At 65.0% G+C, this 57,671-nt stretch carries 46 protein-coding genes, 1 tRNA gene and 1 riboswitch (1 of these 48 running past the window's edge); of the genes, 24 read left to right on the forward strand and 23 right to left on the reverse strand.

Annotated features, from left to right (window positions below):
- A partial coding sequence (locus U9J41_RS06720; RefSeq protein WP_322401109.1) for a transposase occupies positions 1 to 237 on the forward strand: 237 nt, incomplete at its 5' end.
- 136 nt (positions 238 to 373) lie between these two features.
- On the opposite strand, the gene U9J41_RS06725 is transcribed toward U9J41_RS06720, so the two are convergent.
- From U9J41_RS06725 to glyA, 19 genes are all read right to left on the reverse strand, one after another.
- Complete coding sequence (locus U9J41_RS06725) at positions 374 to 784, reverse strand: helix-turn-helix transcriptional regulator (protein ID WP_322401111.1); 411 nt, start codon at positions 782 to 784, stop codon at positions 374 to 376.
- Entirely contained in the window at positions 781 to 2,040 is a 1,260-nt protein-coding gene (locus tag U9J41_RS06730; RefSeq protein ID WP_322401113.1) for a tyrosine-type recombinase/integrase, read from the reverse strand. The genes U9J41_RS06725 and U9J41_RS06730 overlap by 4 nt, the downstream gene beginning before the upstream one ends.
- A gap of 83 nt (positions 2,041 to 2,123) precedes the next feature.
- Entirely contained in the window at positions 2,124 to 2,759 is a 636-nt protein-coding gene (locus U9J41_RS06735; RefSeq protein WP_322401115.1) for a riboflavin synthase, read from the reverse strand.
- 73 nt (positions 2,760 to 2,832) lie between these two features.
- Positions 2,833 to 3,951: a bifunctional diaminohydroxyphosphoribosylaminopyrimidine deaminase/5-amino-6-(5-phosphoribosylamino)uracil reductase RibD gene (ribD, locus tag U9J41_RS06740; protein WP_322401117.1), complete on the reverse strand. Its 1,119-nt coding sequence runs from the start codon at positions 3,949 to 3,951 to the stop codon at positions 2,833 to 2,835.
- Positions 3,952 to 4,005: 54 nt separating this feature from the next.
- Entirely contained in the window at positions 4,006 to 4,584 is a 579-nt protein-coding gene (locus U9J41_RS06745; RefSeq protein ID WP_322401119.1) for a GspH/FimT family pseudopilin, read from the reverse strand.
- Entirely contained in the window at positions 4,572 to 5,021 is a 450-nt protein-coding gene (locus U9J41_RS06750) for a type IV pilin protein (protein ID WP_322401121.1), read from the reverse strand. Before U9J41_RS06750 ends, U9J41_RS06745 begins: the two co-directional genes overlap by 13 nt.
- Positions 5,008 to 5,844 carry a pilus assembly PilX family protein gene (locus U9J41_RS06755; protein ID WP_322401123.1) on the reverse strand — a complete coding sequence of 279 codons (837 nt, stop codon included), beginning with the start codon at positions 5,842 to 5,844 and terminating at the stop codon, positions 5,008 to 5,010. The genes U9J41_RS06750 and U9J41_RS06755 overlap by 14 nt, the downstream gene beginning before the upstream one ends.
- A 113-nt stretch (positions 5,845 to 5,957) precedes the next feature.
- Positions 5,958 to 6,512: a PilW family protein gene (locus tag U9J41_RS06760; RefSeq protein ID WP_322401125.1), complete on the reverse strand. Its 555-nt coding sequence runs from the start codon at positions 6,510 to 6,512 to the stop codon at positions 5,958 to 5,960.
- A gap of 331 nt (positions 6,513 to 6,843) precedes the next feature.
- Positions 6,844 to 7,254, reverse strand: coding sequence for a helix-turn-helix transcriptional regulator (locus tag U9J41_RS06765; RefSeq protein WP_322401111.1), 411 nt, complete (start codon positions 7,252 to 7,254; stop codon positions 6,844 to 6,846).
- Complete coding sequence (locus U9J41_RS06770; protein ID WP_322401113.1) at positions 7,251 to 8,510, reverse strand: tyrosine-type recombinase/integrase; 1,260 nt, start codon at positions 8,508 to 8,510, stop codon at positions 7,251 to 7,253. The genes U9J41_RS06765 and U9J41_RS06770 overlap by 4 nt, the downstream gene beginning before the upstream one ends.
- Positions 8,511 to 8,593: 83 nt before the next feature.
- Positions 8,594 to 9,229 carry a riboflavin synthase gene (locus tag U9J41_RS06775; RefSeq protein WP_322401115.1) on the reverse strand — a complete coding sequence of 212 codons (636 nt, stop codon included), beginning with the start codon at positions 9,227 to 9,229 and terminating at the stop codon, positions 8,594 to 8,596.
- Positions 9,230 to 9,302: 73 nt separating this feature from the next.
- Positions 9,303 to 10,421 carry a bifunctional diaminohydroxyphosphoribosylaminopyrimidine deaminase/5-amino-6-(5-phosphoribosylamino)uracil reductase RibD gene (gene ribD, locus U9J41_RS06780; protein WP_322401117.1) on the reverse strand — a complete coding sequence of 373 codons (1,119 nt, stop codon included), beginning with the start codon at positions 10,419 to 10,421 and terminating at the stop codon, positions 9,303 to 9,305.
- A 54-nt stretch (positions 10,422 to 10,475) separates the two neighbouring features.
- Entirely contained in the window at positions 10,476 to 11,054 is a 579-nt protein-coding gene (locus U9J41_RS06785) for a GspH/FimT family pseudopilin (protein ID WP_322401119.1), read from the reverse strand.
- Positions 11,042 to 11,491, reverse strand: coding sequence for a type IV pilin protein (locus U9J41_RS06790; RefSeq protein WP_322401121.1), 450 nt, complete (start codon positions 11,489 to 11,491; stop codon positions 11,042 to 11,044). The genes U9J41_RS06785 and U9J41_RS06790 overlap by 13 nt, the downstream gene beginning before the upstream one ends.
- Positions 11,478 to 12,314, reverse strand: coding sequence for a pilus assembly PilX family protein (locus tag U9J41_RS06795; protein ID WP_322401123.1), 837 nt, complete (start codon positions 12,312 to 12,314; stop codon positions 11,478 to 11,480). The genes U9J41_RS06790 and U9J41_RS06795 overlap by 14 nt, the downstream gene beginning before the upstream one ends.
- 113 nt (positions 12,315 to 12,427) lie before the next feature.
- Entirely contained in the window at positions 12,428 to 13,324 is an 897-nt protein-coding gene (locus U9J41_RS06800; RefSeq protein WP_322401127.1) for a PilW family protein, read from the reverse strand.
- An 8-nt stretch (positions 13,325 to 13,332) separates the two neighbouring features.
- The gene (gene pilV, locus U9J41_RS06805) at positions 13,333 to 13,887 is read right to left on the reverse strand and encodes a type IV pilus modification protein PilV (RefSeq protein ID WP_322401129.1); all 555 of its coding nucleotides are present in this window, start codon (positions 13,885 to 13,887) and stop codon (positions 13,333 to 13,335) included.
- A gap of 127 nt (positions 13,888 to 14,014) precedes the next feature.
- Positions 14,015 to 14,473, reverse strand: coding sequence for a transcriptional regulator NrdR (nrdR, locus tag U9J41_RS06810; RefSeq protein WP_322401131.1), 459 nt, complete (start codon positions 14,471 to 14,473; stop codon positions 14,015 to 14,017).
- 70 nt (positions 14,474 to 14,543) lie between these two features.
- Positions 14,544 to 15,791, reverse strand: a complete 1,248-nt coding sequence (gene glyA, locus U9J41_RS06815) for a serine hydroxymethyltransferase (RefSeq protein WP_056447533.1) — start codon at positions 15,789 to 15,791, stop codon at positions 14,544 to 14,546.
- A gap of 100 nt (positions 15,792 to 15,891) precedes the next feature.
- Positions 15,892 to 16,027, reverse strand: a riboswitch (ZMP/ZTP riboswitch).
- A 144-nt stretch (positions 16,028 to 16,171) separates the two neighbouring features.
- Here glyA and U9J41_RS06820 point away from each other — a divergent pair.
- The 18 genes from U9J41_RS06820 to U9J41_RS06905 all read left to right on the forward strand — a co-directional run bounded on the left by U9J41_RS06820 (position 16,172) and on the right by U9J41_RS06905 (position 36,883).
- Positions 16,172 to 16,921, forward strand: coding sequence for an SDR family NAD(P)-dependent oxidoreductase (locus U9J41_RS06820; protein ID WP_322401133.1), 750 nt, complete (start codon positions 16,172 to 16,174; stop codon positions 16,919 to 16,921).
- Between the two features lie 346 nt (positions 16,922 to 17,267).
- Positions 17,268 to 17,672 (forward strand): tol-pal system-associated acyl-CoA thioesterase, encoded by a 405-nt coding sequence (ybgC, locus tag U9J41_RS06825; RefSeq protein ID WP_322401618.1) that lies wholly within the window; start codon positions 17,268 to 17,270, stop codon positions 17,670 to 17,672.
- Positions 17,673 to 17,699: 27 nt separating this feature from the next.
- The gene (gene tolQ, locus U9J41_RS06830) at positions 17,700 to 18,383 is read left to right on the forward strand and encodes a protein TolQ (RefSeq protein WP_056447527.1); all 684 of its coding nucleotides are present in this window, start codon (positions 17,700 to 17,702) and stop codon (positions 18,381 to 18,383) included.
- 20 nt (positions 18,384 to 18,403) lie between these two features.
- A complete protein-coding gene (locus U9J41_RS06835) occupies positions 18,404 to 18,832 on the forward strand; it encodes a biopolymer transporter ExbD (protein WP_056447525.1) in 429 nt (142 codons plus the stop codon).
- Between the two features lie 10 nt (positions 18,833 to 18,842).
- Positions 18,843 to 19,826, forward strand: a complete 984-nt coding sequence (gene tolA / locus U9J41_RS06840) for a cell envelope integrity protein TolA (protein ID WP_322401135.1) — start codon at positions 18,843 to 18,845, stop codon at positions 19,824 to 19,826.
- 30 nt (positions 19,827 to 19,856) lie between these two features.
- Complete coding sequence (tolB, locus tag U9J41_RS06845; RefSeq protein WP_322401137.1) at positions 19,857 to 21,122, forward strand: Tol-Pal system beta propeller repeat protein TolB; 1,266 nt, start codon at positions 19,857 to 19,859, stop codon at positions 21,120 to 21,122.
- A 24-nt stretch (positions 21,123 to 21,146) separates the two neighbouring features.
- Positions 21,147 to 21,674 (forward strand): peptidoglycan-associated lipoprotein Pal, encoded by a 528-nt coding sequence (gene pal / locus U9J41_RS06850; RefSeq protein WP_322401140.1) that lies wholly within the window; start codon positions 21,147 to 21,149, stop codon positions 21,672 to 21,674.
- 124 nt (positions 21,675 to 21,798) lie between these two features.
- Positions 21,799 to 22,560 carry a tol-pal system protein YbgF gene (ybgF, locus tag U9J41_RS06855; protein WP_322401142.1) on the forward strand — a complete coding sequence of 254 codons (762 nt, stop codon included), beginning with the start codon at positions 21,799 to 21,801 and terminating at the stop codon, positions 22,558 to 22,560.
- Positions 22,561 to 22,606: 46 nt separating this feature from the next.
- Positions 22,607 to 22,682: transfer RNA gene (locus tag U9J41_RS06860), tRNA-Lys, on the forward strand.
- 416 nt (positions 22,683 to 23,098) lie between these two features.
- The gene (gene tssE / locus U9J41_RS06865; RefSeq protein WP_322401145.1) at positions 23,099 to 23,779 is read left to right on the forward strand and encodes a type VI secretion system baseplate subunit TssE; all 681 of its coding nucleotides are present in this window, start codon (positions 23,099 to 23,101) and stop codon (positions 23,777 to 23,779) included.
- Between the two features lie 11 nt (positions 23,780 to 23,790).
- Positions 23,791 to 25,620 (forward strand): type VI secretion system baseplate subunit TssF, encoded by a 1,830-nt coding sequence (gene tssF / locus U9J41_RS06870; protein ID WP_322401148.1) that lies wholly within the window; start codon positions 23,791 to 23,793, stop codon positions 25,618 to 25,620.
- 355 nt (positions 25,621 to 25,975) lie between these two features.
- A complete protein-coding gene (locus U9J41_RS06875; protein WP_322401150.1) occupies positions 25,976 to 29,089 on the forward strand; it encodes a type VI secretion system Vgr family protein in 3,114 nt (1,037 codons plus the stop codon).
- 17 nt (positions 29,090 to 29,106) lie between these two features.
- The gene (locus U9J41_RS06880) at positions 29,107 to 34,050 is read left to right on the forward strand and encodes an RHS repeat-associated core domain-containing protein (protein WP_322401152.1); all 4,944 of its coding nucleotides are present in this window, start codon (positions 29,107 to 29,109) and stop codon (positions 34,048 to 34,050) included.
- On the forward strand, positions 34,047 to 34,364 hold the full coding sequence (locus U9J41_RS06885) for a hypothetical protein (RefSeq protein WP_322401155.1): 318 nt from the start codon (positions 34,047 to 34,049) through the stop codon (positions 34,362 to 34,364). Before U9J41_RS06880 ends, U9J41_RS06885 begins: the two co-directional genes overlap by 4 nt.
- Positions 34,365 to 34,565: 201 nt before the next feature.
- On the forward strand, positions 34,566 to 34,769 hold the full coding sequence (locus tag U9J41_RS06890) for a hypothetical protein (protein WP_322401158.1): 204 nt from the start codon (positions 34,566 to 34,568) through the stop codon (positions 34,767 to 34,769).
- On the forward strand, positions 34,766 to 35,098 hold the full coding sequence (locus tag U9J41_RS06895; RefSeq protein ID WP_322401160.1) for a hypothetical protein: 333 nt from the start codon (positions 34,766 to 34,768) through the stop codon (positions 35,096 to 35,098). Before U9J41_RS06890 ends, U9J41_RS06895 begins: the two co-directional genes overlap by 4 nt.
- Positions 35,099 to 36,192: 1,094 nt before the next feature.
- Positions 36,193 to 36,468: a hypothetical protein gene (locus U9J41_RS06900; protein ID WP_322401163.1), complete on the forward strand. Its 276-nt coding sequence runs from the start codon at positions 36,193 to 36,195 to the stop codon at positions 36,466 to 36,468.
- Positions 36,469 to 36,637: 169 nt separating this feature from the next.
- Positions 36,638 to 36,883: an Imm74 family immunity protein gene (locus U9J41_RS06905; RefSeq protein WP_322401166.1), complete on the forward strand. Its 246-nt coding sequence runs from the start codon at positions 36,638 to 36,640 to the stop codon at positions 36,881 to 36,883.
- 90 nt (positions 36,884 to 36,973) lie between these two features.
- Here U9J41_RS06905 and U9J41_RS06910 read toward each other — a convergent pair whose 3' ends face one another.
- Positions 36,974 to 42,169 (reverse strand): RecQ family ATP-dependent DNA helicase, encoded by a 5,196-nt coding sequence (locus tag U9J41_RS06910; RefSeq protein WP_322401168.1) that lies wholly within the window; start codon positions 42,167 to 42,169, stop codon positions 36,974 to 36,976.
- A 593-nt stretch (positions 42,170 to 42,762) separates the two neighbouring features.
- On the opposite strand from U9J41_RS06910, the gene U9J41_RS06915 reads away from it, so the two are divergent.
- Complete coding sequence (locus U9J41_RS06915; protein ID WP_322401170.1) at positions 42,763 to 43,764, forward strand: 5'-nucleotidase; 1,002 nt, start codon at positions 42,763 to 42,765, stop codon at positions 43,762 to 43,764.
- Here U9J41_RS06915 and pbpC read toward each other — a convergent pair.
- Both pbpC and U9J41_RS06925 read right to left on the reverse strand, forming a co-directional pair.
- Positions 43,674 to 45,881 (reverse strand): penicillin-binding protein 1C, encoded by a 2,208-nt coding sequence (gene pbpC, locus U9J41_RS06920; RefSeq protein WP_322401174.1) that lies wholly within the window; start codon positions 45,879 to 45,881, stop codon positions 43,674 to 43,676. The genes U9J41_RS06915 and pbpC overlap by 91 nt on opposite strands.
- 7 nt (positions 45,882 to 45,888) lie before the next feature.
- Positions 45,889 to 51,621 (reverse strand): alpha-2-macroglobulin family protein, encoded by a 5,733-nt coding sequence (locus U9J41_RS06925; protein ID WP_322401176.1) that lies wholly within the window; start codon positions 51,619 to 51,621, stop codon positions 45,889 to 45,891.
- 327 nt (positions 51,622 to 51,948) lie between these two features.
- Between U9J41_RS06925 and U9J41_RS06930 the strand changes: the two genes are divergently transcribed.
- The 4 genes from U9J41_RS06930 to U9J41_RS06945 all read left to right on the forward strand — a co-directional run bounded on the left by U9J41_RS06930 (position 51,949) and on the right by U9J41_RS06945 (position 55,900).
- The gene (locus U9J41_RS06930) at positions 51,949 to 53,349 is read left to right on the forward strand and encodes an L-cystine transporter (protein ID WP_322401180.1); all 1,401 of its coding nucleotides are present in this window, start codon (positions 51,949 to 51,951) and stop codon (positions 53,347 to 53,349) included.
- A gap of 190 nt (positions 53,350 to 53,539) precedes the next feature.
- Positions 53,540 to 54,304 carry a histidine phosphatase family protein gene (locus U9J41_RS06935; RefSeq protein ID WP_322401620.1) on the forward strand — a complete coding sequence of 255 codons (765 nt, stop codon included), beginning with the start codon at positions 53,540 to 53,542 and terminating at the stop codon, positions 54,302 to 54,304.
- Between the two features lie 11 nt (positions 54,305 to 54,315).
- Complete coding sequence (locus tag U9J41_RS06940; RefSeq protein ID WP_322401183.1) at positions 54,316 to 55,293, forward strand: NAD(P)H-hydrate dehydratase; 978 nt, start codon at positions 54,316 to 54,318, stop codon at positions 55,291 to 55,293.
- Positions 55,294 to 55,522: 229 nt separating this feature from the next.
- A complete protein-coding gene (locus tag U9J41_RS06945) occupies positions 55,523 to 55,900 on the forward strand; it encodes a hypothetical protein (RefSeq protein ID WP_322401322.1) in 378 nt (125 codons plus the stop codon).
- A 187-nt stretch (positions 55,901 to 56,087) separates the two neighbouring features.
- Here U9J41_RS06945 and U9J41_RS06950 read toward each other — a convergent pair whose 3' ends face one another.
- Positions 56,088 to 57,671, reverse strand: partial view of an efflux RND transporter permease subunit gene (locus tag U9J41_RS06950; protein ID WP_322401323.1) — the end only. The gene runs 1,617 nt beyond the window's last position; only the last 1,584 of its 3,201 coding nucleotides appear in the window; the start codon falls outside the window, past its right edge; it ends in the stop codon at positions 56,088 to 56,090.

Below are 57,671 nucleotides of genomic sequence, written 5' to 3' on the forward strand. Positions count from 1 at the left end.
TACCCGCCGGAAATCCGCAAGGTGATATACACCACGAACGCTATTGAATCGATTAACATGAGCCTGCGAAAAGTGACCAAGGCCCGCAGTTCCTTTCCAACCGACGAAGCTGTCAGCAAGCTGTTTTATCTCGCCCTGAACAACATCAGCAAGAAGTGGACGATGCCGATACGGGACTGGAAAGCTGCGCTAAACCGCTTCGCCATCCAGTTTGAAGACCGCGTGCCGCAGACTTAAACAAAGACTCGTTTACACAGAATCTGGTACACCCCCTTGTCCAACGGAATGCTCGCCGACCTATGGCTCAGTGGTGGCAGCCAAAATTTGCCTTTTCGGTAACGTAGACGTGTTGTTAATCGGAACTTGTCTAGTACTACCCTGCAGATTTTTTCTTAGCGTTGAGAAGCCGCAGTCGGTTGCGAATCGCCTCTTTCTCCGCAGGTGTAGGTACCGTATCGTCGGAGTCTTCCCATCCATGAAGGATCTTCGAGCCGACATTTTCGGCCTTAGAAGGCGGCGTACTGCGCACAGGACTGACCTCTGGCAAACGTCGTGGCGTAGCAGCTCTTCGCTTGGCTGGGGTGGCCTCCCTACCCTGCTTCTCAACCAGTTTGCGTTCAGCCATCCAAACTTGTATTTCGGACGACAGCCACCCGACTGCGCGAACACCGAGCGCCGTCTTCATTGGGAACGAGCCAGCTGCCATCATGTTGTAAATCGTGGCTCTTGAGAGGCCAGTGAGCGCGGTTACCTGCTTGATACGGAGGTACATGTCGCTTGTCATGTTTTCTCCACCCCTATTGCACTGTTTGCTCGAACCTCGTCAATGTAATCCGCCCAGCTCTGCATCATGGCGCGTCGATCCTCAATGAACTCTGCATGATTGTATGCTCTGCGCACCTCGTTCCGCTCCACATGAGAAAGCTGCCGTTCGATAAGTTCACCGCGGAAGCCCAGTTCATTTAGGATCGTGCTCGCGGTCGCGCGCATGCCGTGTGGGGTTAGCATGCCGTCATAGTTCATACGCTTGAGCATCATGTTCAGTGTACTCGGACTCATGGGCTTCTCTAAACTCGAATTGCTTGGAAAAAGGTACACCGATCCCGAACAAAGCGGCTGTAACTCTTGAAGTATCTTAATTACCTGTTTACTCAGAGGGACGTGATGTCCTGCATGACGACGCCCTTTTTCTTCGGTCGGCATCTTCATTCGCTCAGGCGGAACTGTCCAGATTTCAGCGTCAATGTCGAACTCGACCCATTTTGCATGGATGAGCTCCTTCTTTCGGACGAACGTCAGTAGAAGCAAGAGGGCAGCGAACTTTGTTGTAAGGTAACCAGGATATGCGTCAAGCGCTGCAAGAAAAGGCCCGAGTTCAGACGCCTTCAGCCAAGCACGATGCTGCTTAGCAGGCATCTCTCCATCGGTCCACCCCGCTAGTCCTCGCGCGATGTTGACACTGACCTTTAGCTTACGTTTTCCGTAGTCAAAGACCTGCGCTGCAGTTTGACGGACCCGATCTGCGGTCTTCGGGCCAGAGCGTTCTCGTGTTTTCTCCAGCACTGCCAGCATTGTCTCTCCAGTGATATCAGCGAGAGGCAATCGGCCGATGAACGGAGAAAGGTCGCGACGTAGATAAAGGCCGTGTGTATCCCTCCACACTGCCGAGCGCCGCTTTTCCTTCCCGCCAAACCATGCTTTAGCAACGTCATCGAAGGTGTTGCTCAAAGCGATACTACGTTCCAGTTTTTGAATCTTTTTTTGTTGGGCTGGGTCCGTACCGCTCGCCAGAGCAGTGCGAGCCTCCAAATGCTTCCTGCGCGCTATCGCCAGCGTAACGTCTGGGTATCGGCCGAACGTTAGGGTAACCCTCTTGCCGTTCACTCGGTAGTCATAACGCCAAGACTTCAGCCCAGTTGGCGTAACGTAGAGGTACAGCCCGCGTTCGTCAGAAAATTTTTGAGGTTTTTCGGTTACGCGGATCGCTTTTATAGCCTGCTCTGTCAGCTTGACGGTATTTTTTGGGCTTGGCATGTTCATACCGCCAATGATACCGTCATACTTTCAATGGATCAACATGTCCAACAACGTCCAACATTAATACAACCCATTGATTAATCTAATTATTTTACATCTTTAGACGCTGACAGCATCCGCTCGACGTAGCGCGCGATGAGGTCGATTTCCAAGTTGACCCGGGCCCCGGCGCGCAGATGCTTCAGCGTCGTGACGGCGATCGTGTGCGGGATCAGGTTGATCGAGAAACGGCAGCACGGCGTGCCCGCCCCATCGAGGTCCTCGACGCTGTTGACGGTCAGCGACACGCCGTTCACGACGACGGAACCTTTATAGGCCAGGTATTTGCCCAGGTCGCGGGGCGCGTCGACGACGAGTTTCCACGACTCGCCCACCTGCTCGAAGCTGTGCACCTCGCCGAGGCCGTCGACGTGGCCCGAGACGAGGTGGCCGCCCAGGCGCTCGGCCAGGGTCAGCGCCTTTTCCAGGTTCACTTCGCCCGGCTGGTCGAGGCCGACGGTGCGGTTCAGGCTCTCGCGCGAGACGTCGACGGCGAACGCGGCCTCGGTCTTGGCGACGACCGTCATGCAGGCGCCGTTGATGGCGATCGAGTCGCCCAGCGCGACGTCCGCCAGCGGCAGGCCGCCCGCATCGATGTCCAGGCGCACGCCTGCATCCGCGCCGTCGGCGAGCGGTGTGACCGATTTGATGCTGCCGACGGCAGCGACGATTCCGGTGAACATAAGTCTCTTCCTTTGCGTTTACTTTGTGCTTTGACTGTATCGGGTCGGGCCGCCGCGACCGGCGGCTGCGGTCTCATCCGTGGCGATTCGGATCTTCATCCGGGCGGAAGCGCGCGAGGATGCGCAGGTCCGGCCCGACCTGGGCCACGCCGCGGAAATGCAGCGGCAGCTTGTCGGCCAGGTGCGCCAGCGGCGCCAGCGCGAACATCCCCTGTCCCGGACCGACGAGGCTGGGCGCCAGGTAGACGAGCAACTCGTCCACGCATCCTTCGCGCACGAGCGAGGCGTTCAGCTTGGAACCGGCTTCGACATGCAGCTCGTTGATCTCGCGCCGCCCCAGTTCGCGCATCAGCGCCGGCAGGTCGACCTTGCCGGAAGCGTTCGGCAGCATGATGATCTCGTGTCCCAGCGCCTGCAGCGCCGCCTCCTTTTCGGGGTGCGGCTCGGCGGCCACGATCCAGCACGACGCGCCCTGCAGGATGCACGCGTCCATGCCGATGTCGAGGCGGCTGTCGACGATCACGCGGCGCGGCTGCAGTGGCGTGTCGATGCCGCGCACGGTCAGTTGCGGGTTGTCGACCTTGATCGTGCCGATGCCGGTCAGGATCGCGCTCGCGCGCGCGCGCCACGCATGACCGTCCGCGCGCGCCTCGTTGCTCGTGATCCACTGGCTTTCGCCATTTTCCAGTGCCGTGACGCCGTCCAGGCTGGCCGCCGTCTTGAGGCGCACCCACGGACGGCCATGGCGCATGCGCGTGAAGAAGCCGATGTTCAATTCGTACGCCTGCCCGGCCAGCAGGCCCGCGCCGACTTCGATCCCGGCCGCCTCCAGCTGCGCCATGCCGCGCCCGGCCACGAGCGGGTTCGGATCGACCATGGCCGCGACGACCCGGCCAAGCCCCGCCTGGATCAGCGCGTTCGAGCACGGCGGCGTGCGGCCGTAGTGGCTGCACGGCTCCAGCGTCACGTAGGCGGTGGCGCCACGCACGTCGTTGCCGCGCGCCTGGGCATCGCGCAAGGCCTGGATCTCGGCGTGGTCCTGGCCCGCGAGCTGCGTGTGGCCGGCGCCGATGACGACGCCGTCGCGCACGATCACGCAGCCGATGCGCGGGTTGGGCGCGGTGATGTACATGCCCTTCGCGGCCCATTCCAGGGCCAGCGCCATGCCGTCGGTATCGCTCTGTATCTGCACTCTTGTTTCCGGTCTCGCTACGTTGTCTTGCCACCCGTCCAGGCCTGCGCGGCGTCAGGACGGTGCCGGGGCGCCGTCGCAACCCGCGTCGCGCGCCGGGTCGCAGACGCGCGCCCGGCCCAGCATATTGATTTTAATACGGCGGATGTGCCCGCCGTGAAACAGCGACACCGTTCCCCAGCGCGCCGCAGCGCTGTTGCCGTCGGCGCAACTGCGCCCCGCGCCATTGTAGGCGATATAGTACGGCGGTGCTAAATTCGTGAAGGCGAAGTCGATGGCGATGCCTGCGGCCAACGGCCCGTGCTCCGCGATCAGCTCGTCCGCGCCCGGCTGGCCGTCGCCGGCGCGGTCGTCGATGACGCGCCAGCCCTGGCGCCAGTCGGCACCGCGCGGATCGACGGGCACCAGCCTGACCTGCCGGCCGCGCGCGAGCGCCTGGGCCCGCGCGAGGTCGATCGCCGCGAACAAATCGCCGGCAGCCGCCTTCAGTTGCTGGGACCGAACCAGGTCGCGCAGGTCGGGCGCGGCGATCGCCATCGAGATGGCGGCAACCGTCAGCACGATGCACAGCTCGGGCAGCGACACGCCGGACGCCCGCCGCGCCGGCCGGCGCACAGCCGTCACGGCCAGCATCGCGCGCCCGTGCCTTGCGCGCCCTGGCGCCCGCTGCTGTCCAGCGTCAGCACACCGCAGTCGGGATCGCGAAAGCGGGCATCCACCCGGGCCGTGCCGGGACGGGCGCGGACCTCGACGCACGCGGCGATGTCCCGGTCCGGGCAGGCGCGCGCATCCAGTTCGTACGCGCTGGCGGACGCGTTGGCGCCCGACCACCACGTGAAGCCGTCCGTGCCGGGCTCGTCGGCAGAGAACTCGACGTAGGCATTGTGCTGGACGTGGTAACGCTCCTGTCGCTGCATGGTCTCGATCAGCGCCACCTGCCCCTCGGTGCGCCGGGTGCGCACGATGTAGCCGGCGTACGTCGGATACGCGAGCGTGCCGAGGATGCCGACGATGGCCACGACGATCATCAGTTCGACCAGGGTGAAGCCGCCGCCGTCACGGTCGGGCATGGGCATGCAGCTCGGCCCAGTTCGCGATGTCGCGCCAGCCGATCCGGCCGGCGGGGAGTTGCCGCCCTGGCGGCCGGGTTGGGGAATGGTTGCCATTGCCGTGATCGTCTCCGTTGCCGTCTCCGTTGCCATCTCCGTTGCCATCTCCGTTAGCGCCGTCGTCACCGCCTGTGTGGCCGTGGCCGTGCCCATCGCCATCATCCGGTGGGGCCGACGCCGGCGGCGGCAACCGGTACAGCGACTGCAGCACGACCCGCGTCGATGCCCGCGTGCCGAAGCCGATCGCCGTGATGCGGTAAAAGCTGCCCTGCTGCGCCGTGGCACCGGGCGGCGCGATCCGCTCGATGACGTAGGCCGGCAGCCGTGCCGGCAGCATGCCGCGGCCGACCGCGAGCACAGCCCCCGTGAAGTGGCCGTACGGCACGAGCGCCGGATTGTCCCCGGCCGCCAGGTCGAGCGTTTGCCAGGCGGGCGGCGCCCTGGCCAGGCACAGGCCGAGATCGTCCGCGCCGCGCCCGCAGCCGTCGACGAAGGCGGCGGCGCCTGCCGGCCCGAAATGGGCGGCGCGGTCCGGCGGCGCATCGGCCGTGCCGGCGATATCGTGCTCGGCATCGCGCAGGGCCGCCTCGGCCGCGGCCTGCGCCAGGTCGCGGTCGCGTTCGTTGTGCGCCGCGGCCAGGAGGACGAAGGCGCCGCGCGCGACGGCCACGCCGATCACCATCGTCGCGAGCATCAGCATCAGCGCGCAGACAAGGGCCAGCCCGCGTGGCGTGGGCGACGGCGTCATGACCGCGGCGCGGGCAATGCGACCGTGACATTGCATGGGCGACGGCGTCGCGACCGCGGCGCGGACAACGCGACCGTGACGTTGCATGGGTGACGGCGTCGCGACCGCGGCGCGGACAACGCGACCGTGACGTTGCGTGTGCGCCGGCTTCATGACGGCGGCGCCGGCAATGCGACCGTGAACATGAACAGCCGCCGCTCGCGCCGCCGCAGGTCGGGTGTCATGCCGGCCTCGTCCAGCGAACTGCCCAGGTCGTCGCCGCCGGCGGCATCCGCATAGCCCGCGCCGAGCAGGTCATGGCGCGCGCTGCCGGGCTCCACGCGCGTGGGCCGGCTCCCGTGCAGCAGCAGGCCGACGCGTACGGCGACGATCCGTTTCCAGTGGGTCCGGCGGTTGAACTCCGCCGCGCCCAGCCCGGCATCGAGCGCACCGACCGCGGCCGCGTTCACGTAGCGGTTGGCGACGCCATCGGGCGGGTCGTCCGTGTCGATGCCGTACAGGACCTGGAAGCCGTCCACGCCGGTCACCAGCGCGTCCGCGCTCCAGTCGGCGGCGCCGCGATATTTGCAGCGCAGTTCGGCCTCGCCTTCGCTGTTGCGGGCCACATAGAAAATGCTCCAGCCCTCCTCGCCCGCGGCGGCGGGGAAGCCGGCGCAGTCGACGGCGCTGCCGTCGTCCGCGCCGGGAAAACGGACGGCCAGCACGTCGCTGCCGTTGACGGCGGCCGCGAGCGGATCGGCGATGCCCGGCGTCGTGCGGGACAGCGTGCGCGCGTCCAGCCCGGCCAGGCGCGCCGACGCCGCGTCCGCAGCAAGAAGTGGACGATGCCGATACGGGACTGGAAAGCTGCGCTAAACCGCTTCGCCATCCAGTTTGAAGACCGCGTGCCGCAGACTTAAACAAAGACTCGTTTACACAGAATCTGGTACACCCCCTTGTCCAACGGAATGCTCGCCGACCTATGGCTCAGTGGTGGCAGCCAAAATTTGCCTTTTCGGTAACGTAGACGTGTTGTTAATCGGAACTTGTCTAGTACTACCCTGCAGATTTTTTCTTAGCGTTGAGAAGCCGCAGTCGGTTGCGAATCGCCTCTTTCTCCGCAGGTGTAGGTACCGTATCGTCGGAGTCTTCCCATCCATGAAGGATCTTCGAGCCGACATTTTCGGCCTTAGAAGGCGGCGTACTGCGCACAGGACTGACCTCTGGCAAACGTCGTGGCGTAGCAGCTCTTCGCTTGGCTGGGGTGGCCTCCCTACCCTGCTTCTCAACCAGTTTGCGTTCAGCCATCCAAACTTGTATTTCGGACGACAGCCACCCGACTGCGCGAACACCGAGCGCCGTCTTCATTGGGAACGAGCCAGCTGCCATCATGTTGTAAATCGTGGCTCTTGAGAGGCCAGTGAGCGCGGTTACCTGCTTGATACGGAGGTACATGTCGCTTGTCATGTTTTCTCCACCCCTATTGCACTGTTTGCTCGAACCTCGTCAATGTAATCCGCCCAGCTCTGCATCATGGCGCGTCGATCCTCAATGAACTCTGCATGATTGTATGCTCTGCGCACCTCGTTCCGCTCCACATGAGAAAGCTGCCGTTCGATAAGTTCACCGCGGAAGCCCAGTTCATTTAGGATCGTGCTCGCGGTCGCGCGCATGCCGTGTGGGGTTAGCATGCCGTCATAGTTCATACGCTTGAGCATCATGTTCAGTGTACTCGGACTCATGGGCTTCTCTAAACTCGAATTGCTTGGAAAAAGGTACACCGATCCCGAACAAAGCGGCTGTAACTCTTGAAGTATCTTAATTACCTGTTTACTCAGAGGGACGTGATGTCCTGCATGACGACGCCCTTTTTCTTCGGTCGGCATCTTCATTCGCTCAGGCGGAACTGTCCAGATTTCAGCGTCAATGTCGAACTCGACCCATTTTGCATGGATGAGCTCCTTCTTTCGGACGAACGTCAGTAGAAGCAAGAGGGCAGCGAACTTTGTTGTAAGGTAACCAGGATATGCGTCAAGCGCTGCAAGAAAAGGCCCGAGTTCAGACGCCTTCAGCCAAGCACGATGCTGCTTAGCAGGCATCTCTCCATCGGTCCACCCCGCTAGTCCTCGCGCGATGTTGACACTGACCTTTAGCTTACGTTTTCCGTAGTCAAAGACCTGCGCTGCAGTTTGACGGACCCGATCTGCGGTCTTCGGGCCAGAGCGTTCTCGTGTTTTCTCCAGCACTGCCAGCATTGTCTCTCCAGTGATATCAGCGAGAGGCAATCGGCCGATGAACGGAGAAAGGTCGCGACGTAGATAAAGGCCGTGTGTATCCCTCCACACTGCCGAGCGCCGCTTTTCCTTCCCGCCAAACCATGCTTTAGCAACGTCATCGAAGGTGTTGCTCAAAGCGATACTACGTTCCAGTTTTTGAATCTTTTTTTGTTGGGCTGGGTCCGTACCGCTCGCCAGAGCAGTGCGAGCCTCCAAATGCTTCCTGCGCGCTATCGCCAGCGTAACGTCTGGGTATCGGCCGAACGTTAGGGTAACCCTCTTGCCGTTCACTCGGTAGTCATAACGCCAAGACTTCAGCCCAGTTGGCGTAACGTAGAGGTACAGCCCGCGTTCGTCAGAAAATTTTTGAGGTTTTTCGGTTACGCGGATCGCTTTTATAGCCTGCTCTGTCAGCTTGACGGTATTTTTTGGGCTTGGCATGTTCATACCGCCAATGATACCGTCATACTTTCAATGGATCAACATGTCCAACAACGTCCAACATTAATACAACCCATTGATTAATCTAATTATTTTACATCTTTAGACGCTGACAGCATCCGCTCGACGTAGCGCGCGATGAGGTCGATTTCCAAGTTGACCCGGGCCCCGGCGCGCAGATGCTTCAGCGTCGTGACGGCGATCGTGTGCGGGATCAGGTTGATCGAGAAACGGCAGCACGGCGTGCCCGCCCCATCGAGGTCCTCGACGCTGTTGACGGTCAGCGACACGCCGTTCACGACGACGGAACCTTTATAGGCCAGGTATTTGCCCAGGTCGCGGGGCGCGTCGACGACGAGTTTCCACGACTCGCCCACCTGCTCGAAGCTGTGCACCTCGCCGAGGCCGTCGACGTGGCCCGAGACGAGGTGGCCGCCCAGGCGCTCGGCCAGGGTCAGCGCCTTTTCCAGGTTCACTTCGCCCGGCTGGTCGAGGCCGACGGTGCGGTTCAGGCTCTCGCGCGAGACGTCGACGGCGAACGCGGCCTCGGTCTTGGCGACGACCGTCATGCAGGCGCCGTTGATGGCGATCGAGTCGCCCAGCGCGACGTCCGCCAGCGGCAGGCCGCCCGCATCGATGTCCAGGCGCACGCCTGCATCCGCGCCGTCGGCGAGCGGTGTGACCGATTTGATGCTGCCGACGGCAGCGACGATTCCGGTGAACATAAGTCTCTTCCTTTGCGTTTACTTTGTGCTTTGACTGTATCGGGTCGGGCCGCCGCGACCGGCGGCTGCGGTCTCATCCGTGGCGATTCGGATCTTCATCCGGGCGGAAGCGCGCGAGGATGCGCAGGTCCGGCCCGACCTGGGCCACGCCGCGGAAATGCAGCGGCAGCTTGTCGGCCAGGTGCGCCAGCGGCGCCAGCGCGAACATCCCCTGTCCCGGACCGACGAGGCTGGGCGCCAGGTAGACGAGCAACTCGTCCACGCATCCTTCGCGCACGAGCGAGGCGTTCAGCTTGGAACCGGCTTCGACATGCAGCTCGTTGATCTCGCGCCGCCCCAGTTCGCGCATCAGCGCCGGCAGGTCGACCTTGCCGGAAGCGTTCGGCAGCATGATGATCTCGTGTCCCAGCGCCTGCAGCGCCGCCTCCTTTTCGGGGTGCGGCTCGGCGGCCACGATCCAGCACGACGCGCCCTGCAGGATGCACGCGTCCATGCCGATGTCGAGGCGGCTGTCGACGATCACGCGGCGCGGCTGCAGTGGCGTGTCGATGCCGCGCACGGTCAGTTGCGGGTTGTCGACCTTGATCGTGCCGATGCCGGTCAGGATCGCGCTCGCGCGCGCGCGCCACGCATGACCGTCCGCGCGCGCCTCGTTGCTCGTGATCCACTGGCTTTCGCCATTTTCCAGTGCCGTGACGCCGTCCAGGCTGGCCGCCGTCTTGAGGCGCACCCACGGACGGCCATGGCGCATGCGCGTGAAGAAGCCGATGTTCAATTCGTACGCCTGCCCGGCCAGCAGGCCCGCGCCGACTTCGATCCCGGCCGCCTCCAGCTGCGCCATGCCGCGCCCGGCCACGAGCGGGTTCGGATCGACCATGGCCGCGACGACCCGGCCAAGCCCCGCCTGGATCAGCGCGTTCGAGCACGGCGGCGTGCGGCCGTAGTGGCTGCACGGCTCCAGCGTCACGTAGGCGGTGGCGCCACGCACGTCGTTGCCGCGCGCCTGGGCATCGCGCAAGGCCTGGATCTCGGCGTGGTCCTGGCCCGCGAGCTGCGTGTGGCCGGCGCCGATGACGACGCCGTCGCGCACGATCACGCAGCCGATGCGCGGGTTGGGCGCGGTGATGTACATGCCCTTCGCGGCCCATTCCAGGGCCAGCGCCATGCCGTCGGTATCGCTCTGTATCTGCACTCTTGTTTCCGGTCTCGCTACGTTGTCTTGCCACCCGTCCAGGCCTGCGCGGCGTCAGGACGGTGCCGGGGCGCCGTCGCAACCCGCGTCGCGCGCCGGGTCGCAGACGCGCGCCCGGCCCAGCATATTGATTTTAATACGGCGGATGTGCCCGCCGTGAAACAGCGACACCGTTCCCCAGCGCGCCGCAGCGCTGTTGCCGTCGGCGCAACTGCGCCCCGCGCCATTGTAGGCGATATAGTACGGCGGTGCTAAATTCGTGAAGGCGAAGTCGATGGCGATGCCTGCGGCCAACGGCCCGTGCTCCGCGATCAGCTCGTCCGCGCCCGGCTGGCCGTCGCCGGCGCGGTCGTCGATGACGCGCCAGCCCTGGCGCCAGTCGGCACCGCGCGGATCGACGGGCACCAGCCTGACCTGCCGGCCGCGCGCGAGCGCCTGGGCCCGCGCGAGGTCGATCGCCGCGAACAAATCGCCGGCAGCCGCCTTCAGTTGCTGGGACCGAACCAGGTCGCGCAGGTCGGGCGCGGCGATCGCCATCGAGATGGCGGCAACCGTCAGCACGATGCACAGCTCGGGCAGCGACACGCCGGACGCCCGCCGCGCCGGCCGGCGCACAGCCGTCACGGCCAGCATCGCGCGCCCGTGCCTTGCGCGCCCTGGCGCCCGCTGCTGTCCAGCGTCAGCACACCGCAGTCGGGATCGCGAAAGCGGGCATCCACCCGGGCCGTGCCGGGACGGGCGCGGACCTCGACGCACGCGGCGATGTCCCGGTCCGGGCAGGCGCGCGCATCCAGTTCGTACGCGCTGGCGGACGCGTTGGCGCCCGACCACCACGTGAAGCCGTCCGTGCCGGGCTCGTCGGCAGAGAACTCGACGTAGGCATTGTGCTGGACGTGGTAACGCTCCTGTCGCTGCATGGTCTCGATCAGCGCCACCTGCCCCTCGGTGCGCCGGGTGCGCACGATGTAGCCGGCGTACGTCGGATACGCGAGCGTGCCGAGGATGCCGACGATGGCCACGACGATCATCAGTTCGACCAGGGTGAAGCCGCCGCCGTCACGGTCGGGCATGGGCATGCAGCTCGGCCCAGTTCGCGATGTCGCGCCAGCCGATCCGGCCGGCGGGGAGTTGCCGCCCTGGCGGCCGGGTTGGGGAATGGTTGCCATTGCCGTGATCGTCTCCGTTGCCGTCTCCGTTGCCATCTCCGTTGCCATCTCCGTTAGCGCCGTCGTCACCGCCTGTGTGGCCGTGGCCGTGCCCATCGCCATCATCCGGTGGGGCCGACGCCGGCGGCGGCAACCGGTACAGCGACTGCAGCACGACCCGCGTCGATGCCCGCGTGCCGAAGCCGATCGCCGTGATGCGGTAAAAGCTGCCCTGCTGCGCCGTGGCACCGGGCGGCGCGATCCGCTCGATGACGTAGGCCGGCAGCCGTGCCGGCAGCATGCCGCGGCCGACCGCGAGCACAGCCCCCGTGAAGTGGCCGTACGGCACGAGCGCCGGATTGTCCCCGGCCGCCAGGTCGAGCGTTTGCCAGGCGGGCGGCGCCCTGGCCAGGCACAGGCCGAGATCGTCCGCGCCGCGCCCGCAGCCGTCGACGAAGGCGGCGGCGCCTGCCGGCCCGAAATGGGCGGCGCGGTCCGGCGGCGCATCGGCCGTGCCGGCGATATCGTGCTCGGCATCGCGCAGGGCCGCCTCGGCCGCGGCCTGCGCCAGGTCGCGGTCGCGTTCGTTGTGCGCCGCGGCCAGGAGGACGAAGGCGCCGCGCGCGACGGCCACGCCGATCACCATCGTCGCGAGCATCAGCATCAGCGCGCAGACAAGGGCCAGCCCGCGTGGCGTGGGCGACGGCGTCATGACCGCGGCGCGGGCAATGCGACCGTGACATTGCATGGGCGACGGCGTCGCGACCGCGGCGCGGACAACGCGACCGTGACGTTGCATGGGTGACGGCGTCGCGACCGCGGCGCGGACAACGCGACCGTGACGTTGCGTGTGCGCCGGCTTCATGACGGCGGCGCCGGCAATGCGACCGTGAACATGAACAGCCGCCGCTCGCGCCGCCGCAGGTCGGGTGTCATGCCGGCCTCGTCCAGCGAACTGCCCAGGTCGTCGCCGCCGGCGGCATCCGCATAGCCCGCGCCGAGCAGGTCATGGCGCGCGCTGCCGGGCTCCACGCGCGTGGGCCGGCTCCCGTGCAGCAGCAGGCCGACGCGTACGGCGACGATCCGTTTCCAGTGGGTCCGGCGGTTGAACTCCGCCGCGCCCAGCCCGGCATCGAGCGCACCGACCGCGGCCGCGTTCACGTAGCGGTTGGCGACGCCATCGGGCGGGTCGTCCGTGTCGATGCCGTACAGGACCTGGAAGCCGTCCACGCCGGTCACCAGCGCGTCCGCGCTCCAGTCGGCGGCGCCGCGATATTTGCAGCGCAGTTCGGCCTCGCCTTCGCTGTTGCGGGCCACATAGAAAATGCTCCAGCCCTCCTCGCCCGCGGCGGCGGGGAAGCCGGCGCAGTCGACGGCGCTGCCGTCGTCCGCGCCGGGAAAACGGACGGCCAGCACGTCGCTGCCGTTGACGGCGGCCGCGAGCGGATCGGCGATGCCCGGCGTCGTGCGGGACAGCGTGCGCGCGTCCAGCCCGGCCAGGCGCGCCGACGCCGCGTCCGCCGCGGGATCGGCGAGCGTCGCGACGTCGAACGCGCCCGCCTGGCGCACGGCGCGGCCGATGAGGTCGATGGCGAACCGCCCGCCATCCTCGACGCCGGCCGATTCGACCTGCGCCGCGTAGGCGCCGTTCGCCAACACGAGCAGGCGTCCGGCCGCAAGCACGACACCGAGGCCGATGGCCAGCGCCACCATCAACTCGGCCAGCGTCATGCCGCCGTGACGGACGAGGCGTCTCACGGGGCGTCTCACGGCGCCGCTCCCGCCAGCGGCAACATCAGCTTGGGCGCGCCCGTCGCCGCGTCGCCCTGCGCGCGCCAGCCGAGCTTGACGACGAGCGGCGCCCCGGCGTCATCGTCACACGACCAGGCCGGCAACCCGGCCGCGCCAAGCGGTCCGGCATCGCGACACACGCGGATACGGCCGCCGGGGAAGCCGGCCGCCACGGCGGCGGACACCTCGAACAGGTCGAAGCGCGCCAGGTCGTCGGCATCGCATGCGGTGTCCGCATAGCACTGCGTCGACGGTGCCGGCGCGCCGCCCGCGGCGTCGTAATCGAGCTGGAGATAGGGATCGTCGGCGTCGGGCAGCGCCAGCGCGTGGGGATTCGCGCGCATGCGCTCCGCGAGCGACCGGGCCAGCCGGGCAGCGTCGGCCAGGTGCTCGGCGTCGCGTCCGGAGCGGACCGCCAGCATCTGCAGTGCGGCCGCGCCGGCAATGCCGAGCGCCACCACGAACAGGGCGACGAGCACTTCGACGAGCGTGAACCCGGCATGTGCGCGCAATGACGAACCCGACAGCATCGACGGCCTCCAGCTTCTTCGTTTTCGAAACTGAAAAGGTAACAGTCGAGCCCGGGCAAGCCGTGTGGTGGCTCAACCGTGCGGATGCAACTAAAAACGGGGAAAAAGGACGCGCTTGTTTGCGCGATTATTTGCGCGGCTGGCCGACTTCGGCAATCGCTTCCTGGAACTCGGCCAGGTCTTCGAAGTTCTTGTAGACGGACGCGAAGCGGATGTAGGCGATCTTGTCGAGGCGCTTGAGTTCCTGCATCACCAGTTCGCCGACATGGCCGGTATCGACTTCGCGCCGCCCGCTGGTGAGGAGTTTTTCTTCGATCGACGCGACGGCGCGGTCGATCGCCTCGGCCGCCACGGGGCGCTTGCGCAGCGCCAGCATGAGGCTGCCGCGCAGCTTGGAGGATTCGAATTCGGTGCGGCTGCCGTTCTTCTTGACGATGAACGGCATCGACAGCTCGATGCGTTCGTAAGTCGTGAAGCGCTTGTCGCATTGGGCGCAGCGGCGCCGGCGCCGGATGGCGTCGCCTTCCTCGGATACGCGGGTATCGAGGACCTGGGTGTCGTCATGCTGACAGAACGGACATTTCATGGGCCGGCTACTGCTCGAAATACTGCTGGACATCCCGGCACGCCGCGCGGGCGTACCGGGACCGTTTTACTTACGCTTCGTAGACCGGGTATTTGTCGGTCAGTTGCTTGACTTCCGCCTTGACGCGGTCGATGGTCGCGGCGTCATGCGGGTTGTCCAGCACGTCGGCGATCAGGTTGCCGACCTTGACGGCGTCCTCTTCCTTGAAGCCGCGCGTCGTGAACGCCGGGCTGCCCAGGCGGATGCCCGACGTCACGAACGGCTTCTGCGGGTCGTTCGGGATGCCGTTCTTGTTGCAGGTCATGTGCGCCTGGCCCAGGATGGCTTCCGCTTCCTTGCCGGTCAGGCCCTTCGAACGCAGGTCGACCAGCATCACGTGCGACTCGGTACGGCCCGACACGATGCGCAGGCCGCGCGCGGTCAGCGTATCGGCCAGTGCCTTGGCGTTCTTGACGACCTGCTGCTGGTAGGCCTTGAATTCAGGCGTCAGCGCTTCCTTGAAGGCGACCGCCTTGCCTGCGATCACATGCATCAGCGGGCCGCCCTGGATGCCCGGGAAGATGGCCGAGTTGATGGCCTTCTCGTGCTCGGCCTTCATCAGGATGATGCCGCCGCGCGGGCCGCGCAGCGATTTGTGCGTCGTCGACGTGACGAAGTCGGCGTGCGGCACCGGGTTCGGGTATTCGCCGGCGGCGATCAGGCCGGCGTAGTGGGCCATGTCGACCATGAAGTAGGCGCCGACTTCCTTGGCGATGCGGGCGAAGCGCTCGAAGTCGATGCGCAGGGCGAACGCGGACGCGCCGGCGATGATCAGTTTCGGCTTGTGCTCGCGCGCCAGGCGCTCCATCTGCTCGTAGTCGATGTCTTCCTGCTCGGTCAGGCCGTAGGAGATCACGTTGAACCACTTGCCCGACATGTTCAGCGCCATGCCGTGGGTCAGGTGGCCGCCTTCGGCCAGCGACATGCCCATGATCGTGTCGCCCGGCTTGAGCATCGCGAAGAACACGCCCTGGTTTGCCTGCGAGCCCGAATTCGGCTGGACGTTCGCGGCTTCGGCGCCGAACAGCTGCTTGACGCGGTCGATCGCCAGTTGCTCGGCGACGTCGACGTATTCGCAGCCGCCGTAGTAGCGCTTGCCCGGATAGCCTTCGGCGTACTTGTTGGTCAGCTGCGAGCCCTGGGCCTGCATCACGGCCGGCGACGTGTAGTTTTCGGATGCGATCAGCTCGATGTGGTCCTGCTGGCGCTTGTTTTCCTTCTGAATCGCATCCCACAGATCCGGGTCAACCTTGGCGAGCGTATGATCTTTTGCAAACATGAAAAAACTCCAATCGATAAGAGAACCAGGCAACGGTCGGCGCTAAATGGGGCGGGAGCCGGAGAACGCAAGGCAGCCGCGATACAGACGCGTACCAGTCGGTGGCTGCCCAGGCGAACGGCAAGTGAAATAAATCTCACGTTCCCCGGTGGGTGCCCACCTTCGCCACGCACCGGCAGTCCGATCGCTCCTGATCGGACGGCAGCGCACGGTTTTCGCCAGTTACGTGAGATGTATGTAAATGGAACTCCCGATTGTACGGGATTGTGCGGCTGGTAAGCAAGGAAACCGATGGCGCCCTGGCAACTCTGGGATGGCCGCTGCCCTGTATGGTCATTTCAGCTACAATCCTGCAGTTACCACCCTGCCAGGCAACCATCATGATCGTTTTCATCACCGGCGCATCGGCCGGATTCGGCGCCGCCATGGCGCGCACTTTCGTCAAGAACGGCCACCAGGTGGTGCTGGCGGCGCGCCGCAAGGAGCGCCTCGATGCCCTGGCGAGGGAGCTGGGCGAATCGGCGCTGCCGATCGCGATGGACGTGACCGACAAGGCGTCGATCGAAGAAGCGCTGTCGATGCTGCCGCAGTCCTGGCGCCAGATCGACGTGCTGATCAACAATGCCGGCCTGGCGCTGAACACGAAGCCTGCGCACGAAGTGCCGCTGGAAGACTGGGAAACGATGATCGCCACGAACATCAAGGGCCTCGTCACGATGACGCACGCCCTGCTGCCGGCGATGGTCGAGCGCGGCAGCGGCCTCGTCATCAACATCGGCTCCGTTGCCGGGCGCACGCCTTATCCTGGCGGGAACGTGTACGGTGCCACCAAGGCGTTCGTCGAGCAGTTCACGCTGAACCTGCGCGCCGACCTCGTCGGCACCGGCGTGCGCGCCACCAACCTGGCGCCGGGCCTGTGCGGCGGGACGGAATTCTCGAACGTGCGCCTGAAAGACGACGCGGCCGCCGCGAAAGTCTACGAAGGCACGCAGCCGCTGACCGCCGAGGACATCGCTGCGACCGCCTACTGGGTCGCCTCCCTGCCGCCGCACGTCAACATCAACCAGATCGAAATGATGCCGACCTGCCAGGGCTACGGTCCGCTCACCATCAAGCGTAACCAGGACTGAAAACCGGGCCGGAAACGGGGGTAGGGGGAACCGGGTCAGAGCCCTTTTTTGGGCAATTGCCCAAAAAAGGGCTCTGACCCCGAATTGACCCGGTTTGTCGACTTTACATCGCGGCAATCGGCCGGCCGGCGAACGAATTGTTTTCTCTTTGTAACAGCGGCGCCATCCGTAGTGGAAAAGTGTTACAGTTGCCGGCTTGGCATGAGCCATTGGTATCTCATACCCTGTTTCGACGGCTCAGCCACCGGACCGTCGGCCGCGTATGCCCGTGTATATGTATCCTGGCGCACGTATGGCGGGTAAAAATGGCGTAAAATGTTTCCCATTTTCATTTATGGCAGCTGAAATGCCTTCAGTTTTCACCTGGACGGTTCGGGTCTATTACGAAGATACGGACGCCGGCGGCATCGTGTTCTACGCCAATTACCTGAAGTTCTACGAACGTGCGCGCACCGAATGGCTGCGTTCGCTCGGCATCGATCAGCAAACCTTGCGCGACCGGGAAGGCGCGATCTTCGTCGTGCGCAGCGCCAGCGTCGATTATCTCGCGTCCGCGCGCCTGGACGATGAAGTGAAGCTGACCTTGAGCGTGGAAAAGCTCGGCCGCGCCTCCGTGCAATTCGCCCAGCATGCCTGGCGCGGCGATACATTACTCTCCAGCGCCGACGTGAAAGTCGGTTGCGTGGACGCCTCAACGCTACGCCCCCGTTCCCTTCCCGCCCCCGCCGCTGCTAAAATGCGTGCCGCCTGACAATTCATTTGACCAAACATATACCCAATGAACGCAGTCCAAGACCTCTCATTCATTGAACTGATCCGCCACGCCCACGTGGTGGTGCAGTTGCTCATGGCACTGCTGTTCGCGGTTTCCCTTACCAGCTGGACGTATATCTTCCGCAAACTGTTCGCGATCCGCGCCGCGCGCCGCCAGACGGAGCAGTTCGAGCGCAGCTTCTGGGCCGGCGGCAACCTGCACACGCTGCACCAGAGCGCCAGCAGCCAGCGCGACCAGAGCGGTCCGCTGGCCCGCATCTTCGAAGCGGGCATGGGCGAATTCATCAAGGGCAAGCAGGCATCGCGCGATGCGCTCGACATGGGCGCCGTGCTGGATGGCGCCCGCCGCGCGATGCGCGCCGCCTTCCACCGCGAGCTGGACCAGATGGACACGCACCTGAACTTCCTGGCCTCCGTCGGCTCCGTCTCGCCGTACATCGGCCTGCTGGGCACCGTGTGGGGCATCATGAACGCGTTCCGCGGCCTGGCGAACGTGCAACAGGCGACGCTGGCCACGGTCGCGCCGGGCATCGCGGAAGCGCTGATCGCCACCGCCATCGGCCTGTTCGCGGCCATTCCGGCCGTCGTGGCGTACAACCGCTTCACCCACGACATCGACCGCCTCGCGATCCGCTTCGAAAGCTTCGTCGAGGAATTTTCGAACATCCTGCAGCGTCAGTCGCGCTGATCGCCGCAAGAGGAGTCGACATGGCCTTCAACAGCAGCCTGCGGGGCAACCGGCGCAAGCTCAAGTCCGAGATCAACGTCGTGCCGTACATCGACGTGATGCTGGTGCTGCTCATCATCTTCATGGCGGTGCCGCCGACGCAGAACCCGAGCGAGATCAAGCTGCCCAGCGCCGAGCGTTCCACCCAGCCGCCGGACGACTATATCCAGATCGCGGTCAAGGACAAGGGCCAGCTGCAGATCGGCATCACCGGCAAGAATCCGCAACCGCTGGAAGACGTGTCGAGCCGCTCGACGCTCGTCACGCGCCTGCGCGACATCCACGCCGAGCATCCGGATTATCCGGTCTTGATCGCCGGCGACCGCGACAGCAAATACGACGACGTGATCCAGCTGATTTCCGAAGCCAAGAAGATGGGCATCACCCGCGTCGGACTGGCCACGAAGTGAAGAAGAACTGATGTCAGCGACGAAGCAGAACAGCATCGGCAACGGCAACGGCAACGGCGCGCCTTATCACGTGCCGCCTGAACCGAACCGCTGGCCGGCCATCGGCCTGGCGGTGGGCGTGCACGCCCTGTTGCTGGCCTTCCTGTGGATCGGCATCCACTGGCAGAACAACGCGCCCGTCGCCGTCGAGGCGGAGATCTGGGACGTGACGACGCAGACGGCAGCCCCGCCGCCCACGCCTCCCGCACCGGAGCCGGAACCGGAAACACCGCCGCCCCAGCCCACGCCGAAAGCCGTGGAGCCGCCGCCCGCCGTCGAACAGCCGCAGCCGAAGCAGCCGGACATCGCCCTCGAACGCGAGAAGAAGCGCAAGGAAGAATTGAAACGCAAGCAGCTCGAAGACGAGCGCCAGGAGCGCGAACTCGCGGAGCAAAAGCGCGCGGACGAAAAGAAAGCGAAGGCGCTGGCCGAGAAGAAGGAACGCGAGCAGGCCGAGAAGAAAGCACAGGCCGACGCTGAAAAGAAAGAAGCCGAGAAGAAGAAAAAAGACGAAGCGGAAAAGAAAAAGAAAGAGGAAGCCGACAAGAAGAAAAAGGCCGCCGCGGAACAGAAGAAACTGGATGCCGCCCGTGCCGACGAGATGCGCCGCATCACGGGCGCGGCCGGCACGCCGACCAGTACCGGCACGGCCGAGAAATCGACGGCACCGCGCAGCGACAAGGGCTATTCCGCGGCCATCACGGCCAAGGTGAAGGGCAACACGTCGTACGCCGGCAGCCTGGAAGAACCGGGCAATCCGACGGCGACGTTCCGCGTCGAACAGCTGCCGACCGGCGAGATCATTTCGGTCAGGAAGATCAAGAGCAGTGGCGTGCCTTCATTCGACGACGCGGTCGAAAAAGGCATCACCAAATCGTCCCCACTGCCAAAGAAGAAAGATGGTACGGTAGAGCGTTCCCTCGTGATCGAGTTCCATATGAAGGACCTGCAGTGATCGCGTTCCTTAACCATTGCTGAGAGAAACATGAAGAAACTACATACCCTGCTATTTTCGGCCTCCCTCCTGATGGGCGTGGCCGCACATGCCCAGCTGAAAGTCGAAATCGCCGGTGTGGGCAGCAACCAGATCCCGGTCGCAGTCGCGGCGTTCGCCGATGAGTCGGTGGCGCCCCAACAAGTCTCCGCGATCGTCCGCGCCGACCTCGAGCGCAGCGGCGTGTTCAGGGTCATCGACGCGCACCAGCCCATTTCCGATACCGCCAACATCGACCTGGCCGCGTTCAAGGCCAGCGGTGCCGACGCGCTCGTCGTGGGCTCGGTGCAGCGTCTCGCGGACGGCCGCTTCCAGGTGCGCTATAAGCTGCTCGACACCGTCAAGCAGGCGCAGTTGTCGCAACTGTCGGATGCCGTCACCGCGCGCAATACGCGCCTGGAGGCGCACCGCATCGCCGACGACGTCTACGAAAAGCTGACCGGCGTGCGCGGCATCTTCTCGACCCGCATCACCTACGTCAAGCAGGACCCGGCCGCGCACGACTACAAGCTCGTCGTGGCCGACGCGGACGGCGAAGGCGAACAGGTCGCCGCCCACGGCCGCGAGCCGATCATCTCGCCGTCGTGGTCGCCGGACGGCACCAAGGTCGCCTACGTGTCGTTCGAACTGCGCAAGCCGGTGATCTACGTGCAGAACCTGGTGACGGGCCAGCGCACCGTCATCGCCAACGAAAAGGGCAATAATTCGGCGCCGGCCTGGTCGCCGGACGGCACGAAGCTGGCTCTCGCCCTGTCGAAGACCGGCAATACGCAGGTCTGGGTCGTGAACGCCGACGGCAGCGGCCTGCGCCGCGTGTCGAACAGCAACGGCATCGATACCGAGCCGCGCTTCGCGGCCGACGGCCAGACCATTTATTTCACCAGCGACCGCAGCGGCGGTCCGCAAATCTACAAAATGAGCGTGAACGGCGGGCAGGCGACCCGCGTCACGTTCAATGGCAACTACAATATCAGCCCTCGTTTATCCCCGGACGGCAAGACGCTGGCGTGGATTTCGCAACGCGATGGGGGTTTTTCTCTGTATGCGATGGACCTGGCCTCCGGCCAGGAACAGCGCTTGGCCGATGGGGCCACCGAACCGAGTTTTTCGCCGAACGGCAAATACATCATGTATGCGACCAGGGGTGGCGGCCGTACCGCGCTTGCCGTGGTGTCGGTCGACGGGCGCGTCAAGCAACGCTTGACCACCCAAGCGGGAAACATTCGGGAGCCCAGCTGGGGCCCGTTTATGAAGTAAAATTTTTTGACCAGGAGAAAAACCATGCGTAATGCAAAAAGTGTAGCGTTCATCGTTGCTGCCGCGGCCCTGCTGTCGGCATGCTCGTCGACCAAGCTGCAGGAAGCCCCGAAAGTTGAAGAAAAGCCGGTCGCCCAGGCAGCCCCGCCGGCTGCCGACACCCGTGAAATCCGTCCGGTCGAGACCGGCAATGTCGATCCGCTGAACGACCCGAAAGGCGTTCTGGCGAACCGCAGCGTATACTTCGACTTCGACAGCTACGTCGTCCGCGACGACGGCAAGCCGGTCGTCGAAAACCACTCGGCTTACCTGACCAAGAACAAGCAGCGTAAAGTCCTGATCCAAGGCAACACCGACGAACGCGGCGGCACCGAGTACAACCTGGCCCTGGGCCAGAAGCGTGCCGAAGCCGTGCGCAAGTCGATGGCTGCCCTGGGCGTGTCGGACAGCCAGATGGAAGCTGTTTCGCTGGGCAAGGAAAAGCCGAAAGCAACCGGCCACGACGAAGCTGCCTGGGCTGAAAACCGCCGCGCCGACATCGTCTATCAATAAGCGGGACGCTGTCGCGGCTGTCTAGTACAGTACATTGACAGCGGGGCGGGATGCGGTGCAGACTGCATCCCGCCCCGTTTCCATTTGGATTCCCGAGTTTTCACCGGTTTAGAAAGAGTCAAAGATGATCAAACTGTCCAAGTCCCGCCTCGCGGCCGTCGCCCTCGCCCTGACTGCCTGGCTGCCCCTGCAGGCGAACGCCGGCCTGCTCGACGACGACGAAGCGCGCCGGGCGATCCTGGACCTGCGGGCCAAGGTCGACGCGCTGACACACGACCTCAATGCCCGCGTCGACACCAAGGCCGACAAATCGATCAGCGTCGACATGCTGAACCAGCACGAGCAGACGATGCAGGAAATCTCGCGCCTGCGCGGCCAGGTCGAAGTCCTCGCCAACGAACTCGCCACCGCCCAGAAGAACCAGAAAGACCTGTACGCCGACCTCGACGCGCGCGTCAAGAAACTCGAGCCGCACCAGGAAACCATCGACGGCCAGACCGCCGAAGTGCTGCCGACCGAAAAGAAATCCTACGACGCCGCGATGGACCTGTTCAAGTCGGGCGACTACAAGGCCGCCGCCGGCGCCCTGCAGGAATTCGTCCGCCGCTTCCCGGACTCGGCCTACGCCGCCAACGCCCAGTACTGGCTCGGCAACGCGTATTACGCCCAGCGCGACTACAAGAACGCGATCGCCGCCCAGGAAGCCGTCGTCGCCAACTACGGCACGAGCGCCAAGGCCCCGGACGCCATGCTCAACATCGCGTCCAGCTACACCGAACTCAAGGACAAGAAGAACGCCAAGAAGGCCTTGCAGCAGCTCGTGTCGAAGTTCCCGGACTCCGCGGCCGCGCAGGCGGCCAAGGACAGGCTGGCAGCGCTGCGATAGGTCGTTTGACACGACCGCGGTTCGCGCCTATAATCTTGCTTCTTTCGGGTCGTTAGCTCAGTTGGTAGAGCAGCGGACTTTTAATCCGTTGGTCGCAGGTTCGAGCCCCGCACGGCCTACCAGAATTGGCAGTAGCAAATCAAGGCGTTACGAGTGATCGTAACGCCTTTTTTTGTGTCCACGGCGGTCCGCTCTTTTACCTACCGCGCCGTACTTGTGACGCGCAGCAATCTGCCCACAACGGCCGTGTTCCGCGCCCTATGTGCCGGCGCCATGTGCGCGTACCGCCGCACCATCGCGGCCGACTTCCAGCCGCCCATCTCCTGCGGCTCGTACGCGGCATGCCGTTCTGGATCAGCCAGGCGGACCAGCGAACGGATATCCTCACCGCCCTTTGCCGCAACGGCCGCGATCCAGGCCGTACGACGCTTGCGATCGCCCCGCTCCCAACGACGATTGATCACGTTACCTTGTCGAAGCCCTGTCGCGATCGCAAACCGCGTGATGTCTCGCCGATGCGCCGGCGACGCCATCAGCAATGAGCGCGGATGCCATCCTGAGCAACGGCGTGCCGTCGCAGGGGGCCTGTCTCTGGATGTGCCGCGTTCCTGGCGTCAGCCCTTCGTACCACAGAATTTTTGCGGCCCATGGTCAATGCTTTCTCTTCGACCCGGATCTGTATTGTCCAGATTCCGACAGCGCGGCTGGCATCGCACAAAATTTGTTATCCGGCGCATCAACCTTACCGCTTCTTCTCCGAAATAAGTCTGTTGATAGTTCGCAACTTTGTTTTTTGTCAGAAGGAAATAATGGCGCTTCTTCCGCTGCGAGGCGGCTCGAAGGAAACAACATGCAAAGTTTCATGCCAGGCTTGTTCGACCATGTGAATGACGATGACGACGGGCCACAAGGTCAATTCCATGCGCGCCCCAAAAAGGCCGACAAGTGGCACGACAGCATCACCCGCAACCTGGAAGCACGCCTCAACACGCGCTCTGACCTTCGTCCCCATGCACTGGGTGAACACCTCGAAGCCAGCGGCTCCATCGCGAATTACGGCCCGATCGATTTCGCCGGCGCGCGCATGACGGGCGACACGAACCAGCAACGGATCCGCACCGCGGTCCGGCTGACGATCGTGCGGCACGAACCAAGGCTGCACAGGGTCACTGGGACGTTGCAGCGCAATTCGGTTCAGCGCGCACGCAGCGCTCTTTAGGCACAACCGTCATGGACGAACTATTTGCGCAGTACGAACGCGAGCTCAGCACCATGCGGCAGCTTTGCCGCGAGTATGCCGAGCGCTATCCGCAGGTCGCCGCAAAACTCCAGCTCGGCGGCGAAGCCTGCGACGATCCACATGTCGAACGCCTGATCCAATCCGTCGCTCTGCTGTGCGCCCGTGTATCAAAACGCCTGGACGACTCGTATCCACAATTTACGGAGGCCCTGCTCAACCTCCTGATTCCGCACTGTCTTCGGCCGTTTCCCTCCTGCGCGATCGTGCGCTTTCTCCCGGCCACCCGAAGCGCTGGCAGCGGCACCGAAACCGTCCCGCGTGGAACCTTACTGGAGTCGGCACCGATCCGCGGCGTGAACTGCAAATTCCAGACCGCATACGATGTCACGCCGTCACCGGCTGTCATTGCCGCAGCCTGGTTCGATGCGGTCATCCGCGCGCCGTCTTCGACCAGATTGCCGTCGGGCGTGGCGGCGTCGATCAGCATCGAGTTCGAATCCGCGGTCCCCCTCCTTGCAAACACGTCGCCTTTGCGGGTCTATCTCGACGGCGACGCCTCGTTCTGCGCAACGCTGCGCGACGCGCTGTTCATACGGACGGCGTCGGCTTACGTGCAGGCAGGCGCGGACGGAACGTGGATGCCTCTCGCTGCAATACCGATCGCACCGGTCGGCTTCGCCGACGATGATGCCTTGATCCCGGTCGACGCTCGCTCGCACCGTGCCTACCGCATTCTTGCTGAGTACTTCACCTTTCCGGCGAAGTTCAACTTCTTCGACATCGACCTGGCCACGCTATGTGCACGGTTACCCGCGGATTGCACGCGCTTCACAATGCATCTGGGGCTGGCGGGGATACCACCAGGCTTGGACCAGGCAAGGACCCTCGCCGGGCTATCGGCGCAAAGCCTGATCCCTGGCTGTACTCCGGTCGTCAATCTGTTCAAGCAACCGGGTGTTCCGATCGGCTACCGCCAGCAAACGGCCGAATATTCTGTGCTGGCGCATCCCACGCATGCGGCGGCGTACGAAGTCTATTCGGTCGAGCGGGTCCATATGGTGCGGAAGCGGAGCAAGCAAATCGCGCCGGTCGAATTCCTCCCGTTCTACGCACTCCGGCACGGCGAGAGCGATGCACGCAAAGGGCATTATTGGATACTGCGTCATGACGACACGCTGACAGCGACCAGCCCGGGCCATGAAAAAGTTATCTCGCTCGTCGATGTCGACGGTGCACCGCTCGCGCTCGAGAGAATGACGCTGTCGATCGACCTCACCTGCACGAACCGCGACCTGCCTTGCCTGTTGAAATCCAGCTCGGCCCGCGGCGACCTGTCCATCCCAGGCGCCGCCAAGGGCGCAGCGATCCATTTTCTTCGCAGGCCGACGCGTCCCCATCGCCTCTCAAATGACCAGGGTGCGCACTGGCGACTCATCTCGCACCTGACGCGCAACCATCGCTCGCTCGCGACAGAAGGCGCGGACGGCCTGCGCGACATGCTGGCCTTGTACGACTTCACGGGATCGGCGGTATCGCAGCGGCAGATCGCCGGCATCGTCGGGCTGGAGCATGCCGAGACCACCGCATGGTTAAGGCACAAACGCGGGCCGTCGCTGGCGCACGGGACCGAAGTGCGCCTGACGATCGACGAAGAGGCCTTCGTTGGCACCGGCCTGTACTTGTTCGTACAGATCATGGACCAGTTTTTTGCGCTGTACGCACAGATGAGCAGCTTTATCGAGCTGGTGATCCTGTCACGGCAATCCGGAGAGGAACTGTTCCGATGCAAACCGAGAAGCGGCTGCATGCCGCTGTCATGACCGAGCGCCTGCTCGCGGCACCATACCGGTACTGGTTCGCACAATTGCTGAATGTCCTGGGACGGATGTTGCGCAATTGGTCATTTTCTATGCCCAAGCGTTCAGCCGGGTCCTGCACTTTCGTAACAGCCTGTCGCCGACTTTTCCGGCCAGCGAGATCGAGAGCATGCAAGTCGAACCGCTCGACCTTACGGGAGCGCCCGGGCCAGCCGTCCCTCACATCCACGTCACGCCGGCATTCCCCTGAGACAACAGCAGAGTTCGATTTTTGCCTTTTATCAAGGTCGTCCAAGACCTGTTGGTTACCTTAGCCAATGGAAAATTCTGTTACCTGATAAACCATGGGAGGCAATACATGGATAGGAGCCAAGCGATCGCTGCGGGAGCTGCACTGTCGGCGTTCACTCTCGATGCACAAAACGACCGCCTGATGCGTCTGGCCTTCCCCCGCAATGACGGGCCGGAATCCATCCTGCTGCCGAACCGATTAAGGGCGCACGAGGAAGTCTCGCGCTGCTTCTGCTTCGAGGTGGAACTCCTGTCGGATGACGCGCAGATTCCCCTGAAGGCGATGATGGCCAGGATGGCGACAATCTCGCTCGTGCGCGAAGACGGGTCGCTGCGCTACTTCAACGGCTACGTCACCGAATTCCGCTTCCTGCGCACCGACGGCGGCTTCGCCTTCTACCAGATGGTGCTCGAACCGTGGCTCGCCTTCGCCAAGCTGCGCAAGGACAACGTGTCATTCCACGGTAAAAACGTCATCGAACTGACCGAACTCACATTTGCTCATTACGGCCAGGCCGACTGGTGTACGCACATCATCGACGAGGATCCGCGCATGACCTGCGCGAACCAGTACGACGAAACCGACTACAACCATTTGCACCGCCGCTGGGAAGCGCTTGGCCTGATGTATTCCTACGAGCACCGGGCGGATGGACACACGCTTTGGCTCTACGATAAAAGCTACCTCGCCCAGCCCATCGATCCGACCGGGATCGACGATTCCGGAACAATCCCCTTCCGCGACAAGGCCGGCTCGCTCGAAGACGACGGCATCCACGAATGGAGCCCCAACCGGTGCATCGGCTCCGGCCAGACGACCTTGGTCAGCTTCGATTTCAAGAACCCCGTCGTACAGCGCTCGAGCGCCGAGTCGCTCAACAACCAGGGCGACGTCTTTCCCCACGAGATCTACGAAAACACCGGCTCGTACGGTTTCCGGACCCACGACGACGGCGAAAAACTCGCCTGTCAGCGCATGGGCGAGCGCGACGCAAACACGCAAATCTTTGACGCGCGCGGCAACGACCGCACGGTCCAGCCGGGCCGGTTCTTCAAGCTCGGCGGCCACTTCAGCGCCGAGCTCCGAACCCCCGCGCAGGGCGAAGCGCCACATCCAAGTATCGCCGACCGGGACTACCTGATCCTGTCCGTCGACCACGAAGCCAGCAACAATTACCAGGCCGGACCGGGCGCGCCGTCGCATTACGAGAACACATTCCGCTGCGTACGCAAGGATATCCCGTGGCTGCCGGGACGCAACTACAACAGCCAGCCCTGCACCTATCCCGGCATCCAGACGGCTATCGTGGTCGGGCCTGCCGGGTCCGAAATTTACACGGATGGCTATGGCCGAATCAAGGTCCAGTTCCATTGGGACAGGCTGGGCAATTACGACGAGAACAGTTCGCCTTGGGTGCGCGTGATGTCGCCCGGCGCCGGTAGCGAATTCGGGAATATCCGGTTGCCGCGGGTCGGTGACGAGGTGGCTGTGATCTTCCTCGACGGGAACATCGACCATCCGTTGATTCTTGGCGCGCTGTACAACTACACGCATATGCCGCCGTGGAAGTTGCCCGAACAGCAGGCCTTGAGCGGCTTGCGTAGCCACGAGCTGCAGTCGGGTGAAGGCAGCGGGCGCGGCAATCACCTGGTGCTGGACGATACCCCAGGCAAGATCCAGGCGCAGCTGAAAAGCGATCATCTCGCCAGCCAGCTCAGCCTCGGCCATATCAACCGCATCGAAGACAATGCCGGACGCAAGGATGCGCGCGGCCAGGGCTTCGAGCTGCGCACCGACGGCCACGGCGCGGTGCGCGCGCAGCAGGGCCTGCTGCTCAGCACCGAAGGACGGCCCAACGCCCGCGCCCATATCACCGACATGGCGGAGACGCTGGCGCGCATGGCGCAGGGCCAGGAATTGCACGACAGCCTGTCGCAAGTTGCACAACAGGCGCTGGCGCACCTACCGGGCGATCAGGACCAGGTCGCCGCCGCGCTGCAGGCGCAGGTCGACGCCATCAAAGGCCAAGGGGGCACGCCTAGACAAGGCGAATTCCCGGAATTCCAGGCGCCCCACCTGCTTCTAGCCAGCCCCGCCGGCATCGAAACCAGCACGCAGGGTTCCACTCATCTGATGAGCGTGGCGCACACCGCCCTGACCAGCGGCGGCCATACCAGCCTGAGCGCGGGCAAGAGCCTGCTCGTCAGCGTCAAGGAAGCAGTGCGCATGTTTGCCTACAAGGCCGGTATGAAGCTGGTGGCGGCCAGCGCCGACATCGACATCACCGCCTTGAAGGACAGCGTCAACATCCTGGCCAAGCTCAACATCACCCATACCGCCAACCGGATCACGATCACGGCAAAGGAAGAGGTGGTGATCAACGGCGGCACCAGCTTCAGCCGCTGGAACGCATCGGGCATCGTCCATGGCACCACCGGCAACTGGGTCCAGCACGCGGCACACCACAGCTTCGTCCCTGGCAAGAGCGAAGGCACGCCGGGCCTGCCGCAGACCGTGCAACTGCCGCCGGGGCAGCTCGACCTGCATCATCAGTACGTGAGCCCGGAAGGCGCTAGGCGCCAAGGCGTCCGGCAGGGCGACTACACCGTCGTCGACGCCGAAGGTGGCGTCCACCAGGGGACGCTCGATGGAAACGGCTTCGCCAGCGTGGCCGGCCTGCCGATGGGAATGGCCACGGTCAGCTACGGCAAGGATCCGCGCGACCCGTGGGACGAAGGCAGCTACTTCGGCCAAGGAACCGAATGGCCGACGGTGGCGCTGCCCGAGGTGGGCGCCGATGCTGTGGCAACGTCTGACCGGACAGCGCTGGCGCCGAGGGCGCAGAACCCCGGACTGCTCGCCAGCGCCAACGCTGCGGCAGGCAGTCTCAACGGCGCAGCCGGCAAGTTCGGCGCGATTGCGCAAGCCGCGGAGCGAGCGGCCAGCGCGGTGCAGTCGCTGCAAAAAGGCGGCGCGCAAGCGTTGCTGGCGCCGGTCGGACAGACCGCCATGGCCAATGTGGCGGACAAGCTGCCTGGCGCCGCGATGGCCCTGGATACCTACGGCGCGTTAAGTGCCGGCAAGCCTGCCGCCGTCGCCCCCACCGTCGGTTTGCCCGGATCGCTGCCGCGCATCGGCGCTGAAGTTCCGCTCTCGATCCCCAAAAAAACCGTCATATAAAAAGATAAAAAACCGCCATGACCAAACCCACGCAAGCCCCGCCCAAGCCCGCCGAGCGCGCGCCGGAAGTCGCAGTCGCTCCGCTCAACACCATCGCCCAGCAAGACATCGGCGCCGCTGCCGCCGCCTTCGACAAATGGCTGCGCAAGATCAGCTATGACTACGTCACGCTGGAGCGCCTGAGTACCGTGGCCGGCAGCCTGCCGGTGATCGGCAACATCATGGCGCTGATCGACGCCATCATGGACATGGTGGGGGTGGTCCAGAAGTACATCGCCAAGAAGGAAATCGACTTCCTGGAATGGGTCAGCCTGGGCGTCAACCTGATCGGCGTGATCCCGGTCCCGCCAACGATGAGCGCCGCACGTATGAGCCTGCGGCCGGCGCTGCACCTGGTCCGGCAAAAACTGGCGCTGGGCGTCAAGGATCTCGGCCCCGCGCTGATCGAGGTGCTGGTCGCGCACCTCAACGCCACGCTGGCCGGCGAGATCGAGACCTTCATCGACGGCGCGATGGGAAAGCTGGCAGGTATCCTGGACGATTGCGCCAATACCGCCGACGGCATTGCCGACGACCTGATCAAGATCCTCAAGCGCTGCATCGGCAAGGAACCGCTGTTCGACGTGGCATCCACGGCGGAAGTGGAGAGCAAGCTGCACGACCCCAAAGTGCAAAGCAGCTGGCGCCGCATGCTTGGCGCCCTTGGCAGGCAGTACAAGATGAGCGCGAACTACATTGTCGCCGCGGCAGCCAGCCTCCTGCCGCAGAGCGCGGTAGCTGGCGTGACGGGCATCATCGGGCACCTGACCGACTTCAAGCCGGCGTTTCGCGGCAAGCTCGCCGCCCTTGCCGACGAACAGGCCCAGATGAGCATCCGCTGGTTACTGATGCGGCTGCGCGACGCGGTCACCAAGCACAAGCGGCGGTACCCGGCGCTGGTCCCATCAAGCAAGGGCTCGCATCACAAAAAGGACAAGCCCGGCCACGAGCTGGGCGCCACCAGCCGCCAACATCCGGCGACGGGCGAGGCCAATGCCTGCAAGCTATGCCCCGCAAAAGGCGGCACCGCGCACTCGATCAGCTTCGCCACCGGCGCCGAAACCTTCACCCACACCGACTTCGTACTCGATGCGCCGCTCCCCATCGACTGGAGCCGCACCTACCGCAGCCAGCTGTGCGCCTATGACCGCGGCAATCTCGGCGCGCGCTGGCTCACCCCGTACAGCACGCGTGTCGACGTCCTCGGCCAAGGCAAGCCCGCCGCCCTGCTCTATCACGCCGCCGACGGCCGCAGCCACCGCTACCCATGGCTGGACATCGGCCAGCAGCACTACGACCCGGTCGAGCAAATTACACTCACGCGCATGAGCATCACCCTGCTCACGCTCGACTTCGGCAAGCCGCTGCCGGAAGGCGAGTCCAGTTCCTGGCGCGAAACCTATGAGTTGGTCGACACCGTGCGCGCCAAGGCAGCCGAGCTGGGCAAGGAGCATTTCCGGCTGATCGCGCTGCATGCCCGCGACGGCGCCGCCCTCGGCCTGCGCTACGACCACGTCGTCGCCAATGGCCCGTACGCCGGCGAGGAAGTGCTCAGCGACATCATCAGCAAGCAGGGCGAAACCATCGTCGCCCATGCCGGCACCCGCATCGACCTTGATACCGGCCGCATCCTTGCGCTATGGGAAATCAAGGATGGCAAGCTGTTGCGCCAGCTTGCCGGCTACGACTACGACGAGCACGGCGACCTGATCCTCGCCCAGGACGAAAACGCCGCCGCCTGGCAGTACCAATACGACCGCCACCTCGTCACCCGCTACCTGGACCGCACCGGGCGCGGCATGAACCTCGCCTACGACACCAGCATCGACAGCGGCACCAATGCCAAAGCGATCCGCGAGTGGGCCGACGACGGCAGCGACGACACCCGACTCGAATGGGACAAGAACATCCGCCTGACCTACGTCACCGACGCGCTCGGCCACGAGACCCGCTACTACTACGACATCGCCGGCTACACGTACCGCATCGTGTATCCGGATGGGCGCGAGGAATGGCTGTTCCGCGACGACGCCAAGAACGTCGTCCGTCACATCCATGCCGACGGCAGCAGCGAGCATTACGGTTACGACGGCCAGGGCAACCTGCTCACCCACACTCGCGCCGACGGCAGCCAGGTGCACTTCGAGTACGACGGCCAGCACCGCGTCACCGGCATCCGCGACGGCGAAGGCGGCACCTGGAAGCGTGACTACAATGCACAGGGCCAACTTGTCGAGGAAACAGACCCGCGCGGCAACAAGACCCAATACGCGTACGACAAGGCTGGCCGGCCCGTCGAAGTCCACGACGCCAAGGGTGGCGTCACGAAACTAGCCTACACCCCCGACGGCCAGCTCGCCACCTACACAGACTGTTCCGGGCACAGCAGCCAGTGGGAATACGATGAGCGCAAGCGCCTGGTTAAACGCATCGACGCCGCCGGTAACGCGACCCGCTACCGCTACACAACGCTCAGTCCCGCAACGCTGGCGCAAGCACACCGCGAAGGCACCGACAGCGGCAACCGTCCGGGCCAGCTCGAAGCCGTCATCCACCCCGACGGCAGCCAGGAGCAGTTTCGCCACGACGCCGAAGGCCGGCTGCTAGCGCACACCGACGCGCTCGCGCGCACCACCGCCTACCGCTACACCGCGGCCGGACTGATCGCGAAGCGCATCGACGCCCTTGGACACAACTTGCGCTATCAATGGGACGCGCTGGGGCGCCTGTCCGCACTGGAAAACGAAAACGGCAGTGTCTACCGTTTCCAGTACGACCCGGTCGGCCGCCTGCTGCAGGAACAGGGCTTCGACGGCAAGGTCACCGAATACCGCTACGACGAAGCCAGCGGCGTGCTGGCGGAAACCGTCGAAGCCGGCGTGACCACGCGGCTCGACTTCGACCCCATGGGCCGGCTCGTGCAACGCCGCGCCGCAGCCCCCGGCCAGCCCGAGCAAACTGAAACCTTCGCCTACAACGCCAACGGCCAGCTGGCCGAAGCGAAGAACGAACACGCCCGGCTGCAATGGTTCTACGACGCGGCGGGCAACCTCGTCCGCGAACACCAGCACTACCAGGGCCCATTCCACCCCGACAGGCGCACCGCGGTCTGGCACCACCAATACGACGAACTCAACCAGCGTAACGGCACTACCCGCCCCGACGGCCACCGCATCGAATGGCTGACGTACGGTGCCGGCCACGTGCACGGCCTGCTGCTCGACGGGCAAGACCTCGTCTCCTTCGAGCGCGACACGCTGTACCAGGAAACCGGCCGCACCCAGGCCAACGGCCTGCTGCAAACGATGAAGTACGACCCGCTTGGGCGCCTGATCGAACAGCAGCTCGGCGCCGCCGCGCAGGCCAGCCAGAAGGACCGGTATCCATACGCCGCCCCGTACCGTCCCGGCGTCCAGGCCGGCACGCAAGCCGCGATCCTGCGGCGCTACCGCTACGACCCTTCCGGCCAACTGGCCTGTCTCGAAGACAGCCGGCGCGGCCACGTCGAATACCGCTATGACCCAGTCGGGCGCCTGCTGGCGGCTAACAGCGAATTGGGTCATGAAACCTTCGCCTTCGACCCCGCCGGCAACATCCAGGCAGCCGATACCGCGCAGCAGGCGCCGACCACCCGTCGCGCCCCGTTGCCGAAACTGCTGGACAACCTGCTCAAGGAATATGCCGGCGTCAGCTACCGCTACGACGAACGCGGCAACGTCGTGGAACGTACCCAGGACGGCAAGCGGTCCGAATATCAATGGGATGCGTTCAACCGGATGACCCGCGCCGCGACCGATCATGGCATCACCACCTTTGCCTACGATCCGCTGGGACGGCGCATTGCCAAGCACAGCCAGGCGATGGATGGCACCGCCTTTCGCGAGACGACCCGGACCATGTACGGCTGGGACGGCGACACGCTGGCGTTGGAAAGCAGTGTGCGCAAGGGCCATGCGGCAGGCGAACGGACGGTGCACTATGTGTACGAGCGCGACAGCTTCGTGCCGCTGGTGCAGGCCTCGCAAAGCCAGGCGCTTCGACTGGCGCCCACTACCGATGTCAAGGCGCTGATGGCGGGCAACGACGGCAAGTACGACAATACACTTGATCCGCTGTGGAACGGTGAGTACGAGCAGGAAGCCGAGCCGTTCGGTAAGGACGAGATCGCCTTCTATCAATGCGATCATCTGGGCACGCCGCAGGAGTTGACCGACCATGAAGGCAAGGTTGCGTGGTCGGCGCAGTACAAGGCGTGGGGAGAAGCGATGGAGGCGATCAGCGAGGCGGCGCGCAAGGCCGGGATGCGGAATCCGATACGGTTTCAAGGACAATACTTCGATGAAGAAACGGGGCTGCACTATAACCGGTATCGGTACTACGATCCGCACATGGCGCGCTACCTCACACAAGATCCGATTGGTCTACTTGGAGGCGTTAATACCTATGCATACGCTCCGAACCCTGTTGGTTGGCTTGATCCGCTCGGACTATCTGGCAATTCGGCACAGCGAAGAACGTCTCGTCGCGTTGCAGAAAAGAGTGATCCATGTGCTGCAGAGAGAAAGGCTGCGAAAGCAGTGGGTTGGAAAAAAACCGATGGCAGTTGGTGGTATCCGCCTAATGATGGGTTTTATGGAGCGTCAACGAAAGAAACACTAGTCGTTGGCACTAAGCTTGATCGTTATGGTGGAGAACGCGGTCGTTTTCTAGCGCCAAATGGTGCTTCGTATGCAGGACGTGCGTTACCACCAGGGACCGATAAACTGGCCCCCTATTATCAATATGAAGTCACCAAACCAATTGTTGTGGAATCAGGCCCAGCTACACCATGGTTCGATGAGATCGGAAATGGCACGCAACACAAGACGGAAAAGTCAGTAGAGCAATTAATTGCTTCAGGTTGTTTAAGGAGAAGTTCATGATTATTGAGTTACCAGGATTTGACTTTGAAAAGCCCCCCCCAAATTCAATGGCAATCGAGCCGTTGTTCGATAAAGTTCGACAATTTCTTGATACAAAGGGAATCAACAGGAATGAATACGCCCTTGGTAGTCAACTCACTGCCGGATTTGGCGAACTAGTTATTCATAAAGTAAATGATTTTTGGCTGGTATGTACTACCGAACGCGGAATAAATTTTGATGTGGCGATATTTTCAAACGAGTTTCATGCAATCAACTACTTTATTTTTCGATTAACAGGTGAGAAAGATACTATCGATTGGTCGACAATCTAACAAAAAAACGAACTGCTTTGAGTATGATTTTTTAAATTTCTCACGTCTCACGGGGAGACATACGGTTGAAGTGTGAAAAGAAAATTGTACGTGTTCTAGGCGGGTCTTGACACATACGGACCCAAGCCCGGAAACTATTTTGCAGGTTCGCCCGCAGTACTAAAGGGCGGCGCGGCACAAGGGTACAATGACCTTGTTCAAGTGGCCCATGCGGGCAATACATCCGGCATGCTGCCGATGCGAAGACAAGTACAAGCGTTTGTCGTCAAGGAAGATATTTGCGCCGCAAAGGACACGGCGCTTGCCAATCCTCATCTAGGAGCGGGTGGAGGAACCCAATACTTCATTGAAAATGGCAACAAACCAAAATTGACCAGTGGAACTATTGTGAAATTTTCAAAATGACACCATTGAACAGCAATTTTTTGTTAGGCGACGGTGTCTTGCGCACCGATGATCAAGTACTGGCCTTTCCCGGACTGGCACGCTCGGAATTTGACCGTGGCCTTGGCCAGCACATAAGCTGCCGAGAGTCGGCCCCCGATTTCGTCTTGTATGGCCCGGTTTCAATTCAGTTGTGGGGACAGCGCTTCGTGGCCGGTATCAGATTCTCTAGAGACGTTGTACACGGAGTAACGCTGACGCTCGAGCAGAGCAATGTGTCCGCCTTAGGTTATAACGCCACGGAGAAAGACCTCCTAGCCGAGAAGAAAACGCTGACCGCGATGCTCTAGAAGCAACTGAAGTGCTCGCCTTCATCGACATCACTAGGAGCCGACGTGTTCGACTTCTCTTGGGGCGGCGTAGTTTCGAGAGCCGATCTGAAGTCGACGTGCTGCGGTATCGAGATTCGGTATAGATGAACAACCATATACCCCTTGGAGATCAGCTTCGCTGCATACCATTAAATTAGATTTAAATCACGGTTCGGCTTCTGTTGAATCGAAACCTATAGAGGTTGACGCGAATGGCGTTCTCGTCGGCTCTATCGCAAAGCTATGTTCGTCCCCGATTCACACAAATCAAGGACGAACACGCTATCGCTTATTAACAAAAGTCAGTGTTTGCGGACAATCGGCCGATGGCGTGATTGAAGCCGGAGAAGGAAGGTCCTTCTCCTTAACGTTTTTATTTGATTTGATCGAATTTTTCACATCCAGCATTCTCGAGTCAAAAGTGATAAAAGCATGTGAGAAGTCGCTGAATTTGAGGTTTATAAGCGATCATCCAAGCACTGCTTTTCTGGATTCTTGCGAATGGGGAAGTGCTATATTTTTTTATGACGCGAAGCAAGGCGATCTAAGTTTAGAGATCAGATTCGAGCACGATTCAACTGAAACAAATCCGAAGGAATGATTTTCAAAAATATTACTTTGGTACGCACCTAATCCAACGGAATGGATGGACCCGCTGAGGCTCACCACATGCACAGGAAGTCCAATCAAAAATAACTTTGCAAGCAACCTTTTGAAAGCACGAGGACTTTCAAAAACGGCGCAGCAGGAGGCAGCAAACAGCTTTGATGGTCAAATTTATACTTCTCACGGATGCGCCGGTGAGCAATTCATAATGCGGAATACGACGCAGGAGCAAAGTCAGGAGTATTTGTGACGCGATGCTCGGCTGGGGCAACAGCTGCCGAAAGACGCCAAAAACTTGCGCTTCCACCAAGCAATACAGCAGAATTTGAAAGTCCTGTTGCCCTAACTCGGAATCAAATGCTACTTGAAGGAAAAGTGGCGCCTCAGCTACAGTGGGGATCTGACAAAACCGGAGAGGGCTGGCAAGTCGTAACCGCCGGAGGAAAATACACAGGAGCAGTCAAACGATGACGACCTTTTCAGAATTAATTACCAGCATTGTCTCCGATTTGCATCAAGTAGGATTTACTAAAGATGCTGATGAGTTGCAGCACCTTGTTGATTTGGCGTTAGACCAAACCTTATTGGCGAATACGCGTAATGAAGCTTTGAAGCAGATAGAGATGCGTTGCCACGTGAAGTGGCTTGGAGATTTTTACTTACCTCATTTATCGCAAAAGGACTGGTGGGGAAGGCTTGAAAAACTTAGTAGGTCAATCAAGAAGCATGTGCAATCCATTTAATAGATCGTGTGGTTTTACTCGCGGAGCGATTGGGCAGGCAGCTCCGGCCTGGCAACATTTGGGAAACGCGGGAAAAAGGGGCATTAATGAGCAACCCATCCGTGACCCAGATCGACACCATTGCCCCCAAGACTGGCACCACGAAAACTATCTTTAGACGATGACCGACATGAAACTGACAGAAATTGCACGTGGACACCTTTGGGTGAAGGACGGCGCTAAGAGCGTCACCATATACGGTGAAGCGCTTTTGAGGGGCTACGGATCTCCCGACTTCGTGCTGTATCAGAACAGCATTGAAAAATGGGATGCGCCAAATGACCAAGAAGACGTTACTCCCGCCGAGAAGGAGCAGCTGATGCAGTTCCTAAAGGAGGAGTTCTCTAGAAGAAAAATGTTCTTAGAGACTGAATAGTGAGTTTAATCGGTTTGGCCGTCTGCGAGCGATGACAAACACCGCCAGCGGCGCCCCTTCCTGGTATTGCGATGGCCCTCCCCGCGCCCGTCAAGCCACCGGCTCGAATACCAGTTCAGGCAACACCACCTCCCATTGATCGCAGCACAGCAGGGCCTGGAACCCAGGCTCGCAGTCCTGTTTGCGCCGGACGATGATGGCATGCACACGTGCGTCCACGCAGCGCATCCCGGCGGGCGGCGCGAAGGCGCGTGCCAGCCGGCCGATGACCCGGCCATCCATGTCGCACAACTGCCAGCGGTCTCCAACCGGGCGCAAGACGATAGTCGCGCCCGCGGCCAACCGTGCGACGGCGCCGTGGATTTGATCGGCCGAAGGCAGGCGCCCGGTAAAGTCGAGATCGACCTCCTTCAGCGTCGGTCGCAAGTATCGGCGCGCGAGCTGGGCCGGGACGGGCCCCGGCGGCGGGAGGTCCCGGCGCAAGGCGCACGGTGCCTTGTCCAGGGCGGCGGCGAAGCGGTGCCCCCGGCCAAGCACCGCCAGCGCGAGCGTATGCCGCGCACGCGTCATGGCGACATAGAACAGGCGGCGCGGCGCGTCCGGATCTTCATTGTCGCCGACACGATTCCAGCCGCCGTCCAGCACCGCCACATGATCGAATTCCAACCCCTTGGCGCGGTGCGCGGTCAAGAGCAGAAGGCCGCGCTGGCGCCTGCGCACTTCCCGTCCCCATTCCGCTAGCCATTCGATGAAGTGCTCGCGCGGCAGCACGGACTGCGCCGTCTCCAACCCGTATTGCTCGACCGCGTCGCGCAACAAGGTCCACCAGGGGCCGTCCCGCTGAGCGGCAAGCCAGTCGCCGACATCGCCCGCGCTGATCAGTCCGCCGTCCCTGCCGCGCAGCCACTCGACCAGGTCGCGCGCTTCGCGCAGGTGCCAGCAATGCACCATCTCTTCATCGGCCGTCTGTACCGGGATGCCGCGCAGTTCGCAATAGCTGCGCACAGGGTCCAGTGTCCGCCACTCGCGCGCGATGATCGCCGTCTTCGCCCAGTCCCAGGCGGGGTCCAGCGCGGCCAGGCGGCGCAGCTCGTCCACGACCACGACGGCCTGGGTCTGGGGCCTGTCGCCCGCCGGCAGCAGCTGTACACGCCCCTGCGCGACCGGGTCGATGTGCGCCCACGCGCCGCCGGGATCCGCCTTCTGCCGCGCCTGGTTGATGCGGACCGGATTTTTTGCTTTCATCCGGTCGGCGGCCGCTGCGATCACGCGGTTGGCGGCGTCGACGATGTGATGGCTCGAGCGGTAATTCTCGGTCAGGTACACGGGGCGCGCCGCGTAGTCGTTTTCGAAACGCCGGATGTACTCGACGCTGGCGCCGTCGAATGCGTAGATGTTCTGGTCGTCATCGCCGACGGCGAACAGCGTGAGGCGACCGTCTTCGTCCGCCCGCGTCCTGCCGGCGACCGCCGAAATCAGCTCGTACTGTTCCGGGCCGATGTCCTGGTACTCGTCCACGAGGACCCAGCGAAACCCGGACAGCAAGCGGTCCCGCTGCGTGTCCGCTTCGTCCGGCGCGGCCTCATCCCCTTTCAGCAGGGCGACCGCCTGCGCGATGACATCCTTGCAGGCCTGCTTGAAACCATATTCATCCTTCGCCGCATGCTTGCGGAAACTCGTTCCGGTCAGCCGCATGGCGAAGGCATGGCAGGTCATGACGACGACGCCCCGGGCATCATCGCCGATCAGGTCGGCAAGGCGCTGGCGGATCTGCTGCGCGGCGTGGCGGTTGTACGCCAGCGCCAGGATGCCGTGCGGATTTTCCCGGCGCACCCGGATCAGGTAGGCGATGCGATGGACCAGGACCCGCGTCTTGCCGGAGCCGGGTCCGGCCAGCACCAGCACATTGGTCTGTTCGCGGTCGTCCGCCACGATTCTTTGCTGTTGCGGATGACGCAGATCGTCGACGATGGCTGCCCACGACGCGGGTGTGGTCTGGCGCTCCAGTTCCTTGTGCTTTCCCGGCAGCCAGCGGCCCAGGAAGGTTTCGCGCTCGAGGCTGAAATAATCGAAGGCCAGCTTCAGGGCGTCGGCCATCATCTGCAGGCCGCACCGCACGTATTCCGCCATCACGTGGATCTGCACCACCTGCTCGTCGTAATGCAGTTTCAGCGGCAGGAAGTCGGCCTTGGCGAAGTTGCGCCGTTCGGCCGACAGGCGTATGGACATCGCCGGCCGGAACACCGCAAGCCCCTTGTTCAAACGGATGATGTCCTGTTCGTGCAGCCACAACAATGCCCGGTCGAGCAATTTCTCGAGGTGCCTGGCGGAAGCGGCCAGCGCGACGTCCTTGCTCAGTGCACCGCGCAGCTTGCCGAGGCTGGTTTCCGCCAGCAGGTCGGTGCCGCGCGCGCCCGGCGGCAATACGTCGAGCAAGTGCTGGAGCGCGCAAGCCGCCGCCTGCCGCCGCACCTCGGCCGTCCTGGCGAGCGCGTTCCAGTCGCGCTGCAGCGTGACGACGACGTTCTCGGCATCCAGGCGCCGCAGGCGGACGCTGCCGAGGCCACCGTCCTCGCCACGGCCATCCGCGGCGAGACTGTTAAGGATCCGAAGTATCCGTTCCGGCAACGCCGTCGCGTGACCGGCGTCCTTGAGCGCTTGTGTCACGTGGCGAAGTTGCAGTGTCGAGCCCTCGTTTTTCTGGAGGTCGGGTGCAGCCGTGCGCAAGCAGGACACCAGCGCGTCTTCCAGCGCGGCCGCCTCTTCGAGCCTCCTGGCCGATGCGCGAACGGTACCGGCATGGACAAACGCCGTCAGGACCGTGTCGTTGCTGGCGATGCCCAGGCGTTCAAGATCGTACAATGCGGCGCGGACTTTTTCAGCGGATAAACCCGATATACCCATCAGTTCGTCGGTGGAGATGCCGTCGTCCGGATCGGCCGCGATCAAGGTCTTGACTACTGCCAGCAATTGACGCCGGTAATCGTCAAACAACGGCTGCCTGCTGAGCCGCTCTTCCGCTTCCTGCAATGAGCCGACCAGTAGCGACGACGGGAAAACCTGGACACGGTTTTCGTCGCGCTGCAGGAGTGCGGCTTCTTCCAGCCAGGAGATGGCCGTGCGCACGCGAGTGTCATCGGTCGCCGCGTCGCGCTCGAATACGCCGTCGGCTTCCTCCGACAGGATCTCGCCGGCGGTGACGACGAGTTCACCCGCGCCCTGCTTCTTCCGTTCCAGCGCGCGCAGGGCTTTCAGTACCGATTGGATCTCGCGCTGCGACAGCCGCGAGCGCGCCGACATGCCGAACTGGCGTTCGACATCCTCGGCCGTGTACATCAGCACGCAGCGCGCGTGGGCGCGGTCGCGTCCCGCGCGTCCGGCCTCCTGTAAATAGTTTTCGAGTGAACCGGGCATATCGGCGTGGACGACCAGCCGGACGTCCGGCTTGTCGATGCCCATCCCGAACGCATTGGTCGCCGCGATCACCTGCAACTCGCCGTCGACGAAACGCTTTTGCGTGTCTTTCTTGGTCTCCGGCGGCAAGCCCGCGTGGAAATGAGCGGCCACCACGCCATTCTCACGCAGGAACCGCGCGATCTCTTCCGTCTGCTTGCGCGAGGCACAGTACACGATGGCGCCGCCCTCGGCGCCCGACGGCAATTCGCTGCACAACAGTTGGTGCACGTGTGCGAATTTCTCCGCCGGCGTGGTCGGCATGACCTGGAAATCCAGGTTGTCGCGCGTGGCGCCGCCGTCGAGCACTTCCAGTTCGATGCCGACCTTGTCGCGGAAATACCCGACCATGTCGGCCACGACTTCCGGCTTGGCCGTGGCCGTCAGGCACAGCACGGGCGCCAGGCGATCCGTCGCTGATTCGCGGATGAAGCGTCCGACGTAGCGATAATCGGGACGGAACGCGTGGCCCCATTTGGAGAGGCAGTGTGCTTCGTCGAGCACCCACATGCCGATGTCGCGTTGCGCGAGAACGGCGCGGACGGTTTTACTGCGCAATTGTTCAGGGGCGATGATCAAGATGCCGACATCGCCGAGCCGCACCCTGTCCAGCACGTCGGCCCGCTCGGGCAGGGACAGCAGGCCATTGATGGCGGCGCTTGCGCCGATGCCGCGCGCTTCGAGGCCCGCCACCTGGTCGGCCATCAGCGCGACGAGCGGCGAAATCACGACGGTCAGCGCGCCTGTCTTGTCATAACGCGAGAGCGCCGGGATCTGGTAGCACAACGATTTCCCGGTACCGGTCGGCAGGATGCCGAGCACATGCTTGCCGGCCAGCGCCGCCTCCACGATCTTTTGCTGCAATGGCCGCCCGTCCGCATCCTTGGGTTCGGGGCGAAAAGCGGAAAACCCGAACCAACGCTTCAATTCCTTGCAGGCGTCGTGCCGTACGGCGCACCAGGCGCAACCGGGATCGCCGCAGGCCACGTCGCGCAGCCGCCGGACGATCCGTTCCGCTTCGGGAAATTGATGCCTGACCCAAGGCGGCATCACGGAGTTGCCTCCGGATACCGATAGCCAGGACAGCGCATACGACAACGCCCATCCGTGGTCGCGGGCACGCCGCCGCAGCTCGGCGGCATAGGTCGCGCAGCCCTCGCCGGCAAGGCACGCGTCGATGGCAACGACCGCCTCCTCGTCCGAAGGGCGCGGGCTGCGCCGGATCGTCGTGAAAAAGGCATTCAGGCCCGAGACCGTACCGTCCAGCGTGGTCAGCCAGTGCCAGGCGGCGAGCAAGTGGGGAGATGCCCGGGCCATGCTTTTGAGCGCGTTCAACTGGTCGCGGAAAACGTCCAGCGTGAGGCGTGCGTCCAGTTCTGGATCGTTCAGGCTGCCACGTTGCAGCTTGCCGTCCTGGTAATGCTTGACCAGGTGATGATATGGATTGCGCGGAAAAGCGAGCGGATTGATGGACAGCGTATCGATGGCCGGCAACGCCAGCAGGCGCAGATCCGGCTTGGCGGCGGCCAGATGGACCCGGTCGAAGGCGACGAAATTATGGCCGAGCAAAAACGAGGCCGCCGATGCGAATTCGTCCAGCCGGCACAAGGCCGCCTGCAAGTCGCCCTGGCGATGGACGTAGGCCGCGCCGCTGTCGCCGCGCACCGCCGCGAGGGAATGAATTTTCCGGTCCCGGACGCCGACTTCGAGATCGATCGACACGCAGCGAGGCGCGAATGCGGCCACAGCGGCGGGCGGTCGAGACTCCTGTCCCGCCGCGAGCGCGGGTTCGGTGGAAACAAGCTGGCTTGTTGCGGATTCGTCGGACAACATACGTAAGTGAGCGCTCGGTGATCAAATGCGGACCGGTGCGCGCGTGTCGTAAGGAACGCAAATCGATCCTGCGCGCCCCTGCCCGGGCACAGTTTATTACATTTGTAAAATCGAAAGGAATCTTTGGCAGCGAAAGAACGGCATGCCCCGGTACCGGACACGGCGGGCGATTCAGGTAGCCATCGCCTCTAATACGGCAATATCGTCCGGATCGCGTGCCAGCCGGTCCGCCGCCACCCTGATCTCGCGGTAATACATACCGTTCCGGACGGCCGCGATAATCCATGTATGCCTCCGCGACCGGGTCGGCCCGTCTTTCGCGCCTGGCCTTGTCGATCAGCGCCTGCAGGTAGCGGGTGTCCATCCGGATGATCGCGTGGAATGCGTCCGCCTCGGCATACCGTGCCGGCGCGGCGCTGGGCCGGTGGCCTGCACAGGCTATCGAGCCGGAACAGTTCGCGGTTCGCGACCGCCGGCTCGCCGCACCAACGAATTGTTGCTTGAACTCAAGCAATCATCGGTGTCGGGCACCATAATTTCCGTAGGAATAGTCCTGCCGACGTGCAGGCCCGCAACCAAGGAATCCGATCATCATGCCCCTCGACCTTTCCGATACCCTCGTGGTCGGCATCTCCGCCACCGCCCTGTTCGACCTGGCCGAAGCCGACGCCCTCTACAAGGCCAGATACGTCAAGAATCCCCAGAGCGCGCTCGAGGAATACCGCGCCTACATGCTCGAGCGCGAGAACGAACCGCTGCGCGACGGCACCGGCATGGCCCTCGTGCGCGCCCTGCTCGGCCTGAACCGCTACGCCCAGTCCGAGACGAAGCCGCTCGTCGAAGTCGTCGTCATGTCGCGCAACAGCCCGGAGACCGGCGTGCGCGTCTTCAACAATATCCGTTCGCGCGGGTTGCCCATCTCGCGCCACGCGTTCACCGGCGGCCAGTCCGTCGTCGATTACCTCGATGCGTTCGCCGTCGACCTGTTCCTGACGACCAATGTCGAAGACGCCCAGCGCGTGATCGACGCCCAGGCCTGCGCGGCTGCGATCCTGAAGCCGCCGCCGCACGCGGCCGAAGCGCCGCCCGACGACCAGGTCCGCATCGCCTTTGACGGCGACGCCGTGCTGTTCGACGATTCCAGTGAACTCGTGTACAAGACCGAGGGCCTGGACCGCTTCCACACGATCGAGGACGACAAGCAGAACGAGCCGATGAAGGACGGCCCGTACGCGATCCTGCTGCGCAGGCTGGCGCGCCTGCAGGAACGGCTGCCGTTCGGCGCGGACGTGTCGCCCGTGCGCATCGCCATCGTCACCGCGCGCAGCGCGCCGGCCGAGATGCGGGTCATCAATACCCTGCGCCATTGGGGCGTGTACGTGAACGAGATCTTCTTCCTCGGCGGCGTGCCCAAGTCGAAGGTGGTCAAGGCATTCCGCGCCCACCTGATCTTCGACGACCAGGACCTGCACCTCGACCCGGCCGCGCGCCACGGCCGCGTGCCCTACCGTTCCGACTCGCCCCTGTTCACGCCGTTGCCGCTCGACCTGTCCGCCGATCCGCCGCTGCTGGTCGAAAAGGTCGAGGCGAGCTGACCGGGCGCCGCGCCGCGCACGTCGAACCGCGCGGCGGCGACCGCCCGGCCGTCGTCTCCCACCAGCTTCACTTCATGCTCGCCCGCCAGCGGCGCCCACGTGGCCGCCTGGTCGGCCGGGCCGGCGTTCGCGCCATCCAGTTCCCAGTGCAGTCCCGCGCCGCCGTAGGCGCGAAAGCGCATGCGCTGCAGCGATGGCGGGATGTCCGGATCGAGTGCGATGACGCTGTCGGGAGCCGGATAGACGATCCGCGGCGCGCGCCGGGCCGGCGCCAGCATCTCGACCAACGACGTCTCGGTGCCGCGCACGAACCATTCGCCGCGCTCGGGTTCCACGGCCGGCGCGAACCGCACCGTCTGGCGCACGAGGCCGGGCGGTGGGGCCGGTTGCCGGCTCGGGCGGTCGCGGTGCAGGTAATCCATCACGTCGCGCCACACCGGCGCGGCGCCGGACACGCCGGACACGTCCCACATCGAGCCGCCATCGAAATTCCCGACCCACACGCCGACCGTGTAGCGGTCCGAAAAGCCCACGCACCAGTTGTCGCGCATGTCCTTGCTGGTGCCGGTCTTGACCGCGCTCCAGAATCCCGTCGCGAGTTCGTTGGAGAGGCCGAACGTCGTGCTGCGGGCGGCGCGGTCGGACAGGATGTCGGCGACGATGAACGTGGCGCGCGCATCCAGCACGCGCCGTTTGGCCGCTTGCCTGGCCGATCCTGCGCGCGGCACGAACGTCACGCCGTCCTGCATGCCGCCGTTGGCCAGCGTGCGGTAGGCGCTGGTCAGCTCCAGCAGGCTGACGTCGCCGGAGCCGAGCGCCAGCGACCAGCCGTAGAACTCGGGCGCTTCCGTCAGGCTCGTGATGCCGAGCTGGCGCAGGCGCTCGTGGAAGCGTTCCAGCCCCGCCAGCATCAGCGTGCGCACGGCGGGCACGTTCAGCGACCCGGCGAGGCTCGTGCGCACGCTGGCGGCATCGCGGTACTGGTGGTCGTAGTTCTGCGGCACGTACAGGCCGCCGACCGTCGGGATGTCGACGGGCGTGTCGTCCAGCAGCGAGGCGGCCGTGAGCTGGCCCCGCTCCAGCGCCAGCTCGTACAGGAACGGCTTCAACGTGGACCCGGCCTGGCGCAGCGCCGTCACGCCGTCGACTTCGCCCGCGCCGTCGTTCGCGACATACGCCCTCACCTCGCCGCTGGCATTGTCGATGACGATCACGGCGCCGTCGCCCACATTGCGTCCGGCCAGCTCGGCCAGGCGGCGGTGCAGCGTCGCGGCCGTGTAGCGCTGCAGGCCGGCGTCGAGGGTGCTGCGCACGACGCTGCCCGGCCCCGCGCCGAGGCGGCGCACCAGCTGCGGCGTCGTGCCGGCGGCCGACGGCGCCGGTGCCGCCGTGCGCGCGAACCCGGCGTCCACTTCCCACTCGATGGCCGCGCAATCCGCATGTGGATCGAGCTCGCGCGCGAGCGCGCAGGCGCGCCGCGCGACCGTCCGCGGCGGTGCCGCCGGCGCGCGCAACAGGCTCGCCAGGATCGCGGCCTCGCCCGCATCCAGCCCCGACGGCGCCTTGCCGAACAGCCCACGCGCCGCGGCGCCGATGCCCTGCAGCTCGCCGCGGTAACTGGCCAGGTTCAGATAAGCTTCGAGGATCTGGCGCTTGTTCCAGCCTGCCTCCAGTTCCCGCGCCGCGAGCGCCTGGTCCCATTTGCTCGCCCACGTGCGGCCCGCCGAGCGCGGCGCCAGCTTCGGGTCGAGCAGGCCCGCGAGCTGCATCGTGATCGTCGAGGCGCCGCGCGTGCGCTGCACGCCGAACAGATTGTCCCAGGCGGCCTTGCCGATGGCCTGGAAGTCGATGCCGCCGTGCTCCATGAAGCGCTGGTCCTCGGCCTGCAGCACGGCGCGGCCGAGCGTGGGCGAGATGTCGTCCAGCGCCACCCAGCCGAGGCGGCGGCCTGTCATGTCGACGCGCACCGCGTCGATGATCTCGCCGTGCCGGTCGAGCAGGGTCGTGTCGGACGAGCGCCACGCGGCTTTCACGTCCTGCGGCGTCGGCATGGCGGCGAGCGCCGGCAGCGCGGCCAGCGACAGCGGCAACAGCATCCACGCGAGGAAGGCTTTCATGGCCGCCTCACTGCACCACGACGCCCGCATTCGGCACCTCGCCGAACATCTCCGGCGCATACATGGCCTCGACCCGCGTCGGGGGCAGCGCGAAGCGGCCCTCGTTATTCAGGCGCACCGTGTACTCGACGGTGAAGCGGCCCTTCGGCACCCATTCGTAGTACGCGCGGTAGCCCGTGTGCATGCGCTCCTCGAACGCCGGCCACGTCCAGCCGGTGCGGCGTTCGCCGGCCGTGGCGATCTGCGAGTCGCGTCCGAGGCCCGACCCGAGCACGCTGGCGCCGGCCGGGATCGGATCGTCGACGACCACCCACGTCATGTCGGACTGCGCATCGATATCGAGGTGGACGCGGTAGACGTCGCCGCGCGACCACGTCCCGCGCACCTTCTGTTCCACCGGCGTGACGGTGCGCACGATGCGGTAGCCGGACGCCAGCGGCGCCGAAAGCGGCACGGCCGCCAGGCTCTGGACCGTCGCCCACGGCTTGCCGCCGCCCAGCTGGCGCAACGTGAGGGTGCCGCGGCCCTGCGGCCAGCCCTGCAGCACGGTGGCCGGCGTCGGGCCGGTCCAGCTGACGCCCTTCGCGCCGGCACCGGCCAGCACGAGGTTCGCGTTGCCCGTCACGGGCTCGCGCTCGTAGGCTTCCGAGAAATGCTTCAGCGCGACGACGCCCCAGGCGTTGGCCGGCGTGGTGTCCCAGTGCCCGTGCTGCTGGCGGCCGAGCGTGCCGCGCGCGAGGCGGCCGGCGTCGGCCTTCCACGCCGGATCGTCGAGCGTCGCCAGCAACAGGCGGTTGGCATTGACGTCGGGCGACGTCATAAGCCACCACCAGTCGTCCGCGCGCTCCGTCGAAAAGCCCATCGTCGTGCCCTGCAGGTTCAGGCGCGCGCGCAGGATCTGGCCGGCCTGCGCCAGGCGCGCATCGCGCCGCGGCAGCGCCGGCGTGCGCTTGAGCACGAGATACCAGTCGATGACGGCGGACGTCGGCCACAGGTTCGGCTGGATCCCGATCGAATCCAGCATGGCCGGCTGCACGTTCGCGCCGCGCGACAGCGCTTCCAGCGCGGCCAGCTTGCGCACGGCCAGTTCGCCCGTCGCGCGGCCGTTCCCGCGCACGATCTTCCCTTCCACGAAGGCCGCGAGGCCCGCTTCCATGCGGCCGCGCAGCTCGTCGGGGATCGGATAGCCCGCCTCGTTCGTCAAGGACAGCACATAGGCCGTGAGCACGTCGCTGCCCTGCTCCATCGGCGCGAAATACTTGACGAGGCCATCGCCGTCGAGGTGCGCAGGCAGGGTCGCGACGACCTTGTCCCACAGCGCGCGGTCCTGCAGCGCCACGGCGCGCGACGTGCGCTGTTCGAAGCAGGTGTACGGATACGCCGCCATATAGTCGCGCACGCCCGGCAGCTCCTCGCCCAGGCGCGCCTGCAACGTGGTGCGGACGCCGCCGCGGCCGGGCAGCGCGTCCGCCGGCCGCTCGACGGGCAGCGTCTGCGTGCCGTCGATCTGGATGAGGGTCGCCTGCAAGGTGCGCACCGGCACGGCGACGTTCACCTGCTGCGTGACGCGCATGCGGTCGCCGGCCGCGTCGCCGCCGTTGCCGGATGCGGCTACGTCCCACCGGAGCTTCGCCGCGCCGGCCGGCACCGTGTAATCCCAGCCGGCTTCACGCGACTCGCCCGGCGCCAGTGCGACGTCCTGGCGCGCCAGCGAATGGCCCTTGCCGCCGTCGGCCGCGACGCTCGCGGAAAGGGCCACCGTCAGCGGCCGGTCGGACGCGTTGCGCACCGTGAAGCCGGCGCGCAGGCGGTCGCCCTCGCGCACCTGCGGCGGCAGGCCGGACACGAGCATCAGGTCCTGCGACGTGCGGATGTCCGTGCGGCCCGTGCCGAACCGGCCGGCGCCGCTGCTGGCGACGGCGACGATGCGGAACGACGTCAGCGAATCGTTCAGCGGCACGTCGACGCGCGCCTCGCCGTTCGCATCGAGGACGACCTTGCCCCTCCACAGCAGCAGCGTCTCGAACAGTTCGCGCCCTGCGCTCCGTCCGCCGCCGCCGCCGTGCGGGAACGCCTTGCGGCCGAAGTGGCGCTTGCCGACGACCTGCATCTGTGCCGTCGACGTCTCCACCTGCAGGCTGCGTTCGTGCATCATCGTGTCGAGCAGGTCCCAGCTCGTGTTGGGCATCAGCTCCAGCAGGCCGGCGTCGACGGCGGCCACGGCAACCTCCGTCCCGGCCGCGGGCCGCGTGCCGTCGGGGTCGCGCACGCGGATCGTGACCTGTGCATGTTCGCGCACCTTGTAGACGGCCTTGTCGGCCGCGACGTCGACCTTGAGTTCGTGGCCGCCCCAGCCCACGCGGATCGGTGCGATCCCCAGTTTATAGGCGGGCTTGCCGAGGTCGACGAGCGCCGTCGGCTGCACGCCCGCCACGCGCCCGCGCACGACGAGGGCCGAGACGAACACGTTCGGCGCATAGCTGGCCTTCACGGGAATCGCAATCGTCTGGTCGCGCCCGGACAGGTGCCGCACATAGGTGTCGAGGATGCCTTCGCGCTCGACGGTCACGAGCACGGTCGCGCTGCGGAACGGGCTGCGCACCTGGAAGCGCGCCTCTTCGCCCGGCTCGTAGCGCTTTTGCGCCGGCAGCAGGTCGATGCGGTCGTGGTCGGCGTTCGCGAACCACTGCTCGTCGTCGCCCGCCACGTAGACTTCGCGATAGGTGGCCGCCATGCGCTGCTGCGGATCGAGTGCGCGGGCGCGCAGGATCAAGTCGCCGTCGGTCGTGGCGCGCGTGTCGCACGCGAGGATGCCGCGCGCGTCGGTCGTGCCGCTGCACGCCTCGCCCACCCGCTTGATCTCGCTGCTGTGTTCATACGCATAGAAGCCGCCGACGAGGCGGTGCCGGTGCGAATAGGTCGCGCGCTTGAGCAGGTCGACCGTCACCGGCACGTTCGCCACGGGCTTGCCCGCGACGTCCAGCACGATGGCCTGGAATTTCAGCGCGTCGCGGCGCAGCAGCCAGCCTTCCGGCTTGATGCCGACCACCCACGCCGACGGCCACAACGGCACGCGCGTGGACACGGTCAGCGTCTCGCCGTTGGCGTCCTGGTACGACAGTTCCGCCAGCAGGCTTTTCGGCCGCTCGATCGGCGGCAGCTTGTCGACGACGATGCGCGCGCCGCCGGCGCGGTCCAGCTGCAGCGACTGCGTGCGCGCCACGTCCTGGCCCGGCGCGCCTTCCGATTCGGCCTCGTCCTCGTCGCCGCCGCCGCCCTGGTCGACGACGCCTTCGCGCACGTCGCCCGCGCCGAGCGTGAACTCGTCGTAGTCCGCGAACTGCACGCCGGTGTCCTGCACGACGCTGCGCAGCTTTACCGGCGCGAGGCCGGCCGGGCCGCCTGCGAGATAACTCACCTGCGCATCGAGCGCGACGGCCTGCGGCGCCACCGCCGGCTGCCTGGGGCCCGCCAGCTGGGCCTTCATCGTCGGCACGCGGAACTGCTCGACGCGGAACTCGCCCGCGACCTGGCCGCCGATCAGCACGTCGTACGCGCCGAGCTTCGCGTCATTGGGTATCGCCCACTCACCCCCGGCGCTGCCGTTCGCCGCCCAGTGCAGCGGGAATTCGACCTTCTCGCCGCTGCCCTGGTGGACGAGGAAGCCGCGCGCCGGCAGCGCCGTCTTGTCCGTACCGAGTTCGCGGGCGCGCCAGTCGCGTACCTCCGATGGCGCCGGGTCCTTCGCACGGACGAAGGCAAAACCCTGCTGCGTGCGGCGGCGCAGGTAATGCTTCATGTGGACGGTCTCGCCGGCGCGCAGCAAGGTCCGGTCGAACACCGTGGCGACGACCCGGCTGTCCTCGTCGCGGCTGCCGGTCGGCAGGTTGAAGCGCCACGCTTCGATGCCCTGCTGCCAGTCGGACAAGGTGAACGTGAAGTCGTCGCCGCGCGCGGCCGTGACGACGTAGACGTCGCCCTGCTTGCAGCGGGCGCGCGGCAGCGCCTGGCGGATGCGCGCGATGCCGGAAGCGTCGCTCGTGCCGCTCCACAGCAGCCGCGCGGCGCAGTCGCGCACGTCGACACGCGCGCCGGCCACCGGCCGGCCCTTGTCGAGCGACGTCACCCACACGAGCGACGATTGCGCGCCCAGCTTGAAGTGCGCCGCCATGTTGGTGACGAGGGCCGCGCTGCGCACATAGGCCGTGCGCCGCTTGCCGTTCAGCGCGGCGCCCAGGCGCGGGCTGGCCAGTTCGATGGCGTAGAAACCGGGCTGGCGCAACGGGATGCCGATCACTTCGAACGCGCGCCGGCCGTGCGCCCTGGGCAGCGTGAAGCGCTGCAGCGCGGCCGGCTTGACGCCCTTGAAGATCGACACCTTCAAGTCGTCCCCGTCCTGCTGGCTGGGATGCAGGCCGCCGTGCGGGCCGGCGATCTTGCGCAGCCACGCGAGCACGTCGGCCGTGCGGCCGGCGTCCAGGCGCATGGCCGTGCCGTCCGTGTGCATGCTGCCGGCCAGCCGGGCCTCGACGTTGCGCACCGTGACGGGCAGCAGCCGGTCGCCGTGGGCCTCGATGATGCCGAACGGCGCGGCGAACTTGACGAGCGGCGGCTGCTCGCCGGTGCGCACCGCGAGCGGAAAGCGGCCCGCGTCGACGAGCGGGCGGCCGGCATCGTCGCGCAGGCCGGCGGGCAGGTGCAGCGTGAAACGGGCCTGTTCCGGGAACGGCCCCGGCAGGCTGACCTGGCTGACGAAGTCCGGCACCCGGTCCCCCTCCTTGTCCAGGCGCGCCGGCCAGCGCTTGCCGCCCGGTCCCTCCAGGTAGATCTGCGCCGCGTCGGCCGCGTGGATGGACGCGCTGAAATTCACGCGCATGGGCTGGAACGGGATGCACTGGGCGCGCGCGTTGACTTTCTCGCAGTTGAAGCGGGCCGTGAAATCGCGGCGGGTCGTGAACGTGAGCGTCTGGTCCTTGTCGGTCGCGATGCCGTTCGGCGCGGCCACGCCGGCGCCCCAGACCAGGGCCACTTCCGCGCTCGCGGGCAGCGTGCGGCGGCATTGCAGCACGACGATGCGGGCCAGGCGCCCGGCCTTGTCGTCGGCGCGCAGGCGGGCATCCGGGTAGGCCCCGCTCTCCCCGTCGCCCTTGTCCTCGGCCACGACCTGGCGCACGAACCCGCGGTCGTTCTGCAACGCCTGTATGCGCTGTTCACCGCGCAGCAGCGTCACGGCGATCTTTTCGCTGACGCCGTCGGCGCGGCACCAGGCCTGTTTCAGGATGCTGTCGTCCGTCGCCGGGGCGGACAGCGCCAGTACGAACGCCTGCCGCTCGTCGATGTCGTCGTCCCCTTCGCGCGGCAGGGTCGCCAGCACGGCCGGTCCGCCGGTGCCGACGCTGAATTCGCGCCGTCCAGCAAGCGGCTGGCCGGCCAGGTCGTGCACATTCGCCTTGAGCGTGAAGCGGCAACGCGTCGCGCCCGGCAGGTCGCGGTCGAAGTCGTAGCTCCACGTCTGCGCGTCGACCCAGCGGGCGCTGCCCGGCACGGGACAATCGACGTCGAACGGCGTGGCCGCGCGCAGGTCGCCGAACGCCACCATCGGCTGCGTGAAGCGCGCCACCGCCTGGCGCACGCGGCGCACCTGCCCGTCGGGCGAAAAACCGGAGACCGTGGTCTGCGCCCACGCGCCCGACCAGCAGCACAACAATACGACGCACAACACGCGGCGCAGGACAGCCATGGAATCTCCCTTGAGATGACGAACGGACAACGGATGAGTGTTGCAAACTCGGCTTGTAGTGTCAACAACATTTAACATTTTGCAACGCCGTCTGTCTGCGGACGGCGGCGGTCCTCATGCAGCGCCGGATGATTGGCTATAGAATGCGGTTCTTATATTTCCTGTACGCACAAAAGGGGCTTTCGAAAAACCGTCGCGAGCGGCAGCAATGTTGTCCGAGAAGCGCAGCTGTACGAGTCGTACAGTGAGCATCGCAGGACAACAGTGCAACGCGCAGCAGGTTTTTCGGCGCCCCGAGCCGCGCGGGTAACGCAATACGAGGACACCATGAGTCTCCCCCTGATCCTGAACCTGGCCATCGCCCTCGCGTTCTGCGGCCTGCTGTACGTGATGCAGCAACGCCACCTGTCCTTCACGAAGCGCGTGTTCACCGGCCTCGGCCTCGGCATCGTCCTCGGCGCCGCCTTCCAGGCGTTCTACGGCAGCGTTTCGCCCGTCATCGCGCAGACGAATGCCTACCTCGACATCGTCGGCACCGGCTACGTCAAGCTGCTGCAGATGATCATCATGCCGCTGATCATGGTCTCGATCATCCAGGCGATCCTCAAGCTGCGCGACGCCTCGTCGCTGGGCAAGATCAGCGCGCTGACGATCGGCACGCTGATGGCCACGACGGCCATCGCGGCGGCGATCGGCATCCTGATGGCCAAGCTGTACGGCTTGAGCGCCGTCGGCCTGACGTCGAGCGCGGCCGAGATCGCGCGCGGGCACTATCTGGAAGGAAAACTGTCGACCGCACAAGACGTGTCGCTGCCGACCCTGATCCTGTCGTTCATTCCGGAAAATCCCTTCCTCGACATGACGGGCGCGCGCAAGACGTCGACGATCGCCGTCGTGCTGTTCTCGATCTTCATCGGCGTCTCGGCCACGGGCATCGCCGGCAAGAAGCCGGAGGTCTTCGACAAGTTCAGCGAATTCGTCCACGTCGCCCACGTGATCGTGATGCGGATGGTGACGCTTGTGCTGCGCCTCACCCCGTTCGGCGTGTTCGCGCTCATCACGCAGGTCGTCGCCAGCTCCAGCCTGCAGGACATCCTGAACCTGATCGGCTTCGTGATGGCCTCGTACAGCGCGCTGATCCTGATGTTCGGCGTGCACCTCGTGATCATCGCGGCCGTGGGCCTGAACCCGGGCCGCTATGTGAAAAAGATCTTCCCCGTGCTGGCGTTCGCGTTCACGTCGCGCACGTCCGCCGGGTCGATTCCGATGAGCGTGCAGACGCAGACCGCGCGCCTCGGCACGCCGGAAGGCATCGCCAACTTCGCCGCGTCGTTCGGCTCGATGATGGGCCAGAACGGCTGCGCCGGCATCTATCCGGCGATGCTGGCCGTGATGATCGCGCCGACCGTCGGCATCGATCCATTCACCGCCGCCTTCCTGCTGCCGCTCATCGGCGTCGTCACGATCGGCTCCGTCGGCGTGGCCGGCGTGGGCGGCGGCGCCACGTTCGCCGCCCTCATCGTCCTGTCGGCGCTGAACCTGCCCGTCGCGCTGGCCGGCCTCCTGATTTCCATCGAACCGCTGATCGACATGGGGCGCACCGCGCTCAACGTCAGCGGTTCCATCACGGCCGGCACCGTCGCCAGCCGCGTGCTCGGCCAGACCGACATGAAGGTGTTCGACAGCGACGCCGACGTCAACCTGGACAGCGAGGAACAAGTGGTGTGAGGCCAGGCGCCCGGCGGCGCCAGCCCGGCCGGGCGCGCGATGCCGCCGACCACATGCCCGCGCTTCCCGCGCTGCCGTAAGACAGCGCCTACACGGCGTTTCGGCACACATTTTCGCTGGGAATCGTGCGCGGAAATCCCGCCGAATCCGTCTATGATCGCGTCATGTCAAAATCACAAACGGTCGGATGATGGATCAGAAATGGCCACAGGAAATCTGGCTCGTCAGGCACGGACAAAGCGCCGGCAATGTCGCGCGCGATGCCGCCGAGGCGGCGGCGGGCCTCCTCATCGACATCGCCGAACGCGACGTCGACGTGCCCCTGTCCGAGCTGGGCGTGCGCCAGTCGCAGGCACTCTCGACCTGGTTCGCCGCGCTGCCGCGCGAGGCCCAGCCGAACGTCGTGCTGCATTCGCCGTACGTGCGCGCGGCCGAGACGGCCAACATCCTGATGCGGCGGCTGGACCGCGACGACCTGCTGGCCGTGCATGCCGACGAACGCCTGCGCGAAAAGGAGTTCGGCATCCTCGATCGCCTGACCGTGCGCGGCATTGCCGAGAAATATCCCGAGCTCCATGAGCAACGCCACCACGTCGGCAAGTTCTATTTCCGCCCGCCCGGCGGCGAGAGCTGGTGCGACGTCATCCTCCGCCTGCGCAGCGTGCTCGACACGATGACGCGCGAGTATTCGCGCGAGCGCGTGCTGATCGTCGCGCACCAGGTCATCGTCAACTGCTTCCGCTACCTGCTGGAGCGGATGGACGAGGCCACGATCCTCGCTCAGGACCGCTCCGGCGACGTGCCGAACTGCTCCGTCACCTCGTACGCCTTCGACCCCACGCTGGGCAAGCGCGGCAAGCTGACGGTACGCCTGGTCAACTTCGTCGCGCCGCTGGAAGCCAGCGGCACGCCCGTCACGGTCGCCAAAGACCAGCCCACCGCCGCCAAGGCCTGAGGTCCTTGCCCATGACGCTGCAACCCCATGCCCGCCCGCGCGACGTCGATCCGAGCCTGCTGCGCAGCTGGCCGCTGCCCGTGCCCTCGAACGACGGCGACAAGGAAGACCGCGGCCACGTGCTCATCCTCGGCGGCTCGCGCGAGATGCCGGGCGCCGTGATCCTGGCCGCCACGGCGGCCCTGCGCGCCGGCGCCGGCAAGCTGACCATCGCCACGGGGCGCAGCGTGGCCCAGCTGGTCGCGCTGGCGATCCCGGAATCGCGCGTGCTGGGCCTGGCCGAGAACGATGCCGGCGGCTTCACCGTCGAGGCCGTGGCCGCGCTCGACCCGCTGGCCGACAAGATCGGCGCCATCCTGATCGGCCCCGGCATGCGGGACGAGGCCGCGACGGCCCGCCTCGTCCATGCGCTGCTGCCGCGCCTGGACGGAACCGACACGAAGGTGCTGCTGGATGCCGAGGCGATGGGCGCCGTGTTGCATCCGCCCGCGGGAGCGCCGCCGTTCCGCTTCGACGTGCCCGTCCTCGTGACCCCGCACGCGGGCGAAATGGCCCACCTGACCGGCATCGCCAAGGACGTGATCTGCGCCGCCCCGGACCGCCATGCGCTCGACGCCGCGCTGCGCTGGAACGCGGTGGTCGTGCTGAAGGGGGCGCGCACCGTCATCGCGGCGCCCGGCGGCGAGCGCTGGCAGCACGAAGGCGGCAACGTCGGGCTGGCCACGTCCGGCTCGGGCGACGTGCTGGCCGGCGTCGTCGCCGGCCTCGCCGCGCGCGGCGCCGGGCTCGCGCAGGCCGCCGCCTGGGGTGTCGCGCTGCATGCGCGCGCGGGCGAACGGCTCGCCGAACGCTTCGGCAAACTGGGTTACCTGGCGCGCGAATTGTGCGATTGCATTCCCGCGCTGCTCGAACAGGCCGCCGGCGACCACGCCGACGCGCCGCCACGACCATCCGGCAGCTTCGCCGGGGGACTGAGGGCCGGACGATGATCATCCGGCTCTTCTAAAAAGGGGTGCAATCCGACGAACCGGCCGGCGCGATGCCAGTCTAATCCTGACTGTCGGATTCGTACTCCACCGGGGCCGCGTATTGCGTCGGTTCCCCGATGGTTCGCGTTTGGGCCTGCCGGTCCATCGGGAACCCAAAGCCGCCGCCGACCCTCCAGCGCCTCACCTGGAGACGGCGGTACACGATAGACGTGAACGAGGAGTAAAACAAATGAAAGCTCTTAACAACGCATCGAAAATTCTGTTCGCCGCGGCGCTGATGGCAAGCCTTGCCGCCTGCAAGAAAACGGAACCCACCAGCACGACCGGCACCGGCGACACGGCGGCCACCGCGCCGAGCACCAGCTCCGGCACCAGCGGCACGACCGGCACCACGGCCACCGGCACGGCGGGTGACACCACCGGCACGGGCACCATGGGCGGCAGCACGGGCGCAACGGGCACCACCGGCGACACCGGCACCGGCGCGACCGGCACCGGCACCACCGGCACGGGCACGTCCGGCACGTCGGGGACGTCCGGCACGACCGGCAGCGACACGTCGGGCACCTCCGGCACAGGCACGACGCCGAACTCGAACGGCCGCTGATCGCCATGGCGCATCGGCAAAGGGTCGCGAGCGGCCCTTTGCCCCACGGTGTGCCGTCGTTACGGCATGCACTGGGCGCGGCGGATGCGGCCCCAGCGCATGCCGTTCCGGCATGAAAAAGGGCCTGCACGCGCAGGCCCTTTTTTCATGATGCCGGCCGCGGCCGGCATGCATCACGTTACATCGTTCACGCCGCCGCCGGGCGGCCGCGGCGGAAGGCGAAGCGGCCTGCCTTCACGATCGTGCGGAACACGAGGCGCACCGCCACCAGCGTGAGGATCGCTTCGATGAAGGTCAGCACGAAGGCCGGCACCGCGGTGAAGCGGGCCGCGCGGCGGTGGAACTTGGCGACCATGCGATCGCGGGCGATCTCGATGCTGTCGTAGAAGGTCGGGACGACCAGCAAGGTCAGCATCGTCGACGTGATCGTGCCGCCGATGATCGCGATCGCGAGCGGCTGGTAGAACTGGCCGGAATCGCCGAGGGCCAGCGCGACCGGGAACATGCCGGCGATCAGCGCGAACGTCGTCATCAGGATCGGACGCAGGCGGGCGCGGCCGGCGGCCATCAACGCTTCCTCGCGGTCCATGCCTTCCGCTTCGCGGGTGCGGGCGGCGTCGAGCAGCAGGATCGCGTTCTTCGCCACCAGACCCATCAGCATGATGATGCCGATGAAGCTCATCAGGTTCAGCGTGCCGTGCGTGAGCAGCAGCGCGAGGACGACGCCGATCAGCGACAGCGGCAGCGACAGCATCACGGCGAGCGGCGCGGTGAACGAGCCGAACTGCATCACGAGGATCAGGTACATCAGGCCGATGCCGGACACCAGCGCGATCGTCATCTGCGTGAACACCTCGGCCTGGTCCTTGCCGGCGCCGCCCAGCGACAGGCCGTAGCCCGGCGGGAAGTCCATCGACTTGGCCAGCTTCATGGCCTCGTCCGTCACTTCGCCGTTCGAGCGGCCCTCGACGTTGGCCGACACGGTGATCACACGCTTGCCGTCCTTGTGCTCGATCGCCGACGGGCCCTTGCCCATCGTGATCTTCGCGATCTGGTCGAGCGGGACCATCGTGTTGGTGCCGGCGACGGCGATCGGCAGGCGTTCGATGTTCTCGGCGCCCACGCGGTCTTCCGGCGCCAGGCGCACGGCCACGTCGCGGGTCTCGCCGGTCGGGTCGACCCAGTCGCCGACTTCGATGCCGGCGAACGCGACGCGCAGCGCGGTGGCGGCGTCGCCCACCGAGATGCCCATCATGTTGGACAGGCCGCGGTCGAGCTCGATCTGCAGCTCGTCCTTCGGGTCCTGCTGCGACAGCGTGACGTCGACGGCGCCCTTCACCTGGCGCAGCTTGTCCATGTACGCATTCGTCAGCTCCATCAGCTTGCGCGAATCCGGACCGGTGAACTCGATCTGCACGGGCTTGCCGTTGCCGTTCAGGTCGTCCGTGACGGTGTATTCGGCGCCGACCAGGCGCGCGATCTTCCCGCGCAGCTCGACGGCGATCTCGGCGGCGGTGCGGTGGCGTTCGCTGCGCTTGCCGATGTCGACGTAGATGCGGCCGCCGGCCGAGTTGATCGAGCTGTTGGTCTCTTTCGTTTCCTTCAGGGTACGCGCCAGCGCGGCGGCCTCTTCCATCTTCATCTTGGCATAGCCGACCGACGACGAGGCCGGGGTCCGCACTTCGATCGCGATCTGGCCGGCGTCCATCTTCGGCAGGAAGGCCGAACCGCCGAACTTGGCGTGCAGGCCGAGGGCCCCGACGAAGCTGGC

The organism is Massilia luteola (assembly GCF_034420155.1).
Lineage (GTDB): Bacteria > Pseudomonadota > Gammaproteobacteria > Burkholderiales > Burkholderiaceae_D > Telluria > Telluria luteola.

Coding starts and splice junctions, on each gene's coding strand:
- U9J41_RS06885 (WP_322401155.1), top strand. CDS start 34,047: ATGATTATTGAGTTACCAGGATTTGACTTTGAAAAGCCCCCCCCAAAT.
- U9J41_RS06930 (WP_322401180.1), top strand. CDS start 51,949: ATGAGTCTCCCCCTGATCCTGAACCTGGCCATCGCCCTCGCGTTCTGC.
- ybgC (WP_322401618.1), top strand. CDS start 17,268: ATGCCTTCAGTTTTCACCTGGACGGTTCGGGTCTATTACGAAGATACG.
- U9J41_RS06795 (WP_322401123.1), bottom strand. CDS start 12,314: ATGCAATGTCACGGTCGCATTGCCCGCGCCGCGGTCATGACGCCGTCG.
- U9J41_RS06790 (WP_322401121.1), bottom strand. CDS start 11,491: ATGCCCGACCGTGACGGCGGCGGCTTCACCCTGGTCGAACTGATGATC.
- U9J41_RS06905 (WP_322401166.1), top strand. CDS start 36,638: ATGAAACTGACAGAAATTGCACGTGGACACCTTTGGGTGAAGGACGGC.
- tolA (WP_322401135.1), top strand. CDS start 18,843: ATGTCAGCGACGAAGCAGAACAGCATCGGCAACGGCAACGGCAACGGC.
- U9J41_RS06880 (WP_322401152.1), top strand. CDS start 29,107: ATGACCAAACCCACGCAAGCCCCGCCCAAGCCCGCCGAGCGCGCGCCG.
- nrdR (WP_322401131.1), bottom strand. CDS start 14,473: ATGAAATGTCCGTTCTGTCAGCATGACGACACCCAGGTCCTCGATACC.
- U9J41_RS06770 (WP_322401113.1), bottom strand. CDS start 8,510: ATGAACATGCCAAGCCCAAAAAATACCGTCAAGCTGACAGAGCAGGCT.
- U9J41_RS06820 (WP_322401133.1), top strand. CDS start 16,172: ATGATCGTTTTCATCACCGGCGCATCGGCCGGATTCGGCGCCGCCATG.
- U9J41_RS06755 (WP_322401123.1), bottom strand. CDS start 5,844: ATGCAATGTCACGGTCGCATTGCCCGCGCCGCGGTCATGACGCCGTCG.
- glyA (WP_056447533.1), bottom strand. CDS start 15,791: ATGTTTGCAAAAGATCATACGCTCGCCAAGGTTGACCCGGATCTGTGG.
- tssE (WP_322401145.1), top strand. CDS start 23,099: ATGAGCGCGGATGCCATCCTGAGCAACGGCGTGCCGTCGCAGGGGGCC.
- U9J41_RS06940 (WP_322401183.1), top strand. CDS start 54,316: ATGACGCTGCAACCCCATGCCCGCCCGCGCGACGTCGATCCGAGCCTG.
- U9J41_RS06745 (WP_322401119.1), bottom strand. CDS start 4,584: ATGCTGGCCGTGACGGCTGTGCGCCGGCCGGCGCGGCGGGCGTCCGGC.
- U9J41_RS06900 (WP_322401163.1), top strand. CDS start 36,193: ATGACGACCTTTTCAGAATTAATTACCAGCATTGTCTCCGATTTGCAT.
- U9J41_RS06725 (WP_322401111.1), bottom strand. CDS start 784: ATGACAAGCGACATGTACCTCCGTATCAAGCAGGTAACCGCGCTCACT.
- tolB (WP_322401137.1), top strand. CDS start 19,857: ATGAAGAAACTACATACCCTGCTATTTTCGGCCTCCCTCCTGATGGGC.
- U9J41_RS06765 (WP_322401111.1), bottom strand. CDS start 7,254: ATGACAAGCGACATGTACCTCCGTATCAAGCAGGTAACCGCGCTCACT.
- pilV (WP_322401129.1), bottom strand. CDS start 13,887: ATGCTGTCGGGTTCGTCATTGCGCGCACATGCCGGGTTCACGCTCGTC.
- U9J41_RS06750 (WP_322401121.1), bottom strand. CDS start 5,021: ATGCCCGACCGTGACGGCGGCGGCTTCACCCTGGTCGAACTGATGATC.
- U9J41_RS06835 (WP_056447525.1), top strand. CDS start 18,404: ATGGCCTTCAACAGCAGCCTGCGGGGCAACCGGCGCAAGCTCAAGTCC.
- tolQ (WP_056447527.1), top strand. CDS start 17,700: ATGAACGCAGTCCAAGACCTCTCATTCATTGAACTGATCCGCCACGCC.
- pbpC (WP_322401174.1), bottom strand. CDS start 45,881: ATGAAAGCCTTCCTCGCGTGGATGCTGTTGCCGCTGTCGCTGGCCGCG.
- U9J41_RS06910 (WP_322401168.1), bottom strand. CDS start 42,169: ATGTTGTCCGACGAATCCGCAACAAGCCAGCTTGTTTCCACCGAACCC.
- U9J41_RS06730 (WP_322401113.1), bottom strand. CDS start 2,040: ATGAACATGCCAAGCCCAAAAAATACCGTCAAGCTGACAGAGCAGGCT.
- U9J41_RS06775 (WP_322401115.1), bottom strand. CDS start 9,229: ATGTTCACCGGAATCGTCGCTGCCGTCGGCAGCATCAAATCGGTCACA.
- U9J41_RS06945 (WP_322401322.1), top strand. CDS start 55,523: ATGAAAGCTCTTAACAACGCATCGAAAATTCTGTTCGCCGCGGCGCTG.
- U9J41_RS06935 (WP_322401620.1), top strand. CDS start 53,540: ATGGATCAGAAATGGCCACAGGAAATCTGGCTCGTCAGGCACGGACAA.
- U9J41_RS06925 (WP_322401176.1), bottom strand. CDS start 51,621: ATGGCTGTCCTGCGCCGCGTGTTGTGCGTCGTATTGTTGTGCTGCTGG.
- U9J41_RS06785 (WP_322401119.1), bottom strand. CDS start 11,054: ATGCTGGCCGTGACGGCTGTGCGCCGGCCGGCGCGGCGGGCGTCCGGC.
- U9J41_RS06735 (WP_322401115.1), bottom strand. CDS start 2,759: ATGTTCACCGGAATCGTCGCTGCCGTCGGCAGCATCAAATCGGTCACA.
- U9J41_RS06915 (WP_322401170.1), top strand. CDS start 42,763: ATGCCCCTCGACCTTTCCGATACCCTCGTGGTCGGCATCTCCGCCACC.
- U9J41_RS06875 (WP_322401150.1), top strand. CDS start 25,976: ATGGATAGGAGCCAAGCGATCGCTGCGGGAGCTGCACTGTCGGCGTTC.
- pal (WP_322401140.1), top strand. CDS start 21,147: ATGCGTAATGCAAAAAGTGTAGCGTTCATCGTTGCTGCCGCGGCCCTG.
- U9J41_RS06895 (WP_322401160.1), top strand. CDS start 34,766: ATGACACCATTGAACAGCAATTTTTTGTTAGGCGACGGTGTCTTGCGC.
- tssF (WP_322401148.1), top strand. CDS start 23,791: ATGGACGAACTATTTGCGCAGTACGAACGCGAGCTCAGCACCATGCGG.
- ybgF (WP_322401142.1), top strand. CDS start 21,799: ATGATCAAACTGTCCAAGTCCCGCCTCGCGGCCGTCGCCCTCGCCCTG.